Origin of the sequence: Anaerolinea thermolimosa, from assembly GCF_001050195.2 — a bacterium.
GTDB classification, from domain to species: Bacteria; Chloroflexota; Anaerolineae; order Anaerolineales; family Anaerolineaceae; genus Anaerolinea; species Anaerolinea thermolimosa.
Genome location: NZ_DF967965.1, coordinates 2,376,808 through 2,434,478 on the forward strand (window position 1 = coordinate 2,376,808; position 57,671 = coordinate 2,434,478).

The following is a 57,671-nucleotide window of genomic DNA, read 5'->3' on the forward strand; positions in this document are numbered from 1 at the left end:
GTCCCACCCCGCCCGGGAACCAGCCCAGCCGCACTCCCACCAGCACATCCAATGCCACAGCTACTTTCACACCCACACCTGATGGCGGTGTCATCATCCCTGTTACCGGTGCAGATTTGATCAACCCCGCTCTTCTCAGCAACTGGCTGATTAATCTTGGTCTCTTTTTCCTCGGCATGGGATTGGTGATCACTGCCTTCACCCGCAGAAATTCCTCCCTCTAACAGAGAAGCCGTGGTAACCGGCGGGCACAGGATGTCCGCCGGTTACCCTGAGGGGTTCACAGATGCGTAAGCTTTCACACCTTGCCCGATGGCTTTTTCTCATCCTTGGGGTGCTCTTTCTTGCACTGGGAGTGTTCCTTCGTATCCCGGGCATTTCCATTTCCTGGCTACCTTCCGTAAATGCTGAAGCTCAGCCACCCTCACAGCCCTGGGATGAATTCGATCCCTATCTGGTATCGGTCTCTTTGCCACCATCTCCCGGGCAGACAAATCTCCCGGATTCTTACGATAGCAGCGTCCTTCGCAGTGTGGTAGCCACCGCAACAGAGGGAGAAGCTCAATACTATATCCCGGAGCGAATCGTTATCCCTGCTATCGAGCTAGACGCACCCATCGTCCTGACCGGCGGGAAGCGCTACAACATTCGCGGTAAGATTTATGAGCAATGGATCGTTCCCGATACCTTCGCCGCCGGATGGAATCCCATCTCGGCCAGGCCGGGCGAGCCTGGCAACGTGGTGCTCTTCGGGCATCACAATGTCAACGGAGCGGTATTTGCGCGCCTCCACCTTCTGCAAAGCGGCGATGAGATCTCCGTCTTTGCCGGTGGTCAGGAACATCGCTACCGGGTTGACGAAGTATTGAAACTCAAGGAAAAAAATGTAGGTTTTGATCAAATGGTAGAAAATGCCCGCTGGATTGCCCCAACTCAGGATGAGCGCCTGACGCTGGTGACCTGCTGGCCCCCCTACGAAAGTACCTACCGTTTAATTGTTACGGCCAAACCCATTTCCTGATATAAATACATCATCTACCATTTCATTCTCTCTGCCTCCTCTTCAGCTGAAAGGGTGCCATGACCGCATCAACTGCCATCCGGCCAGAGACCATCGATCTTAATTCTCCCTCTCTCTACCTGAACCGCGAGCTAAGCCTGCTTGAATTTCAATGGCGAGTACTCGGTGAAGCTGTAGACGAGTCCAATCCTCTCCTTGAACGGGTCAAATTCCTGGCGATCGTTGGCTCAAACCTGGAAGAGTTTTTTATGGTGCGTGTGGGTGGCCTGCGTATGCAACGCGATGCCGGTGTTACAGAACCTTCTCCCGATGGGCTCACCCCCGCCAGGCAACTGGCGGAGATCCGAAAGAACGCTCAGAAGCTCATGGAAGCCGCGGAATCGATCTGGCTCAACCGTCTTGTCCCCCAGCTCCGCCAGCAAGGGGTGTATATCCTGAATTATTCCGAACTGAGCCCCAAACAACGCGAGAATGCCAATCACTATTTTGACGAAGTCATTTACCCCGTACTCACGCCACTGGCTTACGATCCCGGCCATCCCTTCCCGCATATTTCCAACCTCAGTTTGAATCTCGCGGTTATATTGCGTGGAAAGGACGAGATCAGGCGGTTTGCGCGAGTTAAAGTCCCCCCGTCCCTTCCCCAGCTCGTTCCCATTAAGCGTTCCTCCGGGGGAGTACGTCGAGATGGTACCGCTCCCCGGCGGCATTATTTTGTCTGGATTGATCAACTCATCAAAGCCAACCTGTCGGCGCTCTTTCCGGGGATGGAAATACTCGAAGCCCACTCCTTCCATGTTACCCGCAACTCAGATATGGATATTCAGGAACTGGAAGCGCCCGACCTGCTTGAGGTGATCGAAGAAAGTGTGCGGCGGCGACGTTTTGGGGCTGTAACCCGATTAATGATCCATCCTTCCATGAGCAACGAGGTAAAGAAGATTCTCCTCGAAAACCTGCGCGCTGATCCTAACGATGTGTACGTACTTTCAGGGCCGCTGGCCCTGAGCAGCCTGATGGAACTGCACCGCATTGATCGCTACGATCTAAAGGATCGTCCCTTTCTGCCAGCTCTGCCTGGGCCTCTGCGTGATCTGGAGCGCGGTGAAGACACTCGATTCTTTGACCTCATCCGTTCTCGCAATATTCTCCTGCATCACCCGTACGATTCTTTCACCCCGGTGGTAGATTTTCTGCGCACAGCCGCCCGCGATCCTGACGTGCTGGCGATTAAGATGACCCTTTACCGGGTGGGTCGTAATTCCCCGGTCGTCAACACCTTGCTCGAAGCCGTGCGGGATTATGGCAAACAGGTAGCCGTGCTGGTGGAATTGAAGGCCCGCTTCGACGAAGAAAGCAACATTAGCTGGGCGCGCATGTTAGAGCAGGAAGGAGTGCACGTCACCTATGGCCTGCTGGGCCTGAAAACACACTCCAAAATTGCCCTGGTGGTGAGGAAAGAAGGCGAACACATCAAGCGCTACGTCCATCTGAGCACCGGAAATTACAATCACATCACTGCCCAGGTTTACGAAGATATCGGGATGTTCACCGCTGACGATGATATCGGTGCGGATGCCTCAGATTTATTCAACTATCTGACCGGCTATTCCACCCGAGAAGACTACCGCAAGCTTTTCGTCGCACCGGTCAATATGCGCCAGAAATTTGAGCAACTTATTCGCCAGGAAATAGAACATCAGACGGCTGGCCGGGGGGGATACTTACTTTTTAAAATGAATTCTCTGGTAGACATTCCAATGATCCGCCTGCTCTATGAAGCCTCTCAGGCCGGGGTGAAAATTGACCTGATCGTTCGGGGAATGTGCTGTCTCCGCCCGGGTATTCCCGGCCTGAGCGAGAATATTCGTGTGATCAGTGTGGTAGGGCGCTTTCTCGAACACAGCCGCATTTATTATTTTCATAACGCCGGCCATGAGATCGTCCTGATGGGAAGTGCCGATCTCATGCCACGTAATTTAAATCAACGGGTTGAGGTGCTCTTCCCTCTCGAAGAACCGGCGCTCATTCGCCTTGTCCGGGATGAAATTTTAGAGACCTACCTCAACGATAACGTCAAGGCCCACGAAATGCTCCCCGACGGCACCTACCGGAAAATCCGCCCCTTACCCGACCAACCAGAGATCAACGCCCAGGAAACTTTTATCGCCCGCCGTCGCGTTCTTACAGATCTGGCAAGTGCGTAATTGCCGAAGACTGGTAAAATGGACTCATGCCTTCTGATGATCAACGCGAGGTTACAGAATATATCATCCAGGCACTGGTAGAGGGACACAGCCGCGACGAAATAGTCCGGAATGTGGCCCAGCGTTACGATTTCAACCTCCGTCAGGCAGAGGGGCTGGTTTTACGCGTTGAAACCGTCTACGACCGGGATATTACTGCCCGGCGCAGTCCCATGTACTTTTGGATCAGCCTCTTAACCCTGATGGGCGGGGCGGCATTGATGATTTTCCCCACTCTGGAAATCCTTCGCCCTTTATGGAGCAGCCTTGCAGCCGGACAAACCTGGGAACAGGCATCTTCTGCAGCCAGAGAAGTGCTTTTTACCAACATTCCTCTGTTACTGCTCGGCCTTGGGCTGGTCATTGCCGGAATACGCACCCTGCGGCGTTCTACCTGGCGCTTTCATCGTAAATAAATCCATCTTTTCAAGGGCCTGGACGTCTCACAGCCTTTATCGCCCGTTCCAATCCAGCCACTCAACCTCATTCACGCCAGCAAAGCGCTGACGCATCACCTCCAGCGCCGCGGGATTGTTATCAATCAAAATAAAACGCCGTCCCTGCTTCAGACAGCTCTCTCCCACCGTGCCGCTTCCGGCAAAAAAGTCCAGAACAAGGTCTCCAGGGTTAGAAGATGCCCGAATGATCCGATCAATCACTCCAAGGGGCTTTTGGGTAGGGTAGCCCGTTTTCTCACGGCTGTTCGTCCCCACAATAGTGTGCCACCAGACATCGGTGGGCAGCTTTCCCCGGGCGGCTTTCTCAGCTCCCACCAGTCCGGGAGCCAGATATGGCTCGCGATCTATTGCTTCTACATTGAAGGTGAAGTGCCGGGGGTTTTTGGCGTAAAACAAAATGTTGTCGTGCTTGGCCGGCCACCGACTGCGAGGTTTACCGCCATAATCATACGCCCAGATGATTTCATTGATGAAACTCTCCCGCCCAAAAATGCCATCCAGCAGAACCTTGCAGTAATGCACCTCGCGGTAATCAATATGGAAATAGAGTGAACCATCGGGCTTTAACAACCGGTAAGCTTCCAGCAAACGAGGCTCCAGAAAAGCCAGATAATCATCGAAGGCATCCACATAAGCACTGGATCCCACTCTGATGGTGACATAGCGCTGCCCACCAAACCCAGTACGGTCCCCATTTTCTGCCGAACGCACCGTGTGAATGCGGGTGCGCGCCTGTACCTTACCGGTATTGAAGGGTGGATCAATATAAATCAGATCCACCGATTCGGCAGGCAGAGATTTCATTATGGCCAGGTTATCACCAAAATAAATCCGGTTAAGCATGATAAGCTCTCATCAGGGGGCTATCTTAATCTTCCATCCAGGTAGTGCGATCAACAAAAGAAGGCCGCTCTACCTTTTGGGGAATTTCTTCTGGATATCCCACATAAACAAAAGCAATCAGCGGTTGATCTGCATTAAAACCGAGGAAGGCTTTCACCTCCGGATCGGTCGCTGGCGCCCCTGTGCGCCACATCGCGCCCAGCCCCAGGGCGTGAGCTGCCAGTAATAAATTCTCTACCGCCGCCGCTCCGGCACAAACATTTTCAATTTCCACGATTTTTGGATCATCCGCCCGATCGATCCCCACTGCAATGACCACCGGAGCCCGCAAAGGGCGTTTTCTCTCCACCTCCAAAGCCGTCTCCGGCGATTCCGGCGCCCGCCGGTGTAACGATTGCGCCATCACCTCGCCCAGCCTTTCGCGCGCCCTACCCGTGAGCACAACAAACCGCCATGGACGGTTACGGTGATGATTGGGGGCCTGGACAGCTGCCCCCAGTAATTGCTCTATCAATTCAGGGGGAAGTGGGTCAGGCCTGACGCGGGGAACCGATTGGCGGGTATAAATCGCAGTCATGACGTCCATCGTTCTGCCTCCTGAAACGCATTTCACATAGCTCCATTATAAAGAAAATGGCGCTCAAGTAATGAAGACAGGGTAGTTTGTTACCCGCCACCATAAAGAAGCACCCCCGCCACGGCCGCAGCGCCGAGGATCAAGATCACCGGCACACGTTTCGTGAGCGCCAACCCCAGCGCAACCAGAGCAATCACCGCACCATACCCATCGGAAATAGCAGAACCAGCCAAGCCCAACGAAACAGCCGCCGCCAGGCCTACAACCCCCAGCGAAAGTCCCCGAGAGAAATCTTGCACAATCTGCAGGTGTTCAAGCCGATGATAAAATGCCGCGAGAACCAGCACCAGCAACGGCGGAATACTCAGCGCCACCGCCGCTGCAACGGCCCCCGCCCAGCCCCCCACCAGAAAACCCAGGCTGATACTCCACAAGCCGGTGGGGCCCGGGCTCACCTGGCCTACCGCCAGTGCCGTTAGAAAATCCTCTTCGCTGGCCCACCCCAGACCCAGCAAATCGCGATGGAGTAACGGCAGGTTACCCAACCCTCCGGTGGTAAAGAGCGATGCTTTGAGAAACAGCCAGAAAAACAACCAGAGATTCATGGGGCATCTCTTCTACCATTTACAGGGAAAAAATTGAAAAGGGCGGCAGTTACCCCACCTCCCAGAAGGAGCACCAGCAGGGGCGAAGTGGCATTCCATGCCAGAAGCAATCCGGCAATCACAATCACCCCCAGGCTGATCCCAAGACGCATCCACCCTTCACCCCGGGCGCGAGAGAGCAACGGGGTGGCCATCTGCACCCCCATCGCCAGGCTTAAGCCAAGGGCAGCAGGTAACACTCCTTTCAATATTCCTTTCATGATCGGCAAAGAGCGAATAGCACTATAACCGGCCGTCATCAGAGCTGTAATAAAAACACTTGGCAAAAGCAATCCTCCTACAGCCGCCGCAATACCGGTTGCTCCCCGCAATTTGTTCCCGATGAGGATGGTTAACTTGATCAAATTAATCCCCGGAGTAACCTGCGCCAGGGCCCATGAGCGTACAAACTCCTCCTCATCCATCCACCCATATCGGCGGCAGGCTTCATGAATCAGGTAAAACGTGGAAGATCCTCCGCCAAACGACTGCAATCCCACTCCAAGCAAGGTGCGAAAGATCAACCACAGACTCGATGAAGAGGGAGATGATGTTTTAATCACATTTTTTCCGAAGAATTTCATCAGCCCGGCCACTCTCATCGACAACAAAGGTTAGCCGAAAGTGTTCTTCATTTTTCGGCTAACCCTTGTGCCAGAACCCCAAGCAAATCTAAAAAGAACCTTCTTTGAGCTGAGAACGGTTTACCCAACGCAGCCCCATTAACCGCCCTGGAGTTCCCCTTCAATTTTAGCCCAGGTATCGCGCAGGGTAGCCGTCAGATTAAACACCGGATGACCGGGAGTAGAATCAGGGTCTACACAGAAGTAACCCTTTCGCTCAAACTGGAAGCGATCTCCTGGAACAGCGTTCAGGAGTGACGGCTCCACCTTGCATCCCGTGAGCACTTTGAGGGAATCGGGGTTGAGATAGTCCAGGTACGTCTTTCCCTCTTCAGGTTTGCCAGGTTCAGGCACGGTAAATAACCGGTCATACAGCCGGACTTCTGCATCAACTGCATGAAGTGCTGAGACCCAGTGAATGGTGCCTTTCACTTTTCGGCCATCGGGAGCATACCCACCGCGAGTTTCGGGATCATACGTACAGCGAATCTCCACCACCTCTCCGGTTTGCGGGTCTTTGACTACTTCTTCACACCGGATAATATAACCATAGCGCAACCGAACCTCGCGCCCCGGAGACAAACGATGATATTTTGGCGGCGGCACTTCACGGAAATCATCCCGTTCGATATAAAGCACCTTGCTAAAGGGCACCAGGCGTGTTCCTGCGGATTCGTCTTCGGGGTTATTAACCGCCTCAAATTCCTCCACCTGTCCTTCGGGGTAATTGGTGATCACCACCTTCACCGGATCGAGAACACCCATCACCCGCGGAACGCGCTGGTTGAGGTCATCTCGCAGGATATGCTCGAGCAGAGAGATATCCACCAGACTCTCATTTTTGGAAACCCCAATCTGTTCAATGAAACGCCGAATGGCCTCCGGAGTATAACCGCGTCTGCGCATTCCTCGCAGGGTGGGCATTCGGGGATCGTCCCATCCGCGAACATACCCCTGTTCGACCAGTTGCTTCAGATAGCGTTTACTCAAGATGGTATACGACAGGTTGAGGCGCGCAAACTCAATCTGGCGCGGATGGAAAATTTCAAGCTCATCCAGGAACCAGTCATAAAGAGGACGGTGATCTTCATAAGCCAGATCGCACAGCGAATGGGTCACCCCCTCAATGGAGTCGGACTGGCCATGAGCAAAGTCGTACATCGGGTAGATACACCATTGATCCCCGGTGCGATGATGGGTGGCGTGAATGATCCGGTACATGACCGGGTCACGCAGGTTCATGTTACCCGAAGCCATATCAATTTTTGCGCGCAACACCCTCGCCCCATCCGGAAATTCGCCCGCACGCATCCGCTCAAACAGGTTCAGGTTTTCTTCTACCGACCGGTTGCGATAGGGGCTCTCCTTACCCGGCTCGGTGAGTGTACCACGGTACTCACGAATCTGCTCCGGGCTCAGATCATCCACATAGGCTTTTCCTTTTTTTATCAGTTTGATGGCAAACTGGTACAGTTGCTCAAAATAATCTGAGGCATAAAATTCACGATCTTCCCAGTCAAAACCAAGCCAGTGAATATCCTCTTTAATCGCTTCTACATATTCCACGTCCTCTTTGACGGGATTGGTATCATCAAAGCGAAGATTGCATTTTCCACCAAACGCTTCTGCCAGCCCAAAATCAATGCAGATAGCCTTGGCATGTCCAATGTGTAAATATCCATTCGGCTCTGGCGGGAACCGCGTTCGCACATAAGTAAATCGGCCCTGGCGAAGATCTTCTTCGATCGCTTCTCGAATAAAATTGCTTGCACTGCTTGAAGATTCGTTGGTCATGAAGTCGGCTCCTCAATCCTTGGGATCATCCTGCCCAAACGCTGGTATCACCGGGTTCGCTAATTGTATAACAACCTGCGTCAGACGGGTAGATATCGACTCCGGAATCCAAAGACTACGTATAATAAAGCTTGTTGCAACCCATCGAAACCCTGGAGGCATCTATGCAGGTATTGATCACTGGCGGCTCTGGATCTGTAGGCCGGGCTGTAGTGGAACGGCTTGTAAAAAAGGGCTACGCGGTACGCGTCATCGGGCGCACGCCAGATGTTTCCTTTGAAGGGGCGGAATACCGGGTTTGTGACGTAAATGATTACCCCGCCCTCCGCGAAGCTGTGAGAGGTTGTCAGGCCATTGTTCACCTCGCCGCCATTCCCAATCCTTCTGGTGGACCTCCCCAGGAACTCTTTCGGGTCAATTGTGGGGGCACGTTCAACGTTTTTCAGGCCGCTGCAGAAGAAGGCATTCAGCGTGTGGTTCAGGCCAGTTCCATCAACGCCGCCGGTCAGTTTTACGGCGTGAAACCCGCCCCCCTCCATTATTTGCCCCTGGACGAGGAACACCCTGTTTTCTCCACCGACGCCTACTCGTTCTCCAAAAACATCATTGAAGAAATCGGGCAATATTTTTGGCGGCGGGAAGGAATCTCCAACCTGGCCCTGCGCCTGCCCTGGGTGGCACCTGCTTCCCTTCACGACAACCCAAACCCCAGGCGGTCTCTCATTACCGACCTGGTAGAGCAGCTCCTGAAGCGCCCCCCTGAAGAACGGCGCGCCTGGTTTGACCAGGCCTGGGAAAAGTACAACGCCTTTCGCGCCACTCGTCCTTACGAGAAGAACAACCCTGCCTTCGTTCGCGATGCAATGTCCACCCTGCCCGAAGAAGAACGGCTCATGCTCCTTTCCATGACCAACCGGGTGAACTTCTTCACCATGCTGGACGAACGAGACTCGGCTCAGGCCATCGAAAAAGGCCTCACCGCTCAATTTGAGGGCAGCCATGCCCTCTTTGTGAACGATAAGTACAACTGGAGCGGCATCCCATCGAAAACCCTGGCCGAATTGTTCTATCCTGACGTACAAACTTTCAAGAAAGAACTGACGGGCACCGAAAGCCTGGTAAGCATCGATCGTGCCCGTCAATTGATCGGTTTTGAACCCGAATTTTCATTTGGAATTCCATAACTTCACTGAAAGGTACCCGAAATGTCTCATCAACCCCCCTCTGAAAACTACGAATCTGCCCTGAATCACGTCAACACTTACTCAAAGCCGTCTGACTTACGCATCACAGATATGCGCTTTGTGGATATCGTCGGGGCACCCATGCATTGCACCCTGATGAAAATTTACACCAACCAGGGGCTGGTTGGTTTCGGCGAGGTACGCGATGCCGCCTCCAAGACTTACGCTCTGATGCTTAAGCGAGTTCTCCTGGGTGAAAACCCATGCAATGTGGATAAGCTATTCCGGCGGATCAAACAATTCGGCGGACATGCCCGGCAGGCTGGCGGTGTTTGCGGGGTTGAAGTCGCCCTCTGGGATCTGGCTGGCAAAGCCTATGGAGTGCCGGTGTATCAAATGCTTGGCGGGAAATTCCGCGATAAAATCCGCATCTACTGCGATACCGACATAAGCGGCAAACCAGATGGCACCAAAATGGGGAAAGCCCTTAAAAAACGCATGGAAATGGGCTTCACCTTCTTAAAGATGGATGTGGGGATCGGCCTGATCGCCCATGAACCCGGCACACTCAGTTATCCGCTGGGGCTTTATGAAGAAATGGAAACCCTGGCCCGCTATGGCTGGAAATGGGATGTGAAAACACTTGAAGAACGCGAACTTCGTAACCGCGCTTATGATATCTACAACGTTCCCCATCCCATGACCGGAATCCACCTGACCGAAAAAGGGATTGATATGCTCGAACAGTACGTGGCCGAGGTACGCGCCGAAATCGGTTACACTGTGCCCCTCGCCGCCGATCACTTCGGGCATATTGCCCTGGAAGATTGCATTCGCCTGGGGAAACGCCTGGAAAAATACAACCTTGCCTGGGTAGAAGACATGATTCCCTGGCAGTACACTGATCAATACGTACGCCTCAGCCAGGCCATCCACATTCCCGTTTGCACCGGAGAAGACATCTACCTGAAAGAAAACTTCAAACCCCTCCTTGAAGCCCGCGCGGTTTCGGTCATCCACCCTGATGTACTCAGTTCGGGTGGCATTCTGGAGAACAAGAAAATTGGTGACCTGGCCCAGGAACATGGAGTGGCTATGGCCGTTCACATGGCCGAAAGCCCCATCGGGTGCATGGCCGCTGTCCACAGTGTGGCGGCAACCGAGAATTTCCTGGCACTCGAATTCCACTCAGTCGATGTGCCCTGGTGGAATGACATCGCTGTTGGTTTACCCAAACCGCTGGTAAACAAAGGCTTCATTGAAGTGCCCGATAAACCCGGCCTGGGCATTGACGATCTCAACGATGAGGTCATCGCCGAACACATTCACCCCAACATCCCTGGTTTGTGGGAGCCTACCGACCAGTGGAATGATGACTGGTCTCACGACCGTTTATGGAGTTGATACACTGTGACTTTTCTTACAGTAACCCTAAATGCCGCCTTAGATCATATTCTCTTCATTGAAGAGTTCATCCCCGGGAAGACTCTGCGTACCGGGAGTTATATCGATTCGCTGGGGGGTAAAGGGCTGGCAATTTCACACGTCCAGCGCACCTTCAATCTGGATACGCTTGCCCTGGCTATTCTGGGCAAAGCCAACCAGAATCAGCTTCTGGAATTGATCCAGCAGGCCGATATTCCCACAGAAATTGTCCCGGTCGAAGGTGAAACCCGCATCTCTCATATCCTTGTGGAAACCGCCCATCGCCGCCATACACATGTGGTAACCGCAGGGTATGAAGTCAGCGATGAAGATATCGAAGCGTTCCTGGCTGCCTATCAGCGCCTGTTGCCCCAGGCCGGGTGGGTTATCCTTGCCGGATCATTACCCTCTGGTGCCCCGCCCGATCTCTATGCGTATCTTTGCCAGATGGCCAGAGAACTCGATAAACCCGTTCTCATCGATTGTTATGGCCCCCCGGCCAACGCCGCCATTCGGGCAAAACCGACCATCATGAAGATGAATCGCCGGGAAATGGAATTAACCTTCGGGCTGCCCTCTGAAACTGTGGATGAAATCCTCCATTCGGCAAGTTCCATCCGCGCCAAGTTTGGCTTGCAGAATCTGATCATCACCTGCGGTGACTACGGCATTCTTGCTTTGACCACTGAAGGCAACTGGCGGGCTTTCAGCCCCCGCCAGGTTGAGGTTAACGGCGCTGGTGCCGGAGAAGCAGTCTCTGCAATGCTGCCCTGGCGTTTATCCCTGGGCGAGTCCTGGCCAATGGCTCTCCGCTGGGGGGCAGCTGCCGGAGCCGCCACAGTACTCACCCGGGGCACGGCAGAATGCCGCCCGGCTGACGTCATGCGCCTGTTACAGGAAACACAGGCCATCCCCATTTAATCAACCCTGTGCGAAACCAGAAAGACCCTGATCCGGGGAGTGATGAGAGCCTTCCCCGGATCTTTTTTATTCTCCCGGCAGGACTTTTCATAACAACCCCTCATGAGAATTTCATGAGAGTTTCTAAAAGAGCTTGTACATTATACGAACTGAGGATATACTATGTACAATCTTTGTCTAATTTGTGTGAATTGTATTTACCCGAAACATTTGAGGATGGAACCATGTCCACCATTGACGAACTATCCGATCTACCAAAATACACCATTAAAGCCGTCGCCAGCCAGACAGGCATTCGCCCGGTCACTCTCCGCGCCTGGGAACGCCGGCATGAGATACTCACTCCTCATCGCTCAGAAAATCAGTATCGTCTTTATTCTGATCGTGACATTGCTATTTTACGCTGGTTGAAAAACCGGGTGGATAATGGGATTTCCATCAGCAATGCCGCCGCTGAATTCCGCGCCATGGTTAATCAGCAATTGTGGCCCGAGGCCATCCCTTCCCTGCCCGAACGTCGCACCGGGGGACAGGCACATTCACCCAACTGGTATGCCAGCCAGTTAACCACCGCCCTGATGCAGCACGATGAGCAGACCTCTGCCACTTTGTTGCGCGAAGCCCACGCTCTCTTTGACCTGATGACCGTCTTCATGGATATTCTGGTGCCGTCCCTGGTAGAGATCGGTGAAGCCTGGTACACCGGGCGAATTCGTGTCACCACAGAGCATTTTGCCAGTGCTTTTTTACGCGGAAAGCTTTTATCCCTTCTCCAGGCTTACCCCATCCGGCGTAACGCCCCCTACATTCTCCTGGGATGCGCCCCCATGGAACAGCACGAACTCGGCCCGTTGATGATCGCGGTACTCCTGCGAAGCGCTGGCTATCGGGTGGAATTTCTCGGGCCTGATTTACCCATTGATGACCTGGTAGATTACGCCACGTATGAGCGCCCCTCGATGATCGTTCTCTCCGCCACTTCCGCCTCATCAGCCCTGGAGATGAAAACCATGCAACAAAAGTTAAGGAAAATGCGTCAGGCGCCCTTGTTTGGATACGGCGGCCGCGCCTTCGACCTGGATCCATCTCTGACCCGACAGGTACCGGGAATCTACCTCGGCAACACTCTGGAAAAAGCCACCCGGAAAATTAAAGAACTGCTCAACCAGCCTGAAAAACGCCCGGCCTGAGCCATCCCTCGACAAACCTTGTGCAAAAAGTCGCGATTGTACATGGATTGGGTTAAGATGATTGGATGATCGCTGAGCAACCGCTTCCCGAACCTGAAACCAGTCCTCCGGCTTTGAACAACCCGCATGGCGGTGAACACTCACCGCTCTATAATATCAAGGCAGTCTCCCGGTTGGTGGGTCTGCTCCCCGTGACCCTGCGAGCCTGGGAACGGCGGTATGGTCTGCCGCAGCCCCGGCGAGGGGAACAGGGGTATCGGCTCTACTCCGAATACGACCTGCGCATCCTGCGCTGGCTGATCCGTCAGGTGGAATCTGGTCTGAGCATCGGACGTGCCGTTCGGTATCTAGAAGAATTACGTCGCTCCGGACAGGATCCGGCAACGAACGCCGCCCCCAGCCTGACAGGATCGGTGATGCCGTCTTCAAAGATTCACTCTACCGCCTGTGAAAACCTGGGTGCCGAATTGCTGGACGCTATGGTTCATTTTGACGAGCCAACCGCTATGGAAGTGATCCGACGGGCCTTTGCCCTGTACCCGGTGGATCAGGTGTTGATAAACATTTTCGCCCCGATGATGGTCCAAATCGGAGAAATGTGGCATACTGGCCACCTGCCCATTGCTACCGAGCATTTTGCTTCGCAATGGGTTATTCAGCAATTGATGAGTATGCTGGCGGCAACCGGCCTGCCATCGCGTCCCGGATTGATTGTGGCCGCCTGTGCTCCGGGAGAAACCCATCAAATCGGGTTATTAATGCTGGTGGTCATCCTGCGCTGGCGGGGATGGAATGTCAGATACCTCGGCCCAGATCTCAGTCTGGAGCGATTAGAAGAAGCTCTGGCTCCCATCCACCCGACACTCTTGATGTTCTCTGCCAACCGACCTGAAACCGCGCGGAACCTGGAAGGGATTGAGAAAATTCTGAGACGGTTTCCCCAACCCTCTCCACTGGTCGTGGTGGGCGGAGCCGCATTTGATCATTTTCGCCTCGCCGAGTCGGTGCCGGTGATATATCTGAACACCCCGCCTGAAGAGACCATCTCCACTCTGGAAAACCTCCTCATGCAGTATGCCCCATCCTCGCATTCTGTGCAGAGAAGTACTTCTTCCTCAGATCGCCCTCGAAGGAAAAACCATGTATAAAAACAACAAAGCACTCGCCTCAATCATCCTTGTCGTCTTCATTGATCTCCTCGGTTTCAGCCTGATTTTGCCCCTTTTACCCTACCTGGCACGTACTTTTCAGGCCAACGATGTGCAAATTGGTCTGCTGGTGGCCATCTACGCTGCCGCCCAGCTGATTGGCGCTCCCATTCTGGGCAGGCTCTCTGACCGTATTGGCCGCTGCCCCATCCTGCTTATTTCCATTGCTGGCAACGCTCTGGGTTTTTTACTCTTAGGATTGGCCAACAGCCTGGAAATGATCTTTTTCTCACGCCTTCTCGCCGGGTTGACCGCCGCGAATATCTCCGTCGCCCAGGCCTATGTCAGTGACGTGACCGACCGTCAAAACCGCGCCCGTGGCCTTGGCTTGATTGGCGCGGCTTTTGGTCTGGGGTTTATCATTGGCCCTGCCGCCGGTGGAGTATTGAGTCAGTTTGGTTACAGCCTGCCGGCATTCATGGCCGCCGGGCTTTCGGTGATGAATTTCTTCCTGGTTAGTTTCTGGCTGCCCGAATCGCTCACCCCGGAACAACGCGCAGCAAGCCCTCTCCATCAGCGGTCTCCCCTTTCCCTTCCAGCCCTGATCGAGGCCCTTCGCCGCCCACTCACCGGCCCTCTATTGCACACCCGCTTCTTCTTCGGGCTGGCTTTTTCGCTCCTTCAAACTATTTTTTCCCTGTATGCGCTTTCGCGCTTCAACCTGGGAGCCCAGAGTACGGGATACATTCTGGCCTACGTTGGAATTCTTTCTGTGGTCACCCAGGGCGTTCTCGTCGGGCGGCTAACAGCACGTTTTTCTGAAACCCGGTTAATCCTTTCGGCCACCGTGTTGATGGCTGTGGGTTTATTAGGGTGGGGGCTTGCTCCCAGTGTGAGCGTCCTGCTGGTGGCACTGATTCCCACCGCCATCAGCGGCGGGCTGCTGAATACGGTCATCAATAGCGCACTCAGCAAAACCGTACCCCCTGAGCAGGTAGGTGGAATCCTGGGGCTCTCCACTTCTCTCGAAGCCTTCACCCGGGTTATTGCCCCATCTCTGGGCGGCGTACTTTTGGATGTGGTGGGAAAACGTTACGGAGTTATGGCCGGGACAGCAGCACCGGGAGTGCTTGCTTCGGGAATCTTAACCTGGCTTTCGTTTTACATTTATCGCTATATCTACCGTCCCCAGATTCGCGCGCAACAGACAGCCATGGAATCTATCGGTGCCCCCGCTGACCCGGATTGTTAATCCATTTCTAACGTGCGGATGCCCAAAAACACGCTATGATATAGCCTGAGAAAGGAAGAATCCATGCCTCAAGAGAATCAGGTGAAAAAGCCCGGAAGGAATTCCCGGCATGGGATGCAACGTACCCTCGAAGGGATTCTGGAACGCCTGCGTCAGGGGCTGGAAGAATTGGCCGGTCAACTGACCCAACGCCCACCTCAACCCGTTCCTATCCCCATTCCTGTCCATCGTCGATCACGCAGAGGGTAATCTTCTGCCGGAGGGTGGTGCTGGTGCATGATGAGAGTTTGCTTCGAGAGACCCTGGCGGCTTTCTGCAACCCTGCAGGTTTAAACGGGCAAACTCCATAGATGATGTCCATGCGCCCATACCCGGAAACATCTGACTACCATTCTTTTTGAATGCTCCATTCCCGGCCCCAAAGTGACCGGGAATGGTTGCATTTCATCCCGGCCTACGTTTTCAAACACTCTCCCCACACGACCAGAAGGACGATACTCCCTTATACAATACGCGTGAAAAACCCACCTCGGATGATACAAACCTTCCTCAATCCCTCTACAATCTGTTGAACTCGTTGCCTCGAATGTCTTATGATGTTGGTATTCAGAGATGAGCAAGAAGCACCATAATCCATGGAGAGGGAATCATGAGCAAGAAAATCATCATTATTGGGAGTGGTTTTGGTGGGCTTGGGGCGGCTGTGCGTCTGGCCGCCCGCGGGCACCAGGTGGAGATTTTTGAAAAACGAGATAAACCCGGGGGGCGGGCCTATGTATATGAGATCAATGGTTTCAAATTCGACGGCGGCCCCACAGTTATAACCGCTCCATTCATGTTTGATGAGTTATTCGCCCTGGCAGGACGCCGCCGTGAAGATTACCTGACATTTGTGCCCTGTAACCCCTTCTACCGCATTTTTGACCACAAGGGGCGACAATTTGATTACAACAATGACCCCCGGATGATTCTGGAACAAATTGAGCAATGGAACCCTGCGGACAAAGAGGGATACCAGAAATTCATCCAGACCACGCGCCCAATCTTTGAGAAGGGGTTCATCGAACTGGCAGACCAACCCTTTCTCCATATCACAGACATGTTACGTATTGCCCCTGATCTGATTCGCCTGCAATCGTACCGTTCCGTGTATGGATATGTATCCCAATTCGTGAAACATCCCTTTCTGCGAATGGTTTTCACTTTCCACCCTTTGCTGGTGGGAGGAAATCCCTTTGATACCACCAGTATCTATGCCATGATCCATTACCTGGAACGGGAATGGGGCGTCTATTATGCCATGGGGGGCACGGGCGCTATTGTCAACGCTCTGGTTCGGCTTTTCACCGAGCTCGGCGGGAAAATCCATCTCAATTCCAGCGTGGAAGAAATCCTGGTGGGAGAAAAACGCCGGGTAAAGGGCATTCGTTTGAGTGACGGCAGTGTGCACCTTGCCGATGACATCATCAGCAACGCGGATGTCGCCTGGACTTATCGGAACCTGATCCCCGCATGGGCTCGCAGGGTCAATTCTAACGCCCGCTATGATCGTATGCGCTATAGCATGTCGTTGTTTGTCATTTACTTCGGCACCCGAAGGCGCTACCTCGACAGCCGGCTGGCACATCACAATATTATCCTCAGTAACCGGTACCGAGATTTGCTTGATGATATCTTCCATCGGAAAAAGCTGGCCGACGACTTCTCCCTTTACCTCCACATGCCCACCATTACCGACCCTTCTATAGCCCCGGAAGGATGCGAATCCTTTTATGTCCTATCGCCGGTTCCGCACCTCGAAAGTGACGTTGACTGGCGCCGGATGGCTCCTGTGTATAAAGAAAAAATCCTCACCTTCCTGGAACAGCGCTATCTTCCTGACCTGCGGGCAAACATTATTGCCGAACACACAATCGATCCGTTGCATTTTGAGAACGAGCTTAACAGTTTTCGCGGTGCGGCCTTCTCGGTGCAACCTATTCTCACCCAGTCCGCCTGGTTTCGGCCTCACAACCGCTCCGAAGACTTTGACAACCTCTATTTTGTAGGTGCTGGAACCCATCCCGGCGCTGGCCTCCCGGGAGTTCTGTCGTCATCAATCATTGCTGAGAAACTCATCCAGGAAACCGCCTGAAAAGGATCGGATGAAGAGAGGAGTTAACATGCCGTTCACTTCTGGAAGCCAATCGATCAGAACCTCGCCCAGATTACAGGCTGCACTGACAGCCACCGAAGAGGTCATCCGTAAACATTCCAGGACCTTTTTCTTCGCAACTTCTCTGCTTCCCTTTCCTGAACGGTTAGCAATCCGGAGCCTGTACGCATTTTGCCGCGCCAGTGACGACCTGGTTGATTGTGCCAATACCACCCCCGCTGACCTGGAAGCCTGGCGAGCCCGGGTCAACCTCCCGTCTGAACAACAAACCGATCCCATTCTCCTCTCCTGGGCTCTGGTACGCGAACAGTATCCGATTGATCGCCAGTACGAGGGTGAACTTCTGGACGGAATCGCCATGGATCTTTCCTTTCGCCCGTACCCCACCTGGGAGACCCTCCAACATTATTGCTACCGTGTAGCCGCCACGGTGGGATTGCTTTCCATACCGGTGATTGGCCTGGCTCCGGGTGTAACCTTCGAACAGGCGGCTCCTTATGCCATTCGTCTGGGAATTGCCCTGCAACTTACCAACATCCTTCGCGATGTTGGTGAAGATGCTGACCGCGGACGGGTTTACTTTCCCCTTGAAGACCTTGCCCGATTTCATTTATCCATGAAGGATATCCTCAACCATGTATATGATGAGCGTTTTATCGCTCTGATGCAATTCGAAATCCGGCGAACCCGGCAGCTCTTCGAAGAATCATTACCTGGCATCACCCTGCTAAGCCGGGTGGCACGCCCGGCTGTAGGGGCAGCATCTCTTCTCTACCGTGCCATTCTGGATGAAATCGAAGCCATTCATTACCAGGTTCACGAAAAAAGGGCCCACACCAGCGCCTGGAAAAAGATCAGCATGTTGCCAAAAATTCTCTACTGTGTGTCTACCCTGGAGCGCCCCTCTTCCCTTCACCCTGCCCGCTTCCCAGAAACCGCGGGGTGAATCACTTTCCTGTTCGGAGGACAGGCATTGTTCCACTCCCTGTTCCCGGACGCTGATCTTCCAAAGGTATAGCTCTCCACTCCTCCGGATGGCAATCATCGGATGGAGCGGCATTGCCAACCTGTTTGGCTGGGCGCACCGGGCCGGCCTCCGCATCAGGCCTCATCTCCATCCCGGCAGAGAAAAAGCCCCCTCTGAACCAGGCAGGGTCAGTCGGCCAGTTGACCGTTCTCGCGGAGGAGTTCTTCCCTGCGCCGCCGATAGGCCAGGATGATCCGATCTCCCTGTACGAATTTCTCTCCATTTCGTAAGGAAGTCTTCTTGGGAACCTGCCGGCTGACTACCCGTTTATCCTGGTTGGCGATATACCGGCTGCCGATGACACCGATCCAATTAAACAACGTGCGTAATACCGGAAGGCGAACAATACGCTGGTAATAACGCAGGTATAAAATCCCGTTTTCCTCATCCACAGGTACAAAAGCTACAAAAATTCGCATATCATCTGAAATGCGGTTCTGCCAGATATTTGGGAAAATAAATTCCAGGAAGGGGGGGCGGTTTGGGGCAGGGAGTTCTTCCGGTTTACGCGGAGGTGTTCCGTCATCCAGGCGATTATAAACCCACATTCGAAGGATATCCTCCTCCAGAGTTACCAGGGGGCCATCCACCACCACCCGATGACCTCTTCCAATGGTGTTGTAATGCACGTGGGGCAAATGCATCACATCCATCTGGTTCTCAACCATGCGCGAATAATGCACTGGCCATGGATCACGGTATCCTGCATACGTAAATCCATCATCAAGATCGAAGAAACGTGGGGGGCGAACGGCTTTTTCTGTTTCCCCCCAGAAAATCCAGATCAGCCCATGAGCTTCATAGGTGAGATAAGAGTCTACCCGCATGGCCCTGGGAGGAATTCCATTCCTGCCCAGTGAGGGAATATACTGGCATTGCCCGCTGGCATCGTATTCAAAAGCATGGAAAGGACAGGCCAGACGGTCATCCGGGCTAATTTTTCCCTGACAAAGACTGGCTCCCAGATGAGCACACCGGTCTTTCAAACATACCACTTTCCCATCTCGGCGCCGCCAGAATACCAGTTTCTCTCCCAGGCGCGTCACACCCACCGGGCGCCCGGCTTTTACCTCATTTGACTCGAGTACAACATACCACTGGTTGCGAATCATAGCTCCTCCCCGATCTGACCTTTTATTGAGTTTACTCCTTTTTATTTTTCAGCTCTACTCCGAAACCAACGCAATGCTCTCTCCCGGGCCAGCGCATGGTCAATCATCGGCATCGGATAATCGACCCCAATTCGAACCCCACATTTTCGTTGAATATCCTGAGGCATCAACCATGGAGAATGAATATAGTCTGAAGGCACAGTCTCCAGTTCTGGCAGCCAACGGCGAATAAAAACCCCCTCCGGATCAAATTTCTTTCCCTGGAGCACGGGGTTAAAAATCCGAAAAAACGGAGCGGCATCTGTGCCCACCCCGGCTGTCCATTGCCAGCCGCCAAGATTAGACGCCAGATCTCCATCGATCAGGTGACGCATAAACCAGCGCTCTCCTTCTCGCCAGTGAATAAGCAAGTCTTTGGAAAGGAAAGAAGCGACAATCATCCTTCCCCGGTTATGCATCCATCCTGTGGCAATTAACTGACGCATACAGGCATCCACTACCGGGTAGCCTGTCTGACCGAACTGCCAGGCGGCCAGTTCTGCTTCAGAGTGTCGCCATGGCATTGCGCGCATCATCGGTTGGAAAGCAGTGTCGACCACAAAAGGGAAATGAAACAGAACGCTGTGGTAGAAATCTCTCCAGATGAGCTCGTTCAACCAGGTTTCGCACCCTCTTTGCCCCACCGGGTTGGTGACCTGACAGGATAACTCCAAAACACGGGTGGCTGCCAAACGCGGTGAAAGCATCCCGAACCTGAGGTAAGGCGAAAGTTTTGAAGTACCCTCAAGGTCGAGGCGATCACGCACTTCGTGGTACATCCAAACGTCATTCCCGAGAAAATCCTCCAATCTCTGGCGTGCACTGAGCTCTCCCGGAATAAACAACCCGTTCGTATCATTCACCTCCGGTAAAGACTCAGTTGTCAGTGCCGGGAGCGGAGGAAAACGTTCCGGGAGATCCACTCTGGGTGGGGGTATCGGCAGGGCCTTCCAGGCTTTGCTGAAAGGCGTAAACACCGTATAAGGCTTGCCATCCGGTTGTCTTATTGCCTGCGGTGGATGAACAGTGATTCCTCCCACAAGCTTTAAAGGCAAAATACGAGCCACCCGCTCATCTCGCCTGTTCGCGTAGGGGCCAGTATCATGTACGGCAAAAATCAACTCTGCACCGGTTTCTTCAACCAGCCGATTGAGCACCATTTCGGGCGGGCCGCTACGAATGATTAATTGACTACCCCGCTTGCGTAATTCGGTATCCAGCTCCCTTAATCCACCGAACAGGAAAGCCTGCCTGGCTAACGCTTCTCCCCTCAAAAGATAGGGATCAAGGATAAATAATGGAACGAGGAACCCCCCGGTTTCCAGTGCAGCCTGGAGAGCTTCATTATCCTGGAGACGTAGATCTCTCCGGGTCCACCAGATCACCACACTCATTCACCCTCCTTCTCAACCAGGCCATCTGCCACACGGATACCAGCAAGAAAACCCGCGCAGGTTTCTCCATTTCTTCTTCACTATAGCGTTAAATCCTTACTTCCGCCACTTCTCGTACAGTCCTCTTATATTCGATTAAGCGAAGAAGCCACCCATGCGGGTGACTTCTTCATTGGGTTGCTGCGGCACTCTCGGTTAGAGGACAACCAGGAGGGGTGCCGCAGCCATCATACGCTTACTACTATCCATTGTAGACACCACCTCCTTATCCTTTAAGATAGCAAAAGAATTTAGAGAAGATAAGGATGGTTATTTGATTTGCATTAGTATTCCATATTCGGTGAACAAAGTCAAGCAAAAACGGACAGTTTAATAAAACTGTTAACTCTTCCTATCGTACGCGGCGCTTCCATTCTTCTTTCAGTTGAAGTTGCCGCGGGCTTTCACCGGGGCCCAGGGCCAGAAAATCAATCAGGAGGCGATTAAACTTACTGCTCTCATCCAGCATCGGGAAATGTCCGGAAGCCTCAAAGTGAATTCCGTGGATGAGCTCAGGAAGGCGAGCGAGTATATCCAGTTCAGGTGCAGCAACGGCAGGGTCATTCACTCCATGCACCAGCAGGCAGGCGCGGTTCATATTCTGCCCCGCCATACGAACTTCCGGGGAGCTTAAACCCGCCAGCGAGGTAAGAATCGCCTGAGGATCTGTCTTGGGGGCTTCTACTCTCACCGGTTCGGTAAGCGGTGACTTTTCCAGAAGCCAGTCAGCCAGATCGAGCGGGTTTCCCGCCCGCAAACGGGCATGGATTCGCGATTCATCCAGCGGGTAAGCAATGGCCATCACCCGGTCAACCACTTCAGGGTGCCGTAAGGCAAGCAAAACCGCCACCACCGCCCCCAGCCCGTGTCCCACCAGCGCCACCCTGCCAATTCCCATTTGTTCCAGAAAACGTTCCACAAGGCTTACCTGGCCATCCAGAGTATATCGGAGTGGCACCTTGGCGGTATCCCCAAAACCCCACAGGTCCAGGGCATAGGTGCGGAATGAGACGGAAGCCGCTTGCATCACTGGAATCCAGTACCTCCATGACCCAACCCACCCATGCAGGAAGATCAGCGGACGGCCCCGCCCCAGTACTTCATAATGGACAATCTGTGCATCGAGCAGAATGGCACTCATTCGCTCGCGCTCCCTTCTGTATTACAGCTTCCCGAATTTTTGTAATAATTCATTCACACGTTGGCTCAACTCCATGGGAGCAAAGGGCTTTAATAAATATTCAGCGGCACCCATTTCCAGTCCGGTTTGAATTTCCGCTTCCTGTCCTTTAGCCGAGAGAAACACCACAGGAATGTCACTGGTAAGCGGGTCAGCCTTCATGGCGGCACAGGCTTCGTAGCCGGTCATGCGTGGCATACGCACATCCATTAAAATAAGGTCGGGTTGCTCGATGCGGGCTGCTTCTACGGCTTCAGCACCATTACCCACTGCAACTACCTCGTGCCCGGCATAACTCAGGGTAAATTTCACCAGGTCGCGAATATCAGGTTCATCTTCTGCAATCAATATCTTTGCCATGCGATTGACTACTCCAGATTCTGATCAAGAGGTAAGGTGAACGAAAAGGTACTTCCTTCACCCGGAATGCCCGGGCTGGTAAACCAGATGCGTCCACGGTGCATTTCTACCAGCGTTTTGGCCACTGCCAGTCCCAGGCCAGTTCCTGCAGTGGCCAGCACAAGCGGATGCTCGCCGCGGTAAAACCGCTCGAACATGCGGGGCTGCTCATCGGGGGCAATGCCGATGCCCGTATCCTTTACATCCACCTGAATTTCTCCATTTTGATGGCTCAGAACCACCGTCACTGTGCCGTTTGCAGGGGTATAGTTATACCCGTTACTGACCAGATTACCAATCACCTGCCGAATACGCTCCAGGTCGCCCATCACCTGCGGAAGATCATCCGCCGCCTGCAGGGCAAAGGTCATGGGCTTGTTCTCTTCTCGTGAACGGCGCTGTACATCGAGGATCACCTCGTGGGCAATTTCCCGCAAATCAAGCCACTGGTAATTTAACTTCACCCGCCCCGACTCAATCCGCGAGAGATCGAGCAGGTCATTGACGAGGGTGCCCAGGCGCTCAGTGTTACTGCGTACGATTTCAAGGAAATGGCGCTGCTGAGCGGTCAACTCACCTGCCGCCCCCATCAGCATGATTTCCACGTACCCTTTAATCGAGGTCATCGGGGTGCGTAATTCGTGGCTTACATTCGCCACGAACTCTGATTTCATCCGGTCTACCTGCACTTCGTGGGTAATGTCGCGCAAGATGGAAACCGTTCCCAGGAACTGTGAACGCCAGAAAACCGGAGCAAGATGAACCGCGATGACACTCCCGGTATCCAGGTCAAATTCATCGGCAAAATCATCCCCTTTGTACGACTGCGGGTCCTTCAACCATTGTTGAATCGTGCGTACCCAGCTCAGGCTGGAACGTCCCCAGACCCCGGTAAAGGCGTCCAGCCTCTTTCCGATCACCTCATTAACCGGCAGATCAAGAATACGTTCTGCTGAAGCATTAAAAAGGGTGACCTGACCGCTGGCATCGGTCACAATAACTCCATCAGCCACAGCTTCTAGAATCGCCCGCGAGCGGCTGGCCTCAATTTGTTGCTCACGCAGCATATTCCCAAGGTTTTCCGATTGATCACGGATCAGGTTGAACAATTCAGCATTGTTAATCGTGATGGCAATCTGCCGGGCAGTTGCCTCTACAAGCCCCAGCTGCGAAGCCTGGAAGAACCCCGCCTCCCGGTGAAACAACAACAGAGCTCCGAGGGCATCTTCTCCCATGATAAGTGGAGCCGCCAGCACACTCCGGTAGGCAGGTAAGCTCGAGCCTTCTTCCAGCCAGTGGCTTTCCTTTGCAATATCTTCGATAAGGAGAGATTGCCGCGAGCGGGCCGCCTCACGCATGATCCGCCTCTCCAGCGCCAGACCATTCTCAGCCGCCCCACCCGCTGAGGTCAATGCCTCACCGGCCCGATAGGGCTTCTGGGTGCTTTCCAAAAGCATCGCCAGGCTCTCCTGAGACCCAATCGATTCATTGATCACCATTAAGGCACGGCTCATCACCAACCCCATATCCAAGCTGGTCGAAAGTTCACTGATAATCCGCAGGAGCGTCTGCGAATTCTGATGTTCTCTGCGTAACTCGCTGGTACGCTCTTCGACGCGCCGTTCCAGGAACTCGCTCAGAGTGCGCGTTTCTTCAAAGAGCCGTGCATTCTGAATGGCAATAGCGGCCTGGTTACATACCGTACGTGCCAGCTCAATTTCGGAAACCGTAAAGCGGTAGCTCACATTTTTTTGCACCATGAGCCACCCATAAAGCGTTCCACCTGCCAGCAGGGGCACAATAAGAACCGAGAGAATACCGCGTGGGGCAAAGTACGCCTCAAACATCGGCGCCAGGTCTGGCTCACCAGAGACCTGAACGGTGGAGAAAATTCCCTTTGAGTCTTTCAAACGGTCAAACAATGGCACATCCAGCAGGGCCATGGGTAAATGGGCCCTCTGTGGGGGGGTTTCTATCTCCAGAATGTACTTATCCCCCGGGCCAATCATCACCCCTGCCACTATGGATGCATTCAACGCCCCAAGCATGTGCTCGGCAGTCACCTGGAGAATCGTCCCCATTTCCAGAGAAGCCCCTAATTCTTCAGACAGCCGGTTAAGCAGCGCCAGCCTTCGGGAGCGCTGGTCCAGTTCGCCAGCCCGACGCAGGCTTTCTTCAAACAGACGGGCGTTCTCCAAAGCTGCCGCCACCTGCCCGGCAAAGGTAGCAGCGGCGTGAATGTGCTCAGGAGAATAGAAACCTGCTTCACGTTTCTCCAGCGCCAGCAACCCGATGACTTCCCCTTTGACAATCAGCGGCATTCCCAGCCAGGAAAGATTTTCTGGCTCTACCAGAGATGGGAAGCGTGGATCAGCACGCACATCCCGCACCGTGACAGGCTCTCCCGTCTGAATCATTTCCCGGAACAGGGCACTGTCTTCTACCGCGGCGGTAAGGCCAATACGGCTCTCATTATCCTCAAAGCCCTGAGCGGCAAGGATCGAAAGAACATTTCCGCGCCGCATCCAGAGGGTTGCCGTCTCATAGGGGATGACCGTCGCCAGGTAATCGAGGAGCGAACCAATGAGCTCTTCCTGTCGCAGGCTGGCCGTCAATTTGGCCGAAGCGCGGGTAAGATTGAGCAATTGATCAGCGCGCGACTCGGCTGCCTGGAAGAGACGGGCATTATCCAGAGCCAGAGCCGCCTGTTGAGCAAATGAATAGGCCAGCGCCTCATCTTCTGGAGAAAACGCACCGCTGGTCTCAAAATTCTCCAATACCAGCACCCCACTGATCCGGTCTGCCGGACGCAAAGGCAGTACCATACAGGAGACCGGCAGTTTACCCCGCGTGGCCTGACGGTAGCGCATGAGGTCTTCTGACGAAAGCTGGTATTGCGTGGCAAAATCCACCTCGGCAACTCGCAGCGGTTCACCGGAACGTAAAACCCGAAGCAACAACAGGCGCGGTTCCTCGCCAAGAATCCCCGTCGCACTCACCAGGCTGTAGCGAATCATCCGATGGGCTTCATCATCTGCATACCCCCTTGAAACCTGAGGGATGACCGTCAATTGTTGTTCGTGAATCATTCCTGCCCAGGCAGCCTGGGCCTGCGGCAAAACTTTTCTTACATTTTCAACCAGGGTGGTAAGGATACTCTCCGGTTCCAGGCTTCCCAGGCTTCGGCTGAACTCCAGCAAGAGATTGACTTCATCCAGCCGCCGTTTGGTCTCGGTGAGCAGACGCAGGTTCTGCAAGGACGTACCCACCTGATCGGCCACCTGCCTGAAAACTCGGTAATCCTCTTCCGAAAACACTCCCAGATTGCGCCGCCCAACCGCCATTACCGCCGTGGGGTTTTCGGTACCGGTCAATCGAAGGGCGATGACGCTTCGTGCTCCAAGGGCCGAGAGAAGCGGTGTTCCATGCCAGTCAGGATCGTTTTCCAGGCTTGAAATGAGCAACACACCCCTGGCTTCCTGCCCTTCCTGAAGCAGCCAGTGGAAAGGATTCCGCTGCCCCATCAAGGCTTCAGGGTTTGTGCCTTCCGGGACTGTGCCCAGTGTATCCACCAACCGAACACCGCCAGACGAAGCCTCGGCGATCAGCGCCGTTTGCATCGCAAAGTGCATCAGCAAGCCCCGGCAAAGGGTTTGTAAAACAGCCGAAGCTTCTTCTTCAGCCGCGGCTTGAGCCGCGATCTCAAGCAGGGCACGAATACGCTCGATGCGGTTGCTGAGATCTTGCAAAGCGAGGGTTTGCTCCAGGTCTTTTCGTAACAGGACAGGTAAATTCTGACGGGCAGTCTCAGCTACGTGCATCAGTTGTTGCCGGGTATTTTCCAAAACAGCAACCCGACTTTCAAGCGATGAAGTTCGCCGGTGATTCTCAATCATCAGCCCGGCCTGCAGGCCAAACACATCCAACGCCTCAAAAGTAGGACGATCCGGTCTGCGGCCATCGGATGGTGCATCCACACTGATTAATCCAATCGGCTCATTAGACGAGTCATATAACGGCACCAGCAAAAAGTCATCGGCATTCCAGGCATCCGGTGAATGAGAATCCCCTCCCGGGGTTACTGGTAAAGTATGCACTTCTGGCGGAATTATGGGGGTCTGGTCAGCCGGAATAAAGTACACACTCCCGTTTCTAAACTCGGGCCGAAGCAGGTTTTTCAACCCACTCCAGGGCTGACGATGACTCCGCAACTCTTCCCACTGCTCCGGTGAGAGGCCACTTCCTACCACCCTGCGGAGATGCCCATCCTGTGCATCCACCACACTGATCACCACTACCTGGAAAGGCGTGGCCTGCCGGATGGCTTCACTGATAGTAATCAGTGATTCCTCCAGCGGCAGGGTTGGTTTGAGCAGACGCGAGACCCGCAACAACTCAGCCAGCGTATCCAGCTCACGCTTGAGCAACAGGTTGCGCTGGGCCTGTTCCTCCGCCTGGATCAGGTTCCCCATGGCCGCCCCCACCTGCATCGCCAGAGTCTGCATGGTTTCTAAAGCGGATTCATCCAGGCCATTCTCCGACCTGCTATGAAGGCTTATCAACCCGATCACCCGCTGACGGTGGAAGAATGGCACACTGAGACATGCCAGAACCCCCTCGTGAGGTGGTTCTTCGGCTTCCTGGTGAATACTTCGTACCAGGATCGAACTGTTCCGGGCTAAAACTTTCCTCTCCACCCAGGTCAGTCCAGGCTGGCAGGTCAACCCAAAAGCTTCGCGCACAGACGGAAGACCATCTTCGCCCACTCTGTCCTGAAATACCAGAAGGATGCCGCAATCAGCCCGTGTTAGTTGCAGAGCTTCTGTATGAACGCGCTGGATCAAATCACTCAGGCGGGAAAAACCATTCAACTCCCGGCTCAGTCGGGTGATTGCGGTCAACTGTTCCAACCGCCGCCGCAACGATTCGTCGGTTTGCGAACGCAGGGCCATTTGCTCTACCGATCCGGCCAGTTGCCCGGCGGCGGTGGCGATCATTTGCACATCAGCGTGGTCAAAGAAATGCGCTTCGCGGCTGACAAACAGCAACTCACCGATCCCCTCGCTACGCACGATGAGAGGCACCCCGATAACTGACTGAGCCCCCCACACCTTGAAAGCCTCCCGATAAAATGGGATTACGGCATCCGAGTCAGAGAGGGAGTCAATCTTCAACAGGCGTTGTGAACCGGTAATGGTGAAAGGAAATTCTGGCTGATCGACAAGCAGCTGCCTGCATTCATCTGGCAGAGAAGCCGCACCAAACAGAGAAGCCTGGTGTAGCTGTAACTGCGAGGATGAGGGATCCAGCAAATAGATCGCCCCTACATCGGCACGTAAAAGACGGGTAAACTCCTGAATGGAATATTTGAGAATCTCATCCAGCGTCGCCGCCGACCCTGCCAGGCTGGAAATTCGACGTAAGGCTTCAGCCCGCTGAGCTCTTTGCCGCGCCTGTTGCACCAGGGTGGCATTTTCAATGATCGAGGCTGCCTGATTGGCAATGATGGTTAACAAATGGAGCTCAGAAGGAGAAAACGACCCGCCCCCCGGGTGATTGGCGGCCTGCAAATATCCCAGCATTTGGCCGCCCGAATTTAACGGCACCAGCACCGTCTCGCGCAGACTGGCCGCCTGGGCCACAAAAGAAAGTCCCAGTGCTTCCCATTGAGGGTCGCTGGAGGCATCCTCAGAAATAAGCACATCCTGGTCAAGAAGCATTTGCTCTGCCGCCGAGTTTACCGGTACGGGAGCCCGATAAAGTTCCACAATCTGGTCGGGCAACCCATGAAACGGAATCTGAGCCTCCAGCATCCGTTGATTTTCGTTGTAAAGGATAAAGCCAAGGATCTCAACCCGGAGAAGAGGAGCAATGGATTCTACCAGTCGAGAAAACAGATTCCTGGGATCACGTACCGAACCAAACGCCTGAGCCAGCTGAGAAAGCCCGCTCAGCTCAGCACTGCGCTCTTTTTCCTCCCGGTAGATCAGCGCATTGTGAATGGCAACTGCCGCCTGCCCGGAAAGCAAGCGAAGCAGAGTAAGATCGGCTTCATGGAAAGCCTCAGGAGTGCGCGAGCCCAGCTCCAGCGTACCTACAAATTCCCGCCCTACCATGAGAGGCACACCCAGGTACGACCGCACTCCCGGCATCCTTTCGGATTCTGGGTGAAGGTCTGAGCGCTGAATTACGTCTTGAATCCACAGGGGAGAGCGTTCACGGTACAAATAGCCACTGGTTCCCTCAACATGGCGGTAGGGCGGCGAAACCTTAAGTAACCCCCGCTGAGAAGTCGACTGCCAGCCATAACGGTAAGGGGTCAATTGCTGGGTATCCGCATTCCAGATCGTGATCTCAAGAAAATCGGCGGGGATCAGCTTTTCCACATTCTCCATGACCGCCTGAATCGTCTCTTCCACATCCAGACTGGCGGCCATAGCCGCGCTCAGTTCCGTAAAGATACGCAGAGTCTGAGCACTGGCGCCTGTTTCCTGCCCGGTAAGCTCTGCCGCCAGCTCTGGAAAACGAAGGGCCACCACGATCAGCGTTTCCTGCGAAAAAACCAGGCGATACGAGGTAGCTTCAACAAAACGATCATCGAGGGTAAAATGCGCCTGGCCTTCGGCAGCACACAGGTTGAGAAATGCATCCGGTGGACGAATTCGCCGCACCAGCCGTTCCAGATCGGGCAATTCTTCCGCTTCCAGACCAAAAACCTGGCGCGCCCGTTCGTTCATCGCCGAGACCCGCCCTCCGGATCGAACTACCAGGACGGCATCTTCCAGGTTCCCCTGCAGGCTCTGGGCAACGAGAAGGTCATTCTCTCTTGGGCGCAAGGCAGGGGTGGCACGTGTCACCAGAAAGGCTGTTGCAAAAAAGAACAGCCCGACGAGCACCAACCCCAGGCCCAGATGAAGAGTGTCCACAGCAGTTCCCCTGCCCTACTTACTCAGTGAATCCTGCCGGCGTTCCTCTGCTGCAAGTTCAGTAATTTCCCGAATATCCGCAAAATAATGCGTGGCTGGAGAGACAACCCCCACCGCAAGGGTCATCAATGGGGTAGGCTCGATGTGGCCATCCGAGTCCGGAGCAAGGATATACCCCTGCTGACGATCCATAAAATTGTAATGGGTGACCACTTCATCACGAAAACGCTCTTTGAGGCGGCGTTTAATCGCATCGGCGCGGTCTTCAGCCGTCAGGATCACAAAATTATCTCCACCAGCATGGCCAAGAAAGTCATTGGGGGTACCCAGTTCATCAATCACCTCGCCCAACAGCATGGCCGCGAAACGCAAGACATCTCCCGCTGCAATAAACCCGTAGACATTTTTAAACGGCTCAAAATGATTGATCCTCACATCCAGAAATGCCCAGCCAGCAGGTTTGCGAATGGCCTGTCGGAGCTGATCTTCGATCATCCGCCCGGCAGGCAACCCCGTTTGCGGGTCGGTCAGACTTTCACGCTCCGAGCGGGCAATGGCATTCTGCACCCGCAGTTTCAATTCGTCGATGTCAAAGGGTTTGGTAATATAATCATCGGCGCCCAGTTCTAATCCCTGTAAACGGTCACTCCGCTCGTCTTTCTGCGTCAGGAAAATAACCGGAATATGGCTGGTTCGAGTGGTCGTCCGCAGAATGCGGCACACCTCATATCCGTTAATGTCAGGAAGCATAATATCCAGTACGATGAGATGAGGCATGCTCTGCCGGGTTTTTTCCAGTGCGTCCTGGCCGCGCAGGGCTGTTTCCACATCATACCCCTGGCTGGCGAAGTAGATCTTCAACATATTGGAGATATCAATATCGTCTTCGACGATCAAAAGACGAGCTTTTCCCATGTCAGCCTCCCGAAATGGTTTTCCTGAAGCAAAATTCTATCAAAACGAGACGCCAGACTCCATTGTATAACATTTTGCATCACTGCACCTCAACAGAACCCCGTCACACAAGAATCTGTTAGTCAACTGTAAGATGAGCAATCCTTCTGAAAAGGTCTTGACATGCTCGCTTGCTTACGCTATACTGTAACTTGTAATTACATTATGACACAGTAATGTAATACCTTCGCCTTGGGTCATCCGGATCCTCTTTGAGGCATGTGCACCTGGGTGCATCTCTTCATCGATTTCCTTCGCCTTCCCGCTTCTTCTGAGGATACCTTTCGTCGCGATATGAGTAATCCACCCGGCCTGATCCAAACGCCATCAAGAACTTCTGTAAAACCACTTCAGCCTCAGGGAAGCCCACGCTTGAAGTTGGAGTGTTTTATACCGTTCGGGTTCTCTATTTTTTCAGTGTTCACAGGAGGAAAGAAATGAGTAAGGATCTTCAAAAAGTGTCGCGTCGTAACTTCCTCAAGGTTGCGGCGGGGTACACAGCCGGTGCCGCCAGTTTATCTGTCCTGGCCGCCTGCGCCCCCAAGAGCACCCCGGCACCTGCCGCAGGAGGCGAAGAAAAGCCCGCCACAGCCCCGGCTGCTTCTGGCGAGAAAAAGAAAATCGTCATCTGGACCTGGTATACCGAAACCGAGAAACAGCTTAACGCGGCGGTAGAAGAATACAACCAATCCCAGGATAAGGTCGTCGCCGAGAACCGGGTATATGGCTCTTCCGAATACCTGCAGGTGCTCGAAGCGGCCATCGCCGGTGGAAAAGCCCCCGATATTTTCGGCCCCCACGTACACGCCATCGAATATGGCCTGGCCGGGCAAACCATCGATCTGATCCCTGCCTTCGGAGAAGAATTCCTTTCCAAATTCTTCCCCTCCACCCGCCGACAGTTCACGGCAGAAGGCAAGCAATTTGCCATTGGGTGGATGGCCCAAACTTTCGGGTTCTTCTACAACCCGGCGCTCTTCGAACAGGCAGGCGTCAAAGACCTGCCCGAAACCTGGGACGACATCATCGCCATTGCTCCCAAGTTCATCGAAGCCGGCATCATTCCCTGGGCGTTCAACAACGCCGATAAATGGCTTGGCGCCGACTTCTTCCTGCCCCTGATCACCCAGGCAACCGACAACCCCGACCTGGTCTATGACCTGGACGAGCACACCAAGCCCGGTGTAAGTTGGGACAGCGAGCCCGTCATCGAATCCCTGCGGCTGGTAGAGAAGCTCGTGAAGGGCAAAGTCTTCCAGGATGGTGTCAATGGCACCGATTGGAGCCAGTCTACCGCGCTCTTCTACTCCGGGAAGGCCGCCATGTTCTTCGCCGGTTCCTGGGTGCCCGCCGGTATTATCGCTGATGCTTCGCCAGAATTCGCCGAATCCTATCGTGTCTTCAAGACACCCGCATGGGCAAAAGGAAAACGCCACTGGTGCGGTAACCAGGCTGGTGCTGCGCTGTCCGTCTACGCCAAGGGGAACATCACCGAATCCATCGAATTCTTGAAATTCCTCTATGATGACAACCGCTATTCCAAGATCATGAATGAGTCCTTCAGTATGCCGTCCACCATCGAGGCGGCCAAGCTGGTAGAGCACCCCATCATGAAGGAAATGACCTCCTGGCTGCCCGATGGCGCTCCGCACATCCTCTTCGGCAAAGGCTCCTGGGATGCCGTCAGCAACAATGTTCAGTCTGTCACCGGTCTGCTGGCCACCCCCGAAGCCGCTGCCAAGCAAATGGAAGCTGATGTCGTTGCAGCCCGCAGTCGGTAAGGTGGTTTTTTAATCCAATCGGGAAAGGAAGGTGCCATACTATACAGGTACCTTCCTTTTCCTTGATCTGGCTCGTTTTCTTACTCAAGAGAGGTGACCGTGCAATCTTCCTCACCATTCTCCAGCCGCTGGCAATCTCTTTTTCACATGACCGAAACAAAGCGTCGGGCTTTGTACGGCTATCTCTTCATTTTGCCGACCGTGGTTTTCTTCCTGGTGTTCATTGCGTTCCCATTCTTCCGCGCCATTGGCATCAGCATGACCGAATGGGCCGGATACGATCAACCTCGTTTCATCGGGCTGAAGAACTTCATCAACATGATGAATGATCGTATCTTCTGGATTGCCCTTAAGAACACCTTTTTCTTTATGGTCGCCACCACCATCCTGCAAACCATCATCCCTCTGCTGGTCGCCGTCTTACTCAACGCTGGCTGGCGTGGTGATGTTGCTTATCGCACCATCCTTTTCCTGCCAAATATCATCTCCCTGGTCGTGACCGGCCTGCTCTGGAGGATGATTTATGATGGCAACTTTGGCATTCTCAACAGTGCCTTAACCACCCTCGGGCTTGCCGCCCTCAAACGTCAATGGTTGGCCGATCCCTCTACCGTCATGCCGGCCATCATTGTAGTATCGCTCTGGGCATCCCTCGGCTTCTACATGGTGATCTTTTTCGCCGGTTTACAGAGCATCCCCCCCGAACTCTACGAAGTAGCCAGCATCGACGGGGCAAACTCCTGGCAGAAACTGGTCCACATCACCATTCCCATGCTCTGGCCGGTAACCACCGTCGTCATGGTGATTAACATCATCGGGGGTATTAAAGTCTTTGATGTGGTCTATGTGATGACCACAGGCGGACCCAACCACGCCTCTGAAGTGCTTGGCACCTACCTTTATGTAACCGCTTTCGGCGCTACAGGCGGGGGGTCTCCATCCATGGGATATGCCTCTGCCGTGGGTGTCGTTATCCTCATCCTGAGCATGATTGGTACCGCCATTCAACTTCGCCTGACGGGAAGGAGAACCGATGTCTACTAGTTCAACCACCCCGACTCACTCCCTGCCTGTGGTTTCAGGAGGGGACATGAAAAACCCCGCCTCTTACAAAACCATCCATCTCCTTTCGCGCATCGCTGGCTATTTCATTCTGATTGGCCTGACCCTGGCCTCGATCTTCCCACTGGTCTGGATGATTTTAATGTCTCTGAAAGATCGTTCCGAGACTTACAGCGGAAGCTTCTTCCCCTCCAAAGTGACATTCAGCGCCTATGAATACGTCTTCGAAAACCTGAATATCACCCTTTACTTCTGGAACAGCATTAAAATCACCCTGGTCACTGTTCTGGCAGTGGTTTTTCTGGCCACACTCGCAGGATATGCTTTTGCTCGTATCGAATTTCCCGGGAAACAGATCATTTTCTTGATCCTGCTTTCCACGCTGATGCTTCCCGGCGCGGTCTTGATCATCCCGCTCTTTTTACAGCTCACCGATCTCAATTTAATCGATACCCATTACGGGTTGATCCTGGCGTATGTCGGCGGCGGGCTGCCATTCTCGATGTTCCTGATGCGTTCCTTCTTTCAAACTTTACCCTCCGAACTGGTAGACGCCGGGCGCATTGACGGAGCAAGCGAGTTTGGCATTTTCTGGAAGATCATGCTCCCCCTGGCGCGCCCCGGCATCGCCACAATCACCATCTTCCAGTTCATGAGCACCTGGAACGAATTTATTTTTGCCGCCACCTTCATCCATGACCCTCTCATGCGCCCGCTCCAGCCTTCCCTCTTTGCTATGGTCGGGCGGTATTCTACCAACTGGCCTGCATTGACCGCCGCACTCACCCTTTCCATTCTCCCCATCGTGATCGTCTACATCCTCATGCAACGTCAGTTCGTAGCCGGGCTAACCACAGGTGCCCTTAAAGGCTGATCCATATCTGGAGAATTTTGATATTCTTGTCCAACCGGAGGTTTGCAATGAATCAAAGTAAAGGTTTTATTCCAGGCTTTAAAGATTTCCAGCATGTAACCGTATCCGTCAGTAATGTAGACCGGGCACTGGCCTTTTACCGTGACCTGCTCGGCTTCCCCGTTTTAGGGCGTCTGTATTACCCCAATCAGGTAGGTCTGGTCATCGACTTCCTCGATATTGGCAACAATGGGATTCTCGAAATTTTCAGCTTCAAGGTACCTACCAAACCTGCCGAATGGATACCGGATGATTTACAACTTGGGATGCGCCATATTGCCTTTAAAGTGCAGGACGTAGATACCACCTCTGCCCGTCTCAAGGCAGCCGGTGTTGAGTTCACCCTTGAGCCAACCGACGCCACTGGCGGAGTGCGCATTGCATTTTTCAAAGACCCCGACGGCACCCTGCTGGAAATCATCCAGGGCGACCTGACGTACCACGTTCCCGGGCAGGCCCCCCTCCCCACCCCACCCGCAAGCGGGGCGCCCGCCGGCAGTGAACTGTGTTACGATCACGTCACCCTGACTGTATCTAACCTGGACAAAGCTCTGGCCTTCTATCAGGGCATTCTCGGGTTCCCGGTGCTGGGTCAGTTGAACATGAACGATGATCGTGGGTTTGTCATCACCTATCTCCAGTTTGGCAATTCAGTGCTCGAGCTCTTCTCCTTTACCAAACCCACCATCGACCACACCTGGAATCCTGACGAGACCGTTCTCGGCCTGAAACATATTGGCATGCTGGTGGATGATGTCTTTGCCGTGGCCGACCGCCTTAAATCGGCCGGTGTTCGCATCATCTACCCACCCAACCACGCTCTGGGAGGGGTAGATACCTGCTTCTTTGCCGACCCGGACGGAAATGCCCTGGAGCTGATTAACGGGACCTGCACGTATGACGAATAAACCACCCTTCCAACGCCCTCTGCGTGTTGGGCTGGTAGGCACAGGCATCGGCTCATTGCATGCCGCCGGAATTGCCCGGATGCCTCAGCTTGCCACCCTGGCGGCCATTTGCGGACTCGATGCCGCCGCTGTCAATGCCCTGGCCACGCGTTACGGGGTAGAAAAAACCACCTCGCGTTACGAAGATTTATTGAGTGATCCATCCCTTGACGTCATTGATCTGTGTGTTCCTCACGATGAGCACATGCCCATGGCCATAGCCGCCGCCCGGGCCGGGAAACATATCCTCATCGAAAAACCTCTGGCCCGCACCCTGGAAGAAGCCGATGCCATCCTCGAAGCCGTGCAAAACGCCGGTGTAACCCTGATGATGGGACATAACCAGCGCTACTATGCCCATCACGCCAGGGCCAAAGCATTGATCGATGCCGGGGTCATCGGCAAGCCCTATCTGATCGTAGCCTCAGTTCATGTGCATGGACAGATCGATGGATTTCGCCGCTTTCTCAAACATGCCGGGGGTGGCACCCTGATCGATTCGGGAGTTCACCGCTTTGACCTCATCCGCTGGATCATGGGTGAAGTTGAGACCGTCTTTGCTCAGACGGGGCGCTTCCTCCAGATGCAAATGGAAGGGGAAGACTGTGCCGTAGTCACTCTCCGTTTTCGCAGTGGTGCCATCGGGAGCTTCTCATGCAGCTGGAGTGCCAAAGGCCCCGCACCGGAAGAAACATTGCAAATCTTTGGCCCTTACGGTTCGATCTACACTGAAGACCATACCCGCACCTTACGCCTCTTTACCGAAAGACCCACCCCCGAGTTGGAAGACGTACGGCAGTTCGTCTTCCCGGTTGATCAGGCCGAGTCGATCCGCCGCATGCTCGAAGCGCACTTTACCCACCTGCAACAGGGATTGCCCCCTCCGATCACCGGAATGGACGGACGCGCTTCTCTTGAGCTCAGTATGGCATCCTATCGATCGGCTCAAACCGGCCAGCCCGTTCATCTTCCTCTGCAGGGAGAAAACCAGAGATGAGCCCGATGCGCGTTGCGGTCATTGGCGCCGGACAAATTGCCCAGCGCGGCCATTTACCAGGGCTTCTGGAAGCCGGTGCTGAAATTACCGCCCTGTGCGATAATTCTCACCCTCAGCTTGAAGAGATCGGCGCAACTTATCATGTTCGCCAGGTCTATCGTGACTGGCGCGCCATGCTGGATGCCGGTGGATTCGAAGCCGTCACCATTTGCACTCCACCTTTCCTCCACGCCGAAATGGCCATAGAATGTGCCCGTAGAGGGTTACATGTGCTGGTAGAAAAGCCCATGGCTGTAAGCCTCGAACAATGCGATCAAATGATCGCCGCTTCTGAACAGGCTGGAACGATTTTAATGATCTCCCATAACCAGCGCTTTATGGCGGCCCATCGTCTGGCTAAAGAAATTCTCGATGCCGGCCTCCTCGGTCGACTCTATCTGGCGCACGGGGTTTTTGGTCACGGCGGCCCGGAAATTTGGAGCCCTTCCCAGCAGTGGTACTTCCGGCCTGATCGTGCTGGCGCGGGAGTGATCGCCGATTTAGGTTATCATAAACTCGATCTGGTGCGCTGGCTCACCGGCCAGGAAATCACCGCAGTTGGGGCCCTGGGAGCTACCTTCGAAAAGCAAACCTCCCTCGAGGACTCTGCGGTGATGATCGTTCATCTTTCGGGAAATACCCTCGCCACCATCCAGGTAAGCTGGGTGTTCAGGCCCGACTGGGAAAACAGCCTGGTCCTTCGGGGAGAACGGGGCGTGCTTTTCATCCCCACAGAGGCTTCGCAACCCCTGCGGCTATCGTACAGGTCTTCTTCGGGGCAAGTCATCGAAAGCACCCATCGTTGCGCTTCAAGCGATACCTCCGGCTGGTTCGGAGCCATCCGGGCATTTCTCACCGCTATCGAAACAGGGGCACCTGCCCCCATTGACGGAAAAGAAGGACGTGCGGTCATGGCAGCAGTCCTGGCTGCCACGCGTTCCATCCAAAAACAGACTCTTATTCCTGTCACTGAGGTAGAAACCATCCATGACTGACAATCGTTTTCCAAAAGGTTTCATCTGGGGAACCGCTACGGCGTCTTTTCAAATTGAAGGTGCCACCCGCGAAGATGGCCGGGGCGAATCCATCTGGGACCGCTTCTGCGCCACGCCGGGCAAAATTGTCACGGGCGAAACTGGTGATCCCGCCTGCGACTCCTATCATCGTTACCCCGAAGACATTGCCCTGATGAAGGCTATGTCGCTTAACGGTTATCGCTTTTCAATTGCCTGGCCTCGTGTCATCCCTGATGGAGACGGCAAAGTTTGTCAGGCCGGGCTTGACTACTACGATCGCGTGGTAGACGCCCTCCTGAGGGAGAATATCGAGCCCTTTGTCACCCTGTACCACTGGGATCTGCCCCAGGCACTGCAGGATCGCGGCGGCTGGGGTAATCGCGCCACGGTCGACGCATACGCCCGTTATGTAGATATCGTGGTTTCTCGCCTGGGCGACCGCGTCAAGTACTGGATGACCCATAACGAACCCTGGTGCGTCTCCATCCTGAGCCATGAGCTCGGTGAACACGCCCCCGGCCTGAAGGATCGAAAACTGGCCCTCCAGGTGGCCCACCATCTCCTCGTTTCTCACGGTCTGGCCGTGCCCATTATCCGTCAGCATTGTAAAGATGCGCAGGTTGGCATCGTGTTGAACTTTTCTCCCGCTTACCCGGCCACCGATAGCCTGGCCGACCAGATTCTCACCCGGCAGCACCATGCCCGCTTTAACCTCTGGTTCCTCGACCCCATCGCCGGGCGCGGCTACCCGCAAGATGCCTGGGAAGGATACGGAGCCGATGTGCCATCCGTACAGCCTGATGACATGCAGATCATCGCCGCTCCCATTGATTTCCTGGGGGTCAATTTCTACAGCCGGGCGGTCTGCCACGATCCGGCTGGAGGCGAGGGTTCCAGGGTGCTCAATGTACGCAGTAAAACCGAGGCCACCGACCGGGATTGGGAAATTTACCCTCAGGCGCTCTACGACTTATTGATCTGGATCCATAACGGATATAACTTCAGGGATATTTATATAACCGAGAACGGCGCCTCGTACAACGATGTAATCTCTCCGGATGGGAAAGTGCACGATCCCAAACGCATTGACTACCTGAAACGCCATCTGGCCATTGCCCTGCGGGCCATCGAAGCGGGGGTTCCATTGCGCGGTTATTTCTGCTGGAGTTTGATGGATAACTTCGAATGGGCTATGGGCACCAGCAGTCGCTTCGGTCTGGCCTACACCGATTTCACCACCCAGAAGCGCATTCTCAAGGATAGCGGTCTCTGGTTTGGTGAAGTGGCACGAGCCAATGCCTTAATCGACCATCCCTGATCGTATCCTCTTCGGAGAAACATTCAGCCAGCCCAAACATTGACGTAGAAACACGTTCACCATATAATAACGTCAACAATTCAACGGGGAGCCCGTAGGACGGGCTGAGAGGAGGGTAGCTACCCTCGACCCGCAGAACCTGATCCGGGTAATGCCGGCGGAGGGAAAACAGCCAGACCTTTTAAAGACCCTCCCCGGCGGAGGGTCTTTTGTATGTCACCGAAACGTGCTTTAATTTTTGCCAACGGCCAGCTTCCAGATTTATCTGCCGCTGCCGCTCTGATACAGCCAGATGATCTGCTCATCGCCGCAGATGGCGGGGCGCATACCCTTCTGGCGCTGGGAAAAACGCCACATGCCATCATCGGTGATCTGGACAGCCTGCTTCCCAGAGAAGCCTCCTCCCTGCAACAAGCCGGAGCCTTAATCCTCCGGTATCCACCCGAAAAAGATGAAACAGACCTCGAACTGGCCCTTCAGTACGCCCTGCAACAGGGGTGTACTACCATACGGGTAGTTGGAGGGCTGGGCGGGAGAATTGATCAGACCCTGGCCAATATCTTCCTGCTCGCCTCACCCGCGCTCTCTGCGACCGATATTCGCCTCGATGATGGTCGGGAGGAGGTTTTCCTCATTCGTTCCGCCGCCATTCTTCATGGTAGTGGAGGCGATACGGTCTCTCTCTTACCCCTTGGCAGCCCGGCCAGAGGAGTAACCACTGGCGGCCTGCGTTACCCCCTCAAAGATGAAAACCTCTGGCCCGATCGCTCACGGGGTGTAAGTAATGAAATGACGGAAGATGAAGCTTTTGTTCGCCTCAGTGAAGGAATCCTGATCTGTATTCATACCAGAAAGGCAGGTAACTTATGAACCCCTTATTTGTATCCAAGATTCACCCCACCAGGGCCACCCGCCGAAGCCCCCGGTCAGGATGGATGATCCTGGCATTGATTTTCATCCTGTTGAGCGCCTGCGCCCCGGCAGCACCCACCACTGCTGTTCCAGCCTCAACTTCCATCTCACCAACACCCACGGCAGTTCCATTCTCAACTGCTACTCCACCAGAACCCACCCCGGCTGAGCCAGTGGAACTCGTCGTCATGACCCATGATTCCTTTGCCGTGACCGAGTCCCTCATTCGAGAATTTGAGCAGACCCACAATGCCAGAATCACCTTCCTCAAGAGTGGTGACACCGGCAGTGCTCTGAATCGCGCCATCCTCACCAAAGAGTCACCTCAGGCTGATGTATTCTACGGTGTTGATAACACCTTCTTATCACGTGCGCTGGACGAGGGCATTTTTGAGCCTTACGACTCGCCCAAACTCACCCAGATCCCCGATCAATTCAAACTGGACGCCTCCCACCGTGCTCTCCCGGTCGATTATGGCGACGTTTGCATCAATTACGACAAAACCTATTTTGCCAGCAAAGGCCTGGCTGTGCCTCAATCTCTGGAAGACCTCACCCGCCCGGAATATCACGGGTTATTAGTGGTAGAAAATCCCGCTACATCATCGCCAGGGCTGGCCTTTTTACTGGCAACCGTGGCTCACTTTGGAGAAGGCACCTACCTCGATTACTGGGCCAGCCTTCGCAACAACGGCCTAGTCGTAGTCAATGACTGGGAGACTGCCTACTATACCAATTTCAGTGCGTCTTCGGGTAAGGGCCCTCAGCCAATGGTAGTTTCGTACGCTTCCAGCCCGGCCGCGGAGGTCATCTTTGCCGAAAGTCCGCTCAGCGAAGCTCCCACTGCTTCAATCCTCGCCCCCGACACCTGCTTCCGGCAGATTGAGTTCGTAGGGATTCTCAAGGGAACTGCAAAACGCGCCCTGGCCGAGCAATTTGTCGATTTCATGCTCGATGTTCCCTTCCAGGAAGACATTCCCCTGCAGATGTTTGTCTACCCCGTCAACAGCCAGGCAAAACTGCCGGAAGAATTTCTCAAATATGCACAGGTGCCTGAAAAACCCGCTTCGCTTGATCCCGCGCTGATCGCCAGCAAGCGGGAAGAATGGCTGAAAGCCTGGAACGAGACGGTGCTGCGGTGACCCATTCACGCGGGAAGGCCGCTGAAGCACTCCTTTTTCTGCTCCTCTGGCTGCTGCCAGCGGCCTTCCTGTCAGTGTTTTTCGTTCTGCCTCTGGGGCGCATCTTTGCGCTGACGTTTGGCGCATTTATCGATCAGGCCTCTTCGCTCCAGGAGCTCTGGCAGGCAGTGCGCCGCCCGCTGGGGTTTACATTCTATCAGGCCATCCTTTCCACCCTGTTAACTCTGCTCATGGGGCTTCCCATGGCCTTCGTCTTTGGACGCTACCACTTCAGGGGGCGCCGTTTACTTCGCGTCCTTTCTACCCTGCCCTTCATCCTCCCAACGGTGGTCGTCGCCGCCGGGTTCAATGCCCTGTTAGGCCCGCGCGGCTGGCTGAACCTCCTCTTCATGGACTGGTTCAACCTCTCTCAACCACCCATCCTTTTTCTCAACACCCTTTCAGCCATCCTCACGGCACATGTCTTTTACAATCTGACAATCGTCCTGCGAGTAGTAGGTGGGGCATGGGAAAATCTCGATCCGCGCCTGGAGCAGGCTGCTCGGACTCTGGGAGCCTCGGAATGGCGTGCCTTCTGGGAAGTTACCTTCCCTATTTTGCGTCCCTCCATCCTGGCGGCCACTCTGCTCGTATTCCTGTTCGATTTTTCCAGCTTTGGGGTCATTCTGCTCATGGGTGGTCCGCGGTTTGCCACCCTGGAAGTGGAAATCTATATTCAGGCGCTTCAACTGCTTAACCTGCCTCTGGCCGGGGTGCTTTCGGCCATCCAACTCCTCTGCACCCTGCTCATCACCCTGGCTCATCACCGCCTCACGGGTGGCCAGCAGGTGCAACTTACACCTCGCCTCAAGGGTGAGGGCCTTCGCCCGGCCCGAAAATGGGCCGAGAAACTGGCCGTCACAGCGCTGCTGATCACCCTTACTGCCTTCATCCTTTCTCCGCTCACCGCGCTGAGCGTTCGCTCGGTCACCCGGCTGGAGGCCAACCGGGGGGAGCGTGGAGCGGTTCAGACCGGTCTCACCCTGGATTATTATCGAGAACTTTTCATTAACCGGCGCCAGTCATTGTTTTACGTTCCACCGGTCGCCGCCGCCAGAAATTCTCTGGTTTACGCGCTTGAAACCATCGCGCTTTCACTCGGGCTCGGGCTTCCGGCTGCCTATGCTCTCAACCGCGGGGGGAGTGCCCGTCGCTGGCTGGACGCACTGCTCATGTTGCCTCTGGGAGCTTCAGCCGTGACACTGGGGCTGGGGTATGTCCTCACCTTCAACCGCCCACCGCTGGAAGTTCGTTCCTTCCCTCTGTTGATCCCCATGGCTCACAGTCTGGTAGCTCTGCCTTTTGTAGTTCGCACCCTGCGACCGGCCATCTCAGCCATTCCACCCAGCCTCTCCCAGGCCGCCCGCACCCTTGGTGCCCCACCGGCCCGTGCCTGGCTGGAGGTCGATCTTCCTATCCTCTCCCGGCCCCTGCTTGCCGCTACAGTGTTCTCTTTCACGGTTTCTCTGGGAGAATTTGGGGCAACTTCTCTGCTTGCCCGCCCCGAGTTTCCCACCCTGCCCATTGCCATCTATCGCTTTCTTTCTCAGCCAGGGGCCCTTAATTACGGACAAGCCATGGCCATGGCAACCCTGCTCATGCTTCTCTGTGGCATCTGCGTTTTCCTGATCGAGAAAATCACCGTATAATCTGCATTCATGGAATTTTTCGATGCGGAGAACAAAAGTGTATGCCTGCCTGGATAACGGGCTGGGATGGCTTATTCTGGTTGCTGGTCTTTGTTAGCCTGTTGTTGTTCGTTCAACGCAGGTTGCACTTCGAGTTGCAGGCGGTTTTCCTCATTCTCACCCGGCGTCGAGAAACAGCTCTGGGGCTGTTTGCCTTGCTCTTCTTCCCGGGGGTCTTCCTGCACGAAGCCAGCCATTACCTCATGGCGCGGCTCCTTGGGGTACGTACAGGGCGGTTTTCACTTTTACCGCGCGTCATTTCAGATGGGCAGTTGCAACTCGGTTTTGTTGAAACCGCTTCCGCCGACCCACTCCGCGATGCCTTAATCGGTGCTGCACCTCTCCTGAGCGGGGGCGCTGTGATTGCCTTTCTGGGTCTCCACCGGCTGGGGTTGCTCCCGCTGGCAACTTATTTCCTCGCCCGGGACTGGAACGGGCTCTTCAAGGCCTGTTCCTCTCTGCCAGAATTACCTGATTTTTGGGTCTGGTTCTATCTGGCCTTTGCCATCAGCACCACCATGCTCCCCTCCGCCGCCGACCGGCGCGCCTGGCTCCCTTTAGGGCTGGTATTGTTGGCCCTCATCGCACTTGCCCTTTTAGCAGGCGCCGGCCCCTGGATGATTGAACACCTGGCTGCCTGGCTCAACCAGGTGTTCCGCGCTCTGGCTGTTGTGTTTGGCATCAGCCTTGTCCTTCATCTCACCCTGTGGCTCCCTCTGCGGCTCCTGCGCGGTCTGCTCGTGTTTGTCCCATATCTGGTTGGTTTTTGATTGCTTGCCACATATGGTGATAAAAAGTTGTAAATCAGGTGGATTTGCCCCCATATGTGGGGTTTCAAAAGTCGCCCACCATTTTTGGGACAGACACGTCTGCTCTGCCAGCTCACCGGTACCCGGCTTCGGTGATACAATAATTTTCTGGAGACAATCAAACTATGCTCATGGATTCGTGGGGGCGACAGATTACCTACTTGCGTATTTCGGTCACCGACCGTTGCAATCTGCGGTGCGTCTACTGTATGCCGCCCGAAGGCATCCAGCTTCAAAATCACGAGACCATTCTGCGTTACGAGGAAATTGCCTCTGTGGTGCGGGTGGCCGCCGAGCACGGAGTGACCGAAGTTCGCCTCACAGGGGGCGAACCTCTAACTCGCCCCAACCTGCCCGCTCTGGTGGGAATGTTATCGGTCATTCAAGGCATTCGTGATATCAGCCTCACCACCAACGGCCTCCTGCTGGAGCGCTATGCGCTTCCTCTGGCCGAGGCAGGGCTTAAACGCATCAATGTCAGCCTTGATACGCTTCGCCCCGAACGCTTTGCCCGCATTACCCGCGGCGGGTCGTTCGAAACAGTCTGGCGCGGCATCCTGGCAGCCGAAAAAGCCGGGCTGGCACCCATCAAGATCAATGTGGTGGCCATGCGCGGGGTCAACGATGACGAACTGCTCGATCTGGCGCGCCTGGCTCTCGACCACCCCTGGCAGGTACGTTTTATTGAAGTGATGCCCGTGCGGAACGAAGCCTCATGGGGCGAAAACCTGCCCAATTCTGAAGAGGCCTTCCTGCCAATCGCGGAAATTAAAGAGCGTCTTGCTTCTCTTGACCTTCAACCCGCCACCGGAAAGACGGGGAGCGGCCCGGCCCGTGAATATTTTCTTGCTGGAGGGCCCGGACGAATTGGTTTCATCTCTCCCATCAGTGACCATTTCTGCGGCGAATGCAACCGACTGCGCCTGACCGCCGATGGGCATCTGCGCCCCTGTCTCCTCAGTGACCTGGAAATCCCCATCCTGCCAGCGCTCCGTCGCGGAGAGCCCGTCTTACCTCTCCTGCAACAGGCGGTGGCTCTCAAACCAGAATCCCATGAGCTGGTTCAAAATCACCGCCCCGTGACGCGTTGTATGCTTCAGATTGGCGGGTGATCACCCCGTTCCAAACTGACGATCGCCCGCATCTCCTAACCCGGGCACAATGTACCCCTTCTCGTTCAACCGTTCATCTATGGCCGCCAGATAAATAGGCACATCGGGATGATGTTGCTGCATCAACGCAATCCCTTCTGGAGCGCCAATGATCCCCACAAATTTAATTTTCTTAACCCCCCAGTTTTTAAGAATGTCGGTAGTAGCCACAGCCGATCCACCTGTGGCCAGCATGGGGTCGAGTATCAGGCACACCTGCACGCGCGGCTCAACTGGAAGTTTGTTGTAATATTGCACCGGCTTGAGGGTCTTTTCATCCCGGTACACACCAATATGCCAGACTTCAGAAGACGGCATCAGCTCCCAGATACCTTCCACCATCCCCAACCCGGCACGAAGAATGGGCACCAGCCCGATTTTCTCCTGCAATTCCCGGCAGTGAGCCACGGCCAGGGGGGTTTGTACCTCTACCGGGACGGTATCCATGTCGGCGGTAGCCTCATAAGTTAAAAGAGCCGCCAGCTCGCGTGTGAGTTGGCGGAACTTTTTCGGTTCGGTGTTCACATTTCGTAAAATGCTCAACTTATGCTGAATGAGGGGGTGGTTGGAAACATGGACAGACATTCAGACCTCCCGGGAAATTTCCTTGAATTATAACCAGTTCTTTCCCGTTTTCACTGCACACTTTCCCTGAGACGATGAATCCCCTCCCGTTATATCCCCGTTTTCTTGATGGTATAATCGAACACATGAGCGATACCCAGAATCGCCTGGTAAGCCCTGCCCCCCGGCCCGATGAAAGCTTCGACCCGGCTCTGCGGCCGGTGCGCCTGGTGGATTTCATCGGCCAGGATCAGGTGAAAGAGAACCTGGCCATTCTCATTCAGGCTGCCCGTCAGCGTCACGAACCGCTGGAACACGTGCTTTTCTATGGCCCGCCGGGGTTGGGAAAAACCACCCTGGCCCATGTCCTTGCCAATGAGATGGACGTAAACATTAAAATCACCGCTGGCCCGGCCATTGAAAAAGCCGGCGACCTGGCCGCCATTATCACCAACCTCAAAGGGGGAGATATTCTCTTCATTGACGAAATTCACCGTCTGGGGCGAGCGGTAGAAGAGATTCTCTACCCTGCCATGGAAGACTTCGCCCTCGATATCATGATCGGAAAAGGCCCGGCGGCACGTTCCATCCGCCTTAAACTGCCACGCTTCACGGTCATCGGTGCCACTACCCGGCTGGCGTTAATCTCTGCGCCACTCCGGGCGCGCTTTGGGGCTGTTTACCGCCTCGATTATTACGACTCAAAGGCCATCGAGAGCATCCTCCGCCGTGCGGCAAGCAAGCTCAATATCGAGATTCATCCAGACGGATTTGAGGAAGTGGCCCGCCGTGCCCGCGGCACCCCACGCGTAGCCCTGCGCCTGTTACGCCGCGTGCGCGACTATGCCCAGGTGCGCGGTAATGGCGGTTCGGTCTCGCGCGAGATTGCCGCTGAAGCCCTTAACCTGCTTAATGTCGACCCGCTTGGGCTGGACGAAGTTGACCGCCGGGTGCTCCACACCATCATTGAAAAATATTCCGGGGGGCCGGTTGGCCTGAACACCATTGCCGCCTCCATCGGAGAAGAACCCGATACGATTATGGACGTGGTTGAACCCTACCTCCTCCAGCTGGGGTTCCTCGACCGCACCCCCCAGGGCCGAGTGGCCACCCGGCGAGCCTATGAGCACCTCTCGATCCCCTATCCTGACTCTACTCAAAACCAGGCACGTTTATTTTGAAAACCTCCGATTTCGACTACCACCTCCCCCCTGAACGCATCGCTCAGACCCCGGTTGAGCCGCGCCATGCCTCGCGTCTGCTGGTCCTCCATCGTAATACGGGGGAACTGGAACACACCATTTTCCGAAACATCGGGCAGTTCCTCACCCCGGGTGACCTGCTGGTCGTCAACCAGACGCGGGTCATTCCAGCCCGTCTCTTCGCCCGCAAAGAGACGGGAGGCCGGGTAGAAGTGCTCCTCCTCCGCCGCGTAGACTCCCTCACATGGGAAGGGCTGGTAGGCGGAAAGCGTCTGACCCGCGGGAAGCGCCTGCAGGTAGAAAACGGTCCCGCTGTTGAAATTCTCTCCGATCTCGAAGGGTCGCGGCGCCTGCTGCGCTTCGAAACCCCCATTGAAGAAATGCTGCCACACATCGGGCAAATGCCCCTGCCCCCATACATTCACGAACCGCTCAGAGACCCCGAACGTTATCAGACAGTGTATGCCACTGCCCCCGGTTCAGCGGCGGCACCGACAGCCGGATTGCACTTTACCCCTGAATTAATCGCCGAACTGAAGGCTCAGGGCATCGGTTTTACCACAGTTACCCTGCACGTAGGCCTCGATACGTTTGCCCCGGTTACCGAAGAAGATCCCCGTGAACATACCATCCACACCGAATGGTGTGAGGTATTACCTGCGGCAGCCGAGGCCATCAATGCCACACGCCGTGCTGGCAGGCGCATTGTGGCCGTGGGCACCACAAGCGTCCGCACCCTCGAAACCGCCGCCCGCAATGCCAGAGAAGGCGATACCGTAGCTCCCTTCAGCGGCCCCACCGATTTATACATCCTGCCCGGGTACACCTTCCGCGCTGTGGACGCTATGGTAACCAATTTTCACCTTCCCCGTTCCTCTCTCATCATGCTGGTGAGCGCCTTTGCTGGCCTCGAATTGACCCTGGCCACTTATCGTAAAGCAATCGAAATGGAGTATCGCTTCTATTCTTTTGGCGACGCCATGCTCATTTTATAAAAACCTCTCCTGAAGAAGCACTTCTTCAGGAGAGGAAGGTTTTAATCGGTCTCAATCGACCAGCCGATTCTGGCGGGCAATTTGTCCGAGAAGCCGGGCACTCGGCTTGAGAGTTCTTTCCTGGGTAATACGATCGACCGCCACAAGCCCAAATTTTGGTCGGTATCCAAGCATCCACTCAAAGTTATCGAGCAGTGACCAGTACATGTAACCGCGTACGTCTAACCCGTCTGCCAGGCAGCGCAGCACACCTTTCAAAGCCCGCCGGATGAACTCCACTCGCCGCGAGTCATCTTCAGTGCCAATGCCATTCTCGGTTACGATCATGGGTTTACCGGCCTGAGCTACCATCCGAATCACCCCTTCAAGGGCTTCAGGGTAGAACTCGTAGTTCATCTGGGTTAATTCCATTCCTTCTTCGTTAGGAAGGACCCCCTGCGGCCCCACGCGCATCCGGGTGTAATTTTGCACCCCGATGAAATCATCGCCAGCCATCGCCGGGAGAAATTGCTCATAGAGGGCATAGCGGAGTCGAGCGGCCATCTCCTCACCGCCCGGTTGGGGTTGGATCTCGCTCAGTGCAAGCGTGATGCCCACCTGGGCCTCTGGCCGAACAGCTTTAACCGCCTCCCGCGCCTGTTCATGGGCCTGCTTGACCACCGCAATCGCCGCGTCAGTGGCCGAGAATAGGAAGTTTTTCACCCGCTCCGGTGTGGAATTGAGTTCTCGAGCGCAGGCTTCCATCCATGCATTGTAAGCCTTCTGGCGCTCACTGACCTCCATACCCACCGGCGCCTGTCCATCCTGCCCGCTATTGAAGCGCATGAGTTGTAAAAGCACCCCGATATTCGCCTCGTTAATCGTGCAAACGTAAGGGATCAGAGTACCCAGCTCGCGCATCACCGCTTCGGCGTAAGCTGCAAAGCGTGCGGGGGTTTCCGGGCTTTCCCAGCCGCCCATCTTCATCAGCCAGCGCGGGCTGGTAAAATGGTGCAGGGTAACCAGCGGGGTAACTCCATACTCATGACAGGTTTCCAGCACTTCTCGGTAATGATAAAGCGACGCCCGCGAAATGAACCCCGGCTCAGGTTCCACTCTCGCCCACTCGATGGAGAAACGATAGGCGTTCAGGCCTAACTCATGAAGCATCTGGATGTCTTTGCGGAAGAGGCGGTAATGATCGCAGGCGTCACCGCTCGGTTCAGCAAAGATGGTTCCCGGCGTATGCTCGAAAACCCAGAAGTCACTGTTGATGTTGTTCCCTTCCACCTGATGCGCCGCAGTTGCCGCACCCCATAAAAACCCTTCTGGAAATTCGTTCATCATGTTTCCTCCTGCGGATAATTCTAACTCGAAATTAAAAATCTCCGGCTCAGCCCAATCCTCAGAGACAAGCAAAGGCCCTCTTCAGGTAAAAAATGGCGGTAACAAACAGCCCGCTTCAGGAAAGAAAGCGGGCTGTTTTTCAGCGTGTACCAGACAGTTTTAAGGTTAAATATCCAGGTTTCTCACATCGCGGGCGTGTGTGGTGATGAACTTGGTGCGCGGAGGAACTGCCGCCCCCATCAGCATATCAAAAGTGCGGTCGGCCGCAGCTGCATCCTCAATACTCACCGAGAGCAAAGTCCGGTTCTCAGGGTTCATTGTCGTCTCCCACAGCTGGGTGGGATTCATCTCACCAAGGCCCTTATACCGCTGAAGCGAGACTTTATCGGCAGACACGCCCAATTCCTTGAGCACACGAGATAGGTCGGCCTCGGTATAAGCATAACGCACCTGGTTTCGATACGCCACCCGGTAAAGCGGCGGCTGAGCAATGTAAAGATGGCCTTCTTCGATGAGGGGCTGCATATAGCGGAAAAAGAAGGTCAGCAGAAGGGTACGGATATGACTTCCGTCAACATCTGCGTCTGTCATGATCACCACCCGCCCATAACGCAATCCAGAAAGGTCAAACGAGTCGCCAATGCCCGTGCCCAGCGCTGAGATCAAAGCCTTGACCTCATTATTGGAAAGGATTTTATCCAGCCGGGCGCGCTCGGTTTCCAGCACTTCTCGGTAATGATAAAGCGACGCCCGCGAAATGAACCCCGGCTCAGGTTCCACTCTCGCCCACTCGATGGAGAAACGATAGGCGTTCAGGCCTAACTCATGAAGCATCTGGATGTCTTTGCGGAAGAGGCGGTAATGATCGCAGGCGTCACCGCTCGGTTCAGCAAAGATGGTTCCCGGCGTATGCTCGAAAACCCAGAAGTCACTGTTGATGTTGTTCCCTTCCACCTGATGCGCCGCAGTTGCCGCACCCCATAAAAACCCTTCTGGAAATTCGTTCATCATGTTTCCTCCTGCGGATAATTCTAACTCGAAATTAAAAATCTCCGGCTCAGCCCAATCCTCAGAGACAAGCAAAGGCCCTCTTCAGGTAAAAAATGGCGGTAACAAACAGCCCGCTTCAGGAAAGAAAGCGGGCTGTTTTTCAGCGTGTACCAGACAGTTTTAAGGTTAAATATCCAGGTTTCTCACATCGCGGGCGTGTGTGGTGATGAACTTGGTGCGCGGAGGAACTGCCGCCCCCATCAGCATATCAAAAGTGCGGTCGGCCGCAGCTGCATCCTCAATACTCACCGAGAGCAAAGTCCGGTTCTCAGGGTTCATTGTCGTCTCCCACAGCTGGGTGGGATTCATCTCACCAAGGCCCTTATACCGCTGAAGCGAGACTTTATCGGCAGACACGCCCAATTCCTTGAGCACACGAGATAGGTCGGCCTCGGTATAAGCATAACGCACCTGGTTTCGATACGCCACCCGGTAAAGCGGCGGCTGAGCAATGTAAAGATGGCCTTCTTCGATGAGGGGCTGCATATAGCGGAAAAAGAAGGTCAGCAGAAGGGTACGGATATGACTTCCGTCAACATCTGCGTCTGTCATGATCACCACCCGCCCATAACGCAATCCAGAAAGGTCAAACGAGTCGCCAATGCCCGTGCCCAGCGCTGAGATCAAAGCCTTGACCTCATTATTGGAAAGGATTTTATCCAGCCGGGCGCGCTCGGTATTGAGAATCTTCCCGCGCAATGGTAGAACAGCCTGAAAGTGCCGGTCACGCCCCTGTTTGGCTGAACCACCAGCGCTATCTCCCTCTACAATGAAAAGCTCGGTCTTTGTGGCATCACGCTCCGAACAATCCGCCAGCTTGCCGGGCAAAGTCAGGCTCTCTAAAGTAGATTTACGGATCACCAGATCGCGCGCTTTACGGGCGGCATCTCGCGCACGCGCCGAGGTAAGACACTTCTGCACGATGGCCCTTGCCGCTGAGGGGTTTTCTTCCAGGAAGGTACTGAATGCCTCGCCCACCACCTGCTGTACGTAGGTTTGCACTTCCGGATTCATCAGCTTGACTTTCGTCTGGCTTTCGAACTGCGGATCAGGATGTTTAATGCTGATGATAGCCGTCAGGCCTTCCCGGGTATCGTCCCCTGAAAAGTTCGGATCACTCTCTTTCAATAACCCTGTCCGGCGCGCATAATCGTTGATCACCCGTGTCAGAGCGGTGCGCAGCCCGGTGAGGTGCGTACCGCCGTCAATTGTATTGATGGTATTAGCAAAAGAATATACCGACTCGGCATAGGCATCGGTATACTGAATGGCGGCCTCCACACCGATACCATCTACCTCTTTCTCGGCATACACCACCGGGTGCAGGATTTCGCGGTTACGATTGAGGTAGCGTACGAAGGAGATGATGCCACCCTCAAAATAGAAAGTCATTTCGCGGCTGGCGCGTTCATCCACCAGTCGGATCATCACCTTACGGGTGACGAAAGCCATCTCGCGAAACCGTTGCGCCAGAGTCTCAAAACGATAATCCAGATCCCCTTTAAAAATGGTAGGGTCAAAGCGAAATGTGGTGCGTGTTCCCGTCTGCCTGGGGCTGCATTGACCGATGACCTTCACCGGTTCCTGGGGCACACCCCGTTCATATCGTTGAAAATAACGCTGACCGTCGCGGCAGACCTCCACTTCGCACCATTCTGAGAGCGCATTCACCGCCGATACACCCACCCCGTGCAACCCACCGGAGACCTTGTAGCTCCCTGAGCCAAATTTTCCACCGGCATGAAGGATGGTCATTACCACTTCCAGTGCCGATTTCTTTTTCTCCGGATGAATATCCCGCGCAATGGTAGAACAGCCTGAAAGTGCCGGTCACGCCCCTGTTTGGCTGAACCACCAGCGCTATCTCCCTCTACAATGAAAAGCTCGGTCTTTGTGGCATCACGCTCCGAACAATCCGCCAGCTTGCCGGGCAAAGTCAGGCTCTCTAAAGTAGATTTACGGATCACCAGATCGCGCGCTTTACGGGCGGCATCTCGCGCACGCGCCGAGGTAAGACACTTCTGCACGATGGCCCTTGCCGCTGAGGGGTTTTCTTCCAGGAAGGTACTGAATGCCTCGCCCACCACCTGCTGTACGTAGGTTTGCACTTCCGGATTCATCAGCTTGACTTTCGTCTGGCTTTCGAACTGCGGATCAGGATGTTTAATGCTGATGATAGCCGTCAGGCCTTCCCGGGTATCGTCCCCTGAAAAGTTCGGATCACTCTCTTTCAATAACCCTGTCCGGCGCGCATAATCGTTGATCACCCGTGTCAGAGCGGTGCGCAGCCCGGTGAGGTGCGTACCGCCGTCAATTGTATTGATGGTATTAGCAAAAGAATATACCGACTCGGCATAGGCATCGGTATACTGAATGGCGGCCTCCACACCGATACCATCTACCTCTTTCTCGGCATACACCACCGGGTGCAGGATTTCGCGGTTACGATTGAGGTAGCGTACGAAGGAGATGATGCCACCCTCAAAATAGAAAGTCATTTCGCGGCTGGCGCGTTCATCCACCAGTCGGATCATCACCTTACGGGTGACGAAAGCCATCTCGCGAAACCGTTGCGCCAGAGTCTCAAAACGATAATCCAGATCCCCTTTAAAAATGGTAGGGTCAAAGCGAAATGTGGTGCGTGTTCCCGTCTGCCTGGGGCTGCATTGACCGATGACCTTCACCGGTTCCTGGGGCACACCCCGTTCATATCGTTGAAAATAACGCTGACCGTCGCGGCAGACCTCCACTTCGCACCATTCTGAGAGCGCATTCACCGCCGATACACCCACCCCGTGCAACCCACCGGAGACCTTGTAGCTCCCTGAGCCAAATTTTCCACCGGCATGAAGGATGGTCATTACCACTTCCAGTGCCGATTTCTTTTTCTCCGGATGAATATCCACCGGAATACCGCGGCCATTATCTTCCACGGTGACCGAACTATCAGGGTGGATTGTCACAGTGATGCGATCACAGGCGCCAGCCAGGGCTTCATCAATCGAGTTATCCACCACCTCGTAAACCAGGTGATGCAACGCTTTGAGATCGGTACCACCCACATACATACCAGGCCGGCGCCGGACGGCTTCCAATCCTTCCAGCACCTGAATATCTTTCGCACCATACGAACTGGTAACAGGAACTGCCAACCTTACCTCCAAAAAATGCCCACCCGGTGCTTTTCATCCCGCCTTTGTTCAGCAGTGAAATGCACCGGCAGACGAATCATCCACGCGTCAAAGATTCGCGGCGCATGGCTTCCACCCATTGCACCGCCTTACGGTAATACACAAAACTTGCCGCAAGCAACCCTGTGGTTATAAATGCATTTCCCAGAATCCCCGCCAGCATCAACCACGAAGTTTCGGGTGGAATGTGCCACAGATAGCCCATCCCTTGCGTCAACACCAGCGCCGCCAGCAAGAACATCATCACCCCAGGGAACAGCAACCTCACTACCCGCGCACTGATTAACATTGCCTGCATTACCCCCTGATGAGCGGCAAAAATGCCATGCGGTGAGAACACAAGGGGGATCAACAGCCATAACAGAACAAAACTCATCAGCAGCAGGGCCAGCTGCGCCAGTGCCGGATTAATCAACGCAAGGATCAACGACACCACTGAGATCGGGATCGAGAGCAACATCAAAATAACAATGAGCAGAATGGTCAGGGAAAAGACCTGACCAAATTCCCAAATGGCCTGGGGCAGAGAGTAAGGAAGGTCTTCCTGAGCCGTCGAGCGCGCGATCATGCTGAAGTACAGGCTGCCTGCCACCAGCCCCAGCAGACTGAAAAGCAGCCATCCGCTCAGCGCCTGTCCCCAGGAATGAATCTCATAAACCGGCGGTTCACCCAGGGGGGTACGAACGGGCAACACCCCCGCCAGCAGGCTGGGCACACCTACCGGCATTGAGCTTAAAAAGGTAAGCAGATTAAAACGTTCCAGAACCGTCGTCCATAACTGCTGGAGTGCCCCGGTCATTCCCAGCAAATCATTCCCACCGGTGGCTTGCAGGCTATCCACCCAATCCTGAACCAGGGGTTGCATCAGTTGCTTGAGACGAAATCGAGGGCCAAACCACAGCAGTAAATCCAGCCCCACCGGCAGAAGAATCAAATAGGCTCGCGCGGCAACCAGGTTAAACCCGGCCGTCAGCGATGCAATCAGGCGCGGCGGCGCTATGGTATTGGTCTTCAGGGTCTCGTTCATCCGAATTTTAATTTTACCACGTTTGACTGAACATTTCTTCTATTCTCATCCCATTTTGAACCTGTGCTACCACGCCTGAGTAAGGTCGAAGTAGAAAGCTCACCCCCTGCGCCACCAGAATCACCACCGAAACCACCCACAGAACGCGCTGTAACAGCGGCCATCTCGAAAGTCGCGGAAACCATCCTTCAGCCAAAGCCTGAGGGAAAGTGAAAGCCGTTGAAAAGAGCGGAACCATCACCGGCAACCAGTAATGATCGGGCTTGACCGCTACAAACCACAATAAATACACCGCTTGAGGGATGATATACGTCAGAATGAGCCGGTTGAGCTGCCGGTTGGGCCCCCACACACACCCTGCCACCAGAGAAAGCCCAAGGAAGGTTAAAAAGAACGGGTGCCCATACCAGGTAGAAAGAGTCCAGTTCCAGAAAGCCGGGCCTTTTTGATAATAGGGCGAATCATCTTCATAACCACTACCCAGCACATCGGTCTTCTCAGTTTGAATACGGATCAATTCCTGACGCGCCCCAGCATTGTAAAGGAATGGGTTAGAAACCACCAGCGCCAGCAATGCCACCCCCGTAAAAAGCAGTGCCTTCCCCATCGCCTGACGCAGGGTGAGCTTCTTTTGCAGCATTCCTGCGAGTAAATAATATGGAATGGTCAGGACAAAAAATACCCCGGCCAATTTGATCCCCACAGCCAACCCGCAGGCTACGGCGGCGAACAAAAAATTTCGCCCAAATCGAAAATCATCCCGCCGCAGGAAAACGAAGACCAGCGTCACCGAAAGTACCGAAAGTGCGTCCGGGTGCCACCACTGAATATGGTTGCGCACAATGGCCGGCACAATGAACATAAAAATGGTCAACCCAACCGACTGCCAGAGAGACCGGAAGCGTGTTTGCTCATAAACCCAGAAGATCATGGCCGCCAGCATGGGCAATACACTGACCAGCTGGCGTAAAAGCAGTAAATTGACCGCTGTATAGTTGGTGAACTGCCCACCGTAGATTAACCGCACCGGCAACACAGCCAGTGCTGAAAAGAAATAAAAGGGGTATCCATAGTGATAATCGCCATAAATGATCCAGCGGCTGAAGAGATCCTTAAAATCTCTGGCTGGTGTAAGCATGCGAACCACATGCGGATAAGTAACCGGCTCATCGAGCGACGTTACCAGCAACATCTTCTCACTTTGTGCACCCCGCGCATTAGGAAAAATCAGGGCTGCAAAACATACCAATCCCAGAAAGAGCACCCAGAACCCGTTTCGCTTCTGATCCCGAACCATCAACCCGCCTCAAAAATTGAAATACAGAGCCTGGCCAACCGACCTCTCTCAAGCTTTTGGCTTAAAAATACGAACAGTCTGCAAAATTCATCGAACCCCTTCATTGTAGCATGGTTGGCGATATAATTTTGAACGATGGATGAACACCGCCACCTGCCAGATATCAACCGTCTGAGTGTGCTCTCAGCGGTTATTTTACTGGCCTATGCCGTGACTCCCTTTATTCAATTACCCTCCCGTTTGATACAGCTCCAGCTTCCCGGTTTCCTTTTGAACATTAATCTGAATTTTGCCACGTTTACTTCTCTGCTCGCTGCCGCGCTCTCTGGAGTGGGGGCAGACTGGTTAATCCGCGGCCACCCCCGTTACCAGGAAAAAGGTACAAGCACCCGCCACTGGCTATTACCTGCCCTTACGGCCTGGGTGATCAGTGTTCCCCTCAACCGTTTAGAGGTCAGCCTCTCATGGTGGGGTATCTTTTTATTCGGCGGGCTTCTCTTGCTGGCAGTCGTTGTTTCAGAATACATTGCCCTCGACCCTGGCGATATTCGTTACGCCCCCGCCGTCGTCGTCCTGAATGCAGTGGCCTTTGCCCTCTTTCTCGTCCTGGCCGTGGCCCTGAGAGCAGCAGGGCTTCGCTTATACAGCATCCTTTCCGCCCTGTCAGTGGCAGTTTTTCTGGCCAGCCTCCGAACGTTATACCTGCGTTTGGGCGGGAGATGGGTCTGGAAATGGCCACTGGTGATTACCATTGTGATCGGGCAGATAGTTATGGGCCTGCATTACTGGCCGCTCACCCCCCTTCAGTTTGGCCTGATTCTGGTTGGGGCTACCTACGCCCTGGTCAGCACGGCAGTAGGGCTGGAAGAAGGACGAAGCGGACGAGCTTTGCTGATAGAGCCGCTGATAATGATCCTCCTGTCCTGGATCATGGCCATCCTGGTGCGCGGATGAACATTCGACTGACTCGCTCTCACCTTCAGCAAATGGTAGACCACGCCACCCAATGCCTGCCTGAAGAAGCCTGTGGCCTGATCGGAGGGGTGGAAGGGGAAGCCCGGCTAATCGTTCCGGTGACCAACAGCCTGCACAGCGCGGTACGCTTTCGTATGGAGCCGCATGAACAGCTCCGCGCTTTTCAACGCTTCGAAACCGAAGGCCTGGAACTTCTGGCCATTTATCATTCTCACCCCACCGGCCCCCCTACCCCCTCTGAGACCGATCGGGCAGAGTTCTCCTACCCTGGGGTTGCTTATATCATCCTTTCGGGCGCCTCTTCAGGTTGGCAGTGGAATGCCTTTCAACTGGATAACCAAAAGGTTACCCCCTGTATGCTAGAAATTGCCGATGATTAACCTTTCATAATCTCATTCTATTTTTAACTGGATCACGTATCCTTACCACCCGAACAGGGTTATCTGAAAAAGAGGTAGAAAAAATGCTTGTGGTTCAAATTGCGGCTGTCTTAATCTTATCCTATCTGGTGGGATCGATCCCGGTGGGATGGCTTATTGTGAAAATCTCCACCGGGCGAGATGTACGCACCATTGAAAGTGGGCGTACCGGTGGCACCAACGTCATGCGCGCCGCTGGTACCTTCGCCGGGATACTTACCGCAATCGGGGATGTTTTAAAGGGATATTCCACCCTGTGGATCGTCAACTGGCTCATTCCCCCCGATTCACCCTGGAAGGTCTGGCTTCAGGTTGCTGCACCTCTCCTGGCCATCCTGGGCCACAATTATTCCATTTACCTGCTCGAGAGGCGCGCCGACGGGAAAGTTCAACTGCGGGGCGGAGCTGGTGGTGCCACCTGCTTTGGCGGGGCGCTCGGTTTATGGCTGCCCAGCGGATTGATCATCCTGCCGGTTGGATTGCTGGTTTTTCTGCTTGTAGGATATGCCTCGCTTACAACCATCAGCATTGCTTTAAGCACCACCGTTATTTTCGCTTACCTGGCACTTTTCAAAGGATATCCCTGGCAGTACATTCTCTACGGAGCAGCCAGTCTGATGGCTCTGTTATGGGCCTTACGGCCTAACCTGGTGCGCCTGGCGAACGGTACCGAACGCGTTGTGGGTTTACGCGCCGCCCTCCAGAAAAAACGCACCGCCGGGAAACGGCAAGAAAACCCTACCCGACCCGTTAATAAAAAACAAAACGCTACCCACTGATCTTCAACCAAAAAGCCGGAAATTATCCGGCTTTTTGGTTTTAATCCAGAAGTTCTTCCTCGCGAACCATCGGCTCAGATTCGGAGGTCTGCAGCGTACGGAACAGGTACCTCAGATTACGGCGATGTAATTCTTCGGCCAGCCCGCCCAGGTAAACACGGCTCTTCCCGCAGGATTCAAGGTCGATCATCGCCAGGGCATCTACCGGGTTGCGCTTTTTCATGGCCGCGCGCACCTGTTTACGAATGGAAGCCAGGTAAGTCAGGTTTTCCTTCACGGCATCGTCAATCTCACCGCGCAGAATGATATCCCCATGCCCTTGAATGATATTCTCCAATCCCATCTTTCCGATCTTTCGGATGGTCTCGGCTAATGTGTCGAGATCCCCATCCACCACATAAGGCAAAGGCAAAAAGGCATCACCGGCAAAGAGGACACGGTCTTCCTCTACCAGGACAGAAATTCCGTCCTGGCTGTGGCC

General features: G+C 54.4%; 48 protein-coding genes, 3 pseudogenes and 1 riboswitch (1 of these 52 running past the window's edge). Of the genes and pseudogenes, 30 read left to right on the forward strand and 21 right to left on the reverse strand.

The genetic code is table 11. The annotated features are described in order from the left end of the window. From ATHL_RS10750 to ATHL_RS10765, 4 genes and pseudogenes are all read left to right on the forward strand, one after another. Nucleotides 1-224, forward strand: a pseudogene (locus ATHL_RS10750) (hypothetical protein); the annotation flags it as partial. A 62-nt stretch (nucleotides 225-286) separates the two neighbouring features. Then, nucleotides 287-1,021 carry a sortase gene (locus tag ATHL_RS10755; RefSeq protein ID WP_062193413.1) on the forward strand — a complete coding sequence of 245 codons (735 nt, stop codon included), beginning with the start codon at nucleotides 287-289 and terminating at the stop codon, nucleotides 1,019-1,021. A gap of 59 nt (nucleotides 1,022-1,080) precedes the next feature. Beyond that, nucleotides 1,081-3,228, forward strand: coding sequence for a polyphosphate kinase 1 (ppk1, locus tag ATHL_RS10760; protein WP_062193416.1), 2,148 nt, complete (start codon nucleotides 1,081-1,083; stop codon nucleotides 3,226-3,228). 26 nt (nucleotides 3,229-3,254) lie between these two features. Next, nucleotides 3,255-3,683, forward strand: coding sequence for a hypothetical protein (locus ATHL_RS10765; protein WP_062193418.1), 429 nt, complete (start codon nucleotides 3,255-3,257; stop codon nucleotides 3,681-3,683). Nucleotides 3,684-3,719: 36 nt separating this feature from the next. Here ATHL_RS10765 and ATHL_RS10770 read toward each other — a convergent pair whose 3' ends face one another. From ATHL_RS10770 to ATHL_RS10790, 5 genes are all read right to left on the reverse strand, one after another. Beyond that, nucleotides 3,720-4,568: a DNA-methyltransferase gene (locus tag ATHL_RS10770; protein ID WP_062193421.1), complete on the reverse strand. Its 849-nt coding sequence runs from the start codon at nucleotides 4,566-4,568 to the stop codon at nucleotides 3,720-3,722. 25 nt (nucleotides 4,569-4,593) lie between these two features. Further along, nucleotides 4,594-5,154 carry a nitroreductase family protein gene (locus tag ATHL_RS10775; RefSeq protein ID WP_062193424.1) on the reverse strand — a complete coding sequence of 187 codons (561 nt, stop codon included), beginning with the start codon at nucleotides 5,152-5,154 and terminating at the stop codon, nucleotides 4,594-4,596. 80 nt (nucleotides 5,155-5,234) lie between these two features. After that, on the reverse strand, nucleotides 5,235-5,750 hold the full coding sequence (locus tag ATHL_RS10780) for a chromate transporter (RefSeq protein WP_062193427.1): 516 nt from the start codon (nucleotides 5,748-5,750) through the stop codon (nucleotides 5,235-5,237). Then, nucleotides 5,747-6,352, reverse strand: a complete 606-nt coding sequence (locus ATHL_RS10785; RefSeq protein WP_162787673.1) for a chromate transporter — start codon at nucleotides 6,350-6,352, stop codon at nucleotides 5,747-5,749. The genes ATHL_RS10780 and ATHL_RS10785 overlap by 4 nt, the downstream gene beginning before the upstream one ends. A gap of 159 nt (nucleotides 6,353-6,511) precedes the next feature. Continuing rightward, nucleotides 6,512-8,206: a glutamine--tRNA ligase/YqeY domain fusion protein gene (locus ATHL_RS10790; RefSeq protein WP_062193433.1), complete on the reverse strand. Its 1,695-nt coding sequence runs from the start codon at nucleotides 8,204-8,206 to the stop codon at nucleotides 6,512-6,514. A 131-nt stretch (nucleotides 8,207-8,337) separates the two neighbouring features. Between ATHL_RS10790 and ATHL_RS10795 the strand changes: the two genes are divergently transcribed. The 9 genes from ATHL_RS10795 (at nucleotide 8,338) to ATHL_RS10835 (ending at nucleotide 18,427) form a co-directional block, all read left to right on the forward strand. Next, complete coding sequence (locus tag ATHL_RS10795; RefSeq protein WP_162787674.1) at nucleotides 8,338-9,390, forward strand: NAD-dependent epimerase/dehydratase family protein; 1,053 nt, start codon at nucleotides 8,338-8,340, stop codon at nucleotides 9,388-9,390. A gap of 21 nt (nucleotides 9,391-9,411) precedes the next feature. Further along, nucleotides 9,412-10,794, forward strand: a complete 1,383-nt coding sequence (locus ATHL_RS10800) for a mandelate racemase/muconate lactonizing enzyme family protein (protein WP_062193437.1) — start codon at nucleotides 9,412-9,414, stop codon at nucleotides 10,792-10,794. Between the two features lie 6 nt (nucleotides 10,795-10,800). Beyond that, nucleotides 10,801-11,736 (forward strand): 1-phosphofructokinase family hexose kinase, encoded by a 936-nt coding sequence (locus ATHL_RS10805; protein WP_062193438.1) that lies wholly within the window; start codon nucleotides 10,801-10,803, stop codon nucleotides 11,734-11,736. A gap of 224 nt (nucleotides 11,737-11,960) precedes the next feature. Beyond that, nucleotides 11,961-12,926: a MerR family transcriptional regulator gene (locus ATHL_RS10810; RefSeq protein WP_062193440.1), complete on the forward strand. Its 966-nt coding sequence runs from the start codon at nucleotides 11,961-11,963 to the stop codon at nucleotides 12,924-12,926. Nucleotides 12,927-12,991: 65 nt separating this feature from the next. After that, a complete protein-coding gene (locus tag ATHL_RS10815) occupies nucleotides 12,992-14,074 on the forward strand; it encodes a MerR family transcriptional regulator (RefSeq protein ID WP_062193441.1) in 1,083 nt (360 codons plus the stop codon). Beyond that, the gene (locus ATHL_RS10820) at nucleotides 14,067-15,326 is read left to right on the forward strand and encodes an MFS transporter (RefSeq protein ID WP_062193444.1); all 1,260 of its coding nucleotides are present in this window, start codon (nucleotides 14,067-14,069) and stop codon (nucleotides 15,324-15,326) included. Before ATHL_RS10815 ends, ATHL_RS10820 begins: the two co-directional genes overlap by 8 nt. Nucleotides 15,327-15,389: 63 nt before the next feature. After that, on the forward strand, nucleotides 15,390-15,575 hold the full coding sequence (locus ATHL_RS10825) for a hypothetical protein (protein ID WP_062193447.1): 186 nt from the start codon (nucleotides 15,390-15,392) through the stop codon (nucleotides 15,573-15,575). A 400-nt stretch (nucleotides 15,576-15,975) separates the two neighbouring features. Next, a complete protein-coding gene (locus ATHL_RS10830; protein WP_062193448.1) occupies nucleotides 15,976-17,460 on the forward strand; it encodes a phytoene desaturase in 1,485 nt (494 codons plus the stop codon). 28 nt (nucleotides 17,461-17,488) lie between these two features. After that, entirely contained in the window at nucleotides 17,489-18,427 is a 939-nt protein-coding gene (locus tag ATHL_RS10835; RefSeq protein ID WP_062193451.1) for a phytoene/squalene synthase family protein, read from the forward strand. 209 nt (nucleotides 18,428-18,636) lie between these two features. On the opposite strand, the gene ATHL_RS10840 is transcribed toward ATHL_RS10835, so the two are convergent. The 6 genes from ATHL_RS10840 to ATHL_RS10865 form a co-directional block, all read right to left on the reverse strand. After that, entirely contained in the window at nucleotides 18,637-19,620 is a 984-nt protein-coding gene (locus ATHL_RS10840) for an aromatic ring-hydroxylating oxygenase subunit alpha (protein WP_062193452.1), read from the reverse strand. A 41-nt stretch (nucleotides 19,621-19,661) separates the two neighbouring features. After that, nucleotides 19,662-21,053, reverse strand: coding sequence for a cryptochrome/photolyase family protein (locus ATHL_RS10845; RefSeq protein ID WP_062193455.1), 1,392 nt, complete (start codon nucleotides 21,051-21,053; stop codon nucleotides 19,662-19,664). A gap of 391 nt (nucleotides 21,054-21,444) precedes the next feature. Further along, complete coding sequence (locus tag ATHL_RS10850; protein WP_062193458.1) at nucleotides 21,445-22,233, reverse strand: alpha/beta fold hydrolase; 789 nt, start codon at nucleotides 22,231-22,233, stop codon at nucleotides 21,445-21,447. A gap of 21 nt (nucleotides 22,234-22,254) precedes the next feature. Continuing rightward, nucleotides 22,255-22,632 (reverse strand): response regulator transcription factor, encoded by a 378-nt coding sequence (locus tag ATHL_RS10855; RefSeq protein ID WP_062193460.1) that lies wholly within the window; start codon nucleotides 22,630-22,632, stop codon nucleotides 22,255-22,257. An 8-nt stretch (nucleotides 22,633-22,640) separates the two neighbouring features. Continuing rightward, on the reverse strand, nucleotides 22,641-29,597 hold the full coding sequence (locus ATHL_RS10860) for a GAF domain-containing protein (RefSeq protein ID WP_062193463.1): 6,957 nt from the start codon (nucleotides 29,595-29,597) through the stop codon (nucleotides 22,641-22,643). Nucleotides 29,598-29,612: 15 nt separating this feature from the next. Next, a complete protein-coding gene (locus ATHL_RS10865; protein WP_062193466.1) occupies nucleotides 29,613-30,512 on the reverse strand; it encodes a GGDEF domain-containing response regulator in 900 nt (299 codons plus the stop codon). 476 nt (nucleotides 30,513-30,988) lie between these two features. On the opposite strand from ATHL_RS10865, the gene ATHL_RS10875 reads away from it, so the two are divergent. The 8 genes from ATHL_RS10875 to ATHL_RS10910 all read left to right on the forward strand — a co-directional run bounded on the left by ATHL_RS10875 (nucleotide 30,989) and on the right by ATHL_RS10910 (nucleotide 39,494). Beyond that, nucleotides 30,989-32,332, forward strand: a complete 1,344-nt coding sequence (locus tag ATHL_RS10875; protein WP_062193471.1) for an ABC transporter substrate-binding protein — start codon at nucleotides 30,989-30,991, stop codon at nucleotides 32,330-32,332. A 147-nt stretch (nucleotides 32,333-32,479) separates the two neighbouring features. Beyond that, the gene (locus ATHL_RS10880) at nucleotides 32,480-33,376 is read left to right on the forward strand and encodes a carbohydrate ABC transporter permease (RefSeq protein ID WP_162787675.1); all 897 of its coding nucleotides are present in this window, start codon (nucleotides 32,480-32,482) and stop codon (nucleotides 33,374-33,376) included. Between the two features lie 46 nt (nucleotides 33,377-33,422). Further along, nucleotides 33,423-34,268 carry a carbohydrate ABC transporter permease gene (locus tag ATHL_RS10885; protein ID WP_062193478.1) on the forward strand — a complete coding sequence of 282 codons (846 nt, stop codon included), beginning with the start codon at nucleotides 33,423-33,425 and terminating at the stop codon, nucleotides 34,266-34,268. A 47-nt stretch (nucleotides 34,269-34,315) separates the two neighbouring features. Beyond that, nucleotides 34,316-35,215, forward strand: a complete 900-nt coding sequence (locus ATHL_RS10890; RefSeq protein ID WP_062193480.1) for a VOC family protein — start codon at nucleotides 34,316-34,318, stop codon at nucleotides 35,213-35,215. Next, entirely contained in the window at nucleotides 35,205-36,251 is a 1,047-nt protein-coding gene (locus ATHL_RS10895) for a Gfo/Idh/MocA family protein (RefSeq protein ID WP_062193483.1), read from the forward strand. The genes ATHL_RS10890 and ATHL_RS10895 overlap by 11 nt, the downstream gene beginning before the upstream one ends. Further along, nucleotides 36,248-37,285, forward strand: a complete 1,038-nt coding sequence (locus ATHL_RS10900) for a Gfo/Idh/MocA family protein (RefSeq protein WP_062193485.1) — start codon at nucleotides 36,248-36,250, stop codon at nucleotides 37,283-37,285. Before ATHL_RS10895 ends, ATHL_RS10900 begins: the two co-directional genes overlap by 4 nt. Further along, nucleotides 37,278-38,624: a GH1 family beta-glucosidase gene (locus ATHL_RS10905; RefSeq protein WP_062193488.1), complete on the forward strand. Its 1,347-nt coding sequence runs from the start codon at nucleotides 37,278-37,280 to the stop codon at nucleotides 38,622-38,624. Before ATHL_RS10900 ends, ATHL_RS10905 begins: the two co-directional genes overlap by 8 nt. Nucleotides 38,625-38,698: 74 nt before the next feature. After that, nucleotides 38,699-38,808: riboswitch (TPP riboswitch) on the forward strand. A gap of 29 nt (nucleotides 38,809-38,837) precedes the next feature. Next, nucleotides 38,838-39,494: a thiamine diphosphokinase gene (locus ATHL_RS10910; protein WP_062193491.1), complete on the forward strand. Its 657-nt coding sequence runs from the start codon at nucleotides 38,838-38,840 to the stop codon at nucleotides 39,492-39,494. Between the two features lie 22 nt (nucleotides 39,495-39,516). Here ATHL_RS10910 and ATHL_RS19315 read toward each other — a convergent pair whose 3' ends face one another. Further along, entirely contained in the window at nucleotides 39,517-39,726 is a 210-nt protein-coding gene (locus tag ATHL_RS19315; RefSeq protein ID WP_236822367.1) for a hypothetical protein, read from the reverse strand. Here ATHL_RS19315 and ATHL_RS10915 point away from each other — a divergent pair. The 4 genes from ATHL_RS10915 to moaA all read left to right on the forward strand — a co-directional run bounded on the left by ATHL_RS10915 (nucleotide 39,725) and on the right by moaA (nucleotide 44,326). Then, nucleotides 39,725-40,678, forward strand: a complete 954-nt coding sequence (locus tag ATHL_RS10915) for a thiamine ABC transporter substrate-binding protein (protein WP_236822368.1) — start codon at nucleotides 39,725-39,727, stop codon at nucleotides 40,676-40,678. The genes ATHL_RS19315 and ATHL_RS10915 overlap by 2 nt on opposite strands. Further along, entirely contained in the window at nucleotides 40,642-42,366 is a 1,725-nt protein-coding gene (locus ATHL_RS10920) for an ABC transporter permease (protein WP_062193494.1), read from the forward strand. The genes ATHL_RS10915 and ATHL_RS10920 overlap by 37 nt, the downstream gene beginning before the upstream one ends. 41 nt (nucleotides 42,367-42,407) lie before the next feature. Next, on the forward strand, nucleotides 42,408-43,175 hold the full coding sequence (locus ATHL_RS10925) for a zinc metalloprotease (protein ID WP_062193498.1): 768 nt from the start codon (nucleotides 42,408-42,410) through the stop codon (nucleotides 43,173-43,175). Between the two features lie 164 nt (nucleotides 43,176-43,339). Next, nucleotides 43,340-44,326, forward strand: coding sequence for a GTP 3',8-cyclase MoaA (moaA, locus tag ATHL_RS10930; RefSeq protein ID WP_062193500.1), 987 nt, complete (start codon nucleotides 43,340-43,342; stop codon nucleotides 44,324-44,326). Here the strand turns inward: moaA and upp are convergent, their stop codons facing one another. Next, a complete protein-coding gene (gene upp, locus ATHL_RS10935; RefSeq protein WP_062193503.1) occupies nucleotides 44,327-44,950 on the reverse strand; it encodes a uracil phosphoribosyltransferase in 624 nt (207 codons plus the stop codon). A gap of 125 nt (nucleotides 44,951-45,075) precedes the next feature. On the opposite strand from upp, the gene ruvB reads away from it, so the two are divergent. Beyond that, entirely contained in the window at nucleotides 45,076-46,110 is a 1,035-nt protein-coding gene (gene ruvB / locus ATHL_RS10940; protein WP_062193586.1) for a Holliday junction branch migration DNA helicase RuvB, read from the forward strand. Further along, entirely contained in the window at nucleotides 46,107-47,126 is a 1,020-nt protein-coding gene (gene queA / locus ATHL_RS10945; RefSeq protein ID WP_062193505.1) for a tRNA preQ1(34) S-adenosylmethionine ribosyltransferase-isomerase QueA, read from the forward strand. The genes ruvB and queA overlap by 4 nt, the downstream gene beginning before the upstream one ends. Before the next feature lie 51 nt (nucleotides 47,127-47,177). On the opposite strand, the gene ATHL_RS10950 is transcribed toward queA, so the two are convergent. The 7 genes and pseudogenes from ATHL_RS10950 to ATHL_RS10975 all read right to left on the reverse strand — a co-directional run bounded on the left by ATHL_RS10950 (nucleotide 47,178) and on the right by ATHL_RS10975 (nucleotide 55,017). Beyond that, nucleotides 47,178-48,452, reverse strand: a complete 1,275-nt coding sequence (locus ATHL_RS10950; protein ID WP_062193508.1) for a glycoside hydrolase family 1 protein — start codon at nucleotides 48,450-48,452, stop codon at nucleotides 47,178-47,180. Between the two features lie 165 nt (nucleotides 48,453-48,617). Further along, nucleotides 48,618-49,181: pseudogene (locus tag ATHL_RS10955) on the reverse strand (toprim domain-containing protein); the annotation flags it as partial. After that, nucleotides 49,182-49,463 (reverse strand): annotated as a pseudogene (locus ATHL_RS19725) (family 1 glycosylhydrolase); the annotation flags it as partial. It lies immediately after the preceding pseudogene. Nucleotides 49,464-49,628: 165 nt separating this feature from the next. After that, nucleotides 49,629-51,257, reverse strand: a complete 1,629-nt coding sequence (locus ATHL_RS10960; RefSeq protein WP_236822369.1) for a DNA gyrase subunit B — start codon at nucleotides 51,255-51,257, stop codon at nucleotides 49,629-49,631. Beyond that, nucleotides 51,257-52,654: an ATP-binding protein gene (locus ATHL_RS10965; RefSeq protein WP_062193514.1), complete on the reverse strand. Its 1,398-nt coding sequence runs from the start codon at nucleotides 52,652-52,654 to the stop codon at nucleotides 51,257-51,259. The genes ATHL_RS10960 and ATHL_RS10965 overlap by 1 nt, the downstream gene beginning before the upstream one ends. Before the next feature lie 76 nt (nucleotides 52,655-52,730). Next, nucleotides 52,731-53,720: a hypothetical protein gene (locus tag ATHL_RS10970; RefSeq protein ID WP_062193520.1), complete on the reverse strand. Its 990-nt coding sequence runs from the start codon at nucleotides 53,718-53,720 to the stop codon at nucleotides 52,731-52,733. A gap of 13 nt (nucleotides 53,721-53,733) precedes the next feature. After that, nucleotides 53,734-55,017, reverse strand: coding sequence for a hypothetical protein (locus tag ATHL_RS10975; RefSeq protein WP_062193526.1), 1,284 nt, complete (start codon nucleotides 55,015-55,017; stop codon nucleotides 53,734-53,736). A 135-nt stretch (nucleotides 55,018-55,152) separates the two neighbouring features. On the opposite strand from ATHL_RS10975, the gene ATHL_RS18890 reads away from it, so the two are divergent. From ATHL_RS18890 to ATHL_RS10985, 3 genes are all read left to right on the forward strand, one after another. Continuing rightward, nucleotides 55,153-55,971: a DUF5656 family protein gene (locus ATHL_RS18890; protein WP_062193531.1), complete on the forward strand. Its 819-nt coding sequence runs from the start codon at nucleotides 55,153-55,155 to the stop codon at nucleotides 55,969-55,971. Then, nucleotides 55,968-56,372 carry a M67 family metallopeptidase gene (locus ATHL_RS18895; RefSeq protein WP_062193535.1) on the forward strand — a complete coding sequence of 135 codons (405 nt, stop codon included), beginning with the start codon at nucleotides 55,968-55,970 and terminating at the stop codon, nucleotides 56,370-56,372. Before ATHL_RS18890 ends, ATHL_RS18895 begins: the two co-directional genes overlap by 4 nt. Before the next feature lie 83 nt (nucleotides 56,373-56,455). Then, the gene (locus ATHL_RS10985; RefSeq protein WP_062193540.1) at nucleotides 56,456-57,190 is read left to right on the forward strand and encodes a glycerol-3-phosphate acyltransferase; all 735 of its coding nucleotides are present in this window, start codon (nucleotides 56,456-56,458) and stop codon (nucleotides 57,188-57,190) included. 40 nt (nucleotides 57,191-57,230) lie between these two features. Here ATHL_RS10985 and ATHL_RS10990 read toward each other — a convergent pair whose 3' ends face one another. Continuing rightward, a protein-coding gene (locus tag ATHL_RS10990) for an MBL fold metallo-hydrolase (RefSeq protein ID WP_062193544.1) crosses the window boundary here: on the reverse strand, nucleotides 57,231-57,671 show its 3' portion. It continues 429 nt past the right edge of the window; the window shows 441 of its 870 coding nt (coding positions 430-870); its start codon lies beyond the right edge, outside the window — the gene reads right to left on this strand; the stop codon is at nucleotides 57,231-57,233.

Excerpts from the sequence above, each read along its gene's own strand:
- ATHL_RS10755 (WP_062193413.1), top strand. The coding sequence starts at position 287 with ATGCGTAAGCTTTCACACCTTGCCCGATGGCTTTTTCTCATCCTTGGG.
- ppk1 (WP_062193416.1), top strand. The coding sequence starts at position 1,081 with ATGACCGCATCAACTGCCATCCGGCCAGAGACCATCGATCTTAATTCT.
- ATHL_RS10765 (WP_062193418.1), top strand. The coding sequence starts at position 3,255 with ATGCCTTCTGATGATCAACGCGAGGTTACAGAATATATCATCCAGGCA.
- ATHL_RS10770 (WP_062193421.1), bottom strand. The coding sequence starts at position 4,568 with ATGCTTAACCGGATTTATTTTGGTGATAACCTGGCCATAATGAAATCT.
- ATHL_RS10775 (WP_062193424.1), bottom strand. The coding sequence starts at position 5,154 with ATGGACGTCATGACTGCGATTTATACCCGCCAATCGGTTCCCCGCGTC.
- ATHL_RS10780 (WP_062193427.1), bottom strand. The coding sequence starts at position 5,750 with ATGAATCTCTGGTTGTTTTTCTGGCTGTTTCTCAAAGCATCGCTCTTT.
- ATHL_RS10790 (WP_062193433.1), bottom strand. The coding sequence starts at position 8,206 with ATGACCAACGAATCTTCAAGCAGTGCAAGCAATTTTATTCGAGAAGCG.
- ATHL_RS10800 (WP_062193437.1), top strand. The coding sequence starts at position 9,412 with ATGTCTCATCAACCCCCCTCTGAAAACTACGAATCTGCCCTGAATCAC.
- ATHL_RS10810 (WP_062193440.1), top strand. The coding sequence starts at position 11,961 with ATGTCCACCATTGACGAACTATCCGATCTACCAAAATACACCATTAAA.
- ATHL_RS10815 (WP_062193441.1), top strand. The coding sequence starts at position 12,992 with ATGATCGCTGAGCAACCGCTTCCCGAACCTGAAACCAGTCCTCCGGCT.
- ATHL_RS10820 (WP_062193444.1), top strand. The coding sequence starts at position 14,067 with ATGTATAAAAACAACAAAGCACTCGCCTCAATCATCCTTGTCGTCTTC.
- ATHL_RS10825 (WP_062193447.1), top strand. The coding sequence starts at position 15,390 with ATGCCTCAAGAGAATCAGGTGAAAAAGCCCGGAAGGAATTCCCGGCAT.
- ATHL_RS10830 (WP_062193448.1), top strand. The coding sequence starts at position 15,976 with ATGAGCAAGAAAATCATCATTATTGGGAGTGGTTTTGGTGGGCTTGGG.
- ATHL_RS10835 (WP_062193451.1), top strand. The coding sequence starts at position 17,489 with ATGCCGTTCACTTCTGGAAGCCAATCGATCAGAACCTCGCCCAGATTA.
- ATHL_RS10840 (WP_062193452.1), bottom strand. The coding sequence starts at position 19,620 with ATGATTCGCAACCAGTGGTATGTTGTACTCGAGTCAAATGAGGTAAAA.
- ATHL_RS10845 (WP_062193455.1), bottom strand. The coding sequence starts at position 21,053 with ATGAGTGTGGTGATCTGGTGGACCCGGAGAGATCTACGTCTCCAGGAT.
- ATHL_RS10850 (WP_062193458.1), bottom strand. The coding sequence starts at position 22,233 with ATGAGTGCCATTCTGCTCGATGCACAGATTGTCCATTATGAAGTACTG.
- ATHL_RS10855 (WP_062193460.1), bottom strand. The coding sequence starts at position 22,632 with ATGGCAAAGATATTGATTGCAGAAGATGAACCTGATATTCGCGACCTG.
- ATHL_RS10865 (WP_062193466.1), bottom strand. The coding sequence starts at position 30,512 with ATGGGAAAAGCTCGTCTTTTGATCGTCGAAGACGATATTGATATCTCC.
- ATHL_RS10875 (WP_062193471.1), top strand. The coding sequence starts at position 30,989 with ATGAGTAAGGATCTTCAAAAAGTGTCGCGTCGTAACTTCCTCAAGGTT.
- ATHL_RS10880 (WP_162787675.1), top strand. The coding sequence starts at position 32,480 with ATGACCGAAACAAAGCGTCGGGCTTTGTACGGCTATCTCTTCATTTTG.
- ATHL_RS10885 (WP_062193478.1), top strand. The coding sequence starts at position 33,423 with ATGAAAAACCCCGCCTCTTACAAAACCATCCATCTCCTTTCGCGCATC.
- ATHL_RS10890 (WP_062193480.1), top strand. The coding sequence starts at position 34,316 with ATGAATCAAAGTAAAGGTTTTATTCCAGGCTTTAAAGATTTCCAGCAT.
- ATHL_RS10895 (WP_062193483.1), top strand. The coding sequence starts at position 35,205 with ATGACGAATAAACCACCCTTCCAACGCCCTCTGCGTGTTGGGCTGGTA.
- ATHL_RS10900 (WP_062193485.1), top strand. The coding sequence starts at position 36,248 with ATGAGCCCGATGCGCGTTGCGGTCATTGGCGCCGGACAAATTGCCCAG.
- ATHL_RS10905 (WP_062193488.1), top strand. The coding sequence starts at position 37,278 with ATGACTGACAATCGTTTTCCAAAAGGTTTCATCTGGGGAACCGCTACG.
- ATHL_RS10910 (WP_062193491.1), top strand. The coding sequence starts at position 38,838 with ATGTCACCGAAACGTGCTTTAATTTTTGCCAACGGCCAGCTTCCAGAT.
- ATHL_RS10915 (WP_236822368.1), top strand. The coding sequence starts at position 39,725 with ATGACCCATGATTCCTTTGCCGTGACCGAGTCCCTCATTCGAGAATTT.
- ATHL_RS19315 (WP_236822367.1), bottom strand. The coding sequence starts at position 39,726 with ATGACGACGAGTTCCACTGGCTCAGCCGGGGTGGGTTCTGGTGGAGTA.
- ATHL_RS10920 (WP_062193494.1), top strand. The coding sequence starts at position 40,642 with ATGGCTGAAAGCCTGGAACGAGACGGTGCTGCGGTGACCCATTCACGC.
- ATHL_RS10925 (WP_062193498.1), top strand. The coding sequence starts at position 42,408 with ATGCCTGCCTGGATAACGGGCTGGGATGGCTTATTCTGGTTGCTGGTC.
- moaA (WP_062193500.1), top strand. The coding sequence starts at position 43,340 with ATGCTCATGGATTCGTGGGGGCGACAGATTACCTACTTGCGTATTTCG.
- upp (WP_062193503.1), bottom strand. The coding sequence starts at position 44,950 with ATGTCTGTCCATGTTTCCAACCACCCCCTCATTCAGCATAAGTTGAGC.
- ruvB (WP_062193586.1), top strand. The coding sequence starts at position 45,076 with ATGAGCGATACCCAGAATCGCCTGGTAAGCCCTGCCCCCCGGCCCGAT.
- ATHL_RS10950 (WP_062193508.1), bottom strand. The coding sequence starts at position 48,452 with ATGATGAACGAATTTCCAGAAGGGTTTTTATGGGGTGCGGCAACTGCG.
- ATHL_RS10960 (WP_236822369.1), bottom strand. The coding sequence starts at position 51,257 with ATGACCATCCTTCATGCCGGTGGAAAATTTGGCTCAGGGAGCTACAAG.
- ATHL_RS10970 (WP_062193520.1), bottom strand. The coding sequence starts at position 53,720 with ATGAACGAGACCCTGAAGACCAATACCATAGCGCCGCCGCGCCTGATT.
- ATHL_RS10975 (WP_062193526.1), bottom strand. The coding sequence starts at position 55,017 with ATGGTTCGGGATCAGAAGCGAAACGGGTTCTGGGTGCTCTTTCTGGGA.
- ATHL_RS18890 (WP_062193531.1), top strand. The coding sequence starts at position 55,153 with ATGGATGAACACCGCCACCTGCCAGATATCAACCGTCTGAGTGTGCTC.
- ATHL_RS18895 (WP_062193535.1), top strand. The coding sequence starts at position 55,968 with ATGAACATTCGACTGACTCGCTCTCACCTTCAGCAAATGGTAGACCAC.
- ATHL_RS10985 (WP_062193540.1), top strand. The coding sequence starts at position 56,456 with ATGCTTGTGGTTCAAATTGCGGCTGTCTTAATCTTATCCTATCTGGTG.